Raw genomic sequence first — 57,671 nt, forward strand, 5'->3', positions numbered from 1 at the left:
TCTAGCTGTGCGATAAAGGAAGCTACAGCTACTCTTGCAAATGATTCATTTTGACTTACAGCGGAAAATTGAAGCTTCATTTCGTTTTTCATGACGCCACCCCCAACGTTTGCAAAGCCGCTTTCTCTGTCTCGGCCAGATGAATAATTTTAAATAAACCTGACATGTCAAAAAGACGCTTTACACTCGGGGAGATGGCGCAAACAATCATTTCACCGCCGAGATGTTTTATTTGCTTATAACGCCCGAGAATCACTCCAAGTCCGGAGCTATCCATAAAAGTTAATTGTTCTAAATTTAATAAAATATGTTGAATAGAGTTATTTTCGATGGCATCATTGACTTTTTGCCGAAGTTCCTCTGCTGTATGGTGGTCGAGCTCCCCTGACAGACGTATCAATAACACGTTTTCTTTTACTTCAAGGTCAACCGCTAGACTCAAGATCATATTCCTCCTTCAACTATGATATTGAATCTTTCGAGTTGACCTTTCATATTTCCTGCCTGAAGACAAAACTAGTGGAATTTCGCCAAAAATATCATTTTTCGGCCTTCGTCCATTCGCCTAGAACCCTTTTGAACAGCTTCCACCAGCTCGCAACGCGAACATCTTGTTTAGCCACAAGCTTGCTTTCAGCAAAAACCTTTCCATTCTTTTTCAGCACGAGGGTTCCAAGCTCATCTCCTTTTTTCACTGGCGCTACCAGGTGGTTTTTAAACATAATTTCTTGTTTAATATCATCAATGCTTTCGCCCTTTTTGGTTATAATGGAAACAGGCTCCGAAGTAATCAGCTGTACATCTTTATCGCTTCCTTTGCTCAGTTTTGCTTTTGTCACCACTTCGTTTCGTTTAAACAGAGGATGGGTTTCATACTGGGAAAAGGCATAGTCTAACAGCTTCGTGATTTGAGCATTTCGATCTTTTGGCGTTTTAGCTCCAAATACAACAGCAATAACCCGCATATTCCCTTTTTTGGCTGTTGCCGTTAAACAGTATTTCGCTTCGTTTGTATAACCTGTTTTTACACCGTCAACTCCGTCGTAAAATTTCACAAGCCGATTTGTATTGACCAACCAAAATTTTTTGTCTGTTCCTTCTCGTAAATAATCCTCATATGTTCCCGTAAATTTCGTAATTTCTTCATATTTTAATAGCTCTTTGGCAATAACCGCCATGTCCTTTGCCGACGAATAATGTCCTTTTGCAGGTAATCCGGTCGAATTTTTAAAATGCGTATTTTTCAGTCCGAGCTCTTTCGCTTTTTGATTCATCATGGATACAAACTGTTCTTCTGATCCTGCAATTCTCTCCGCCATCGCGACAGACGCATCATTGCCGGAAGCAATCGCAATTCCTTTTAATAAATCTTCCACTGTCATTTCTTCCCCAGGCTCCAAAAAGATTTGCGATCCCCCCATGGATGCTGCATATTCGCTCGCTCTTACTTTTTCATCCATTTGAATCTTTCCTTTATCAAGAGCTTCCATAATAAGAAGAAGCGTCATGATTTTCGTCATACTGGCGGGCGGCAGCGGTGTATCTGAATTTTCTTCATATAGTACTTGACCTGTATCCCGCTCAATCAATATAGCCGATTTCACTCCATCTACTAGTTTGACATTTTTTTCTTCTGCCCACGCAGCCGTTGAAACCCCAAAAAAAAGAACAAATGTTGCCATGACAGACAGTAGTAATTGTTTCATCTCCACATCCTCCATTCCTCATATGTAACTGCAATCTAATCTAATGAAATGTAAAAGACTCTAAAAATGAAATGAGAATGAATTTTTACTGGTAAAATTATCTGTATAAAACCCATTTTTTCCAATTATTAAAAAGTTATACAAAAAAAGAATCGGGATTACCCGATTCTTTTTTTCTTTCCTAATTTGTTATTGTTTCATAAATAAGGACAGGCTTTTTTGTTTTGTTTTTCGAAATTTTAATGCTGTAGTATAAAGTTTGTTCCACCTTTTCAATATCTTGTTGATTGCTGTAAATTGTAACGAATGTTTCTCCCTTTTTTACGTAATCGCCTATTTTTTTATGGAGGATGAGGCCGACTGCCAAATCAATTGCAGCATCTTTCGTCGCTCTTCCGGCACCAAGCCACATGGCGGCAGTCCCGACTGCATCAGCTGCAATTTCGTTTACATAGCCATCTTCTTTCGCCTTTAATTCGAATGTATACGAAGAATGCGGCAATTTTGATGGATCGTCCACAATTGAGGCATCTCCCCCTTGGGCAGAGACAAATGTTTTAAAAGTCTCTAAAGCTTTTCCGGAAGCAATGGATTGCTCGAGCAGTTTACGCGCTTTTTCTAAACTGTCTGCTTTTTCCGCCATATACACCATATAGCTGCCAAGCGTTAAACATAGTTCAGTTAAATCTTCAGGACCTTCACCTTTTAATGTATCAATCGCTTCTTGGACTTCAAGAGCGTTTCCGATGGCAAACCCTAACGGCTGACTCATATCGGAGATCACGGCAATCGTTTTTTTGCCGACGTTTTCCCCTATTTTCACCATCGCTTTTGCCAGTTTTTTTGATTCTTCTATATTTTTCATAAAAGCGCCCGATCCGGTTTTAACATCTAAAACAATGGCATCCGCTCCGGCAGCGATTTTTTTGCTCATGATGGAGCTGGCAATAAGAGGAATACTGTTAACCGTCGCTGTCACATCTCTTAATGCGTACAGTTTTTTATCAGCGGGAGTTAAATTCCCCGTTTGTCCAACGACTGCAATTTTATTTTGATTGACTAAACGGACAAACTGTTGATTGTCTATTTCAACATGAAACCCCGGGATCGATTCTAGTTTATCAATCGTTCCGCCGGTATGGCCAAGACCTCTTCCGCTCATCTTGGCAACAGGAACACCAGCAGAAGCCACAAGCGGCGCAAGCACCAACGTAGTTTTATCGCCAACTCCTCCGGTCGAATGCTTATCCACTTTTATTCCTTTAATTTCACTAAGATCGATCTTTTCTCCAGAATCAACCATCGCCATTGTGAGCTCCGCCATTTCCTCTTCCGTCATACCTCTAAAAAAAACGGCCATGGCGAAAGCGCTCATTTGATAGTCCGGAATCTCCCCGGCCGTATATCCTTCAATGATATAACGGATTTCTTTTTTTGTGAGCGCTTTCCCATCCCGCTTCTTCTCTATTAAATCGACCATTCGCATGCAAATCACCTTTTTCTACATTTTTGCTACGATGGATTTTACTAGCGCTATAAAATCAGCCCGAACCATTTCCGCCGTTTTCATGACTTCTTCATGCGTCAAAGGCTGTTTTAAAATACCAGCCGCCATGTTCGTAATACATGAAATGCCAAGCACTTTCATTTTGACTTGATTCGCCACAATCACTTCTGGAACTGTTGACATGCCAACTGCGTCTCCCCCGATCGCTCTTAACATCCGTATTTCAGCCGGCGTTTCATAGGACGGTCCAGTATTGGCAACATAAACCCCCTCTTTTATTTCGATGCCAAGCTCTTTCGCTGCTTCTTTTGCCAGCTGGATTAGTCTGCTATCGTACGCTTCCGACATATCGGGAAAACGGTCGCCAAGCTCAGGGCTATGTTCGCCAATTAAAGGGTTTTGTCCCATGTTGTTAATATGATCGGTAATCAGCATTAAATCACCTGGCTGATATGACTGATTGATCCCTCCGGCTGCATTTGTCACAATTAAGGAATGAATACCCAGCGCCTTCATGACTCGCACAGGAAATGTCACTTGCTTTACACTATACCCTTCGTAAAAATGGAATCTGCCTTGCATGATCGCTACTGTTTTGCCATTTAGCTCCCCAATTACGAATTGGCCTTTATGCCCTTCAACAGTGGAAACCGGAAAATAAGGAATGTCGCTGTATGGAATGGTTACAGCATCCTCCACTTCTTCAGCGAGAACTCCTAAACCTGATCCTAGAACGAGACCGATCTCTGGAGTTTGTTTGCATTTATCTTTTAAAAATTGAGAGGCCTTTTCAACTTCTTCCACAATTGACATTGATCAATCCCCCTGCTTCAATTCTGTTAAAAAGCTTGTTCCGTAATTTGGCATTTGCACGCTGAAATTTTCTGCAATGGTTGCTCCTACATCTGCAAATGTTTCTCTGATTGGCAGTTCTTTTCCTTTTGTATAGGTTGAATTATAAACTAACAGCGGAACATATTCTCTAGTATGATCTGTACCATGATGAAGAGGGTCGTTTCCATGGTCTGCTGTGATGATGAGCAGGTCTTCTTCCTTCATTTTTTCGAACACTTCAGGAAGACGAGCATCGAATTCCTCAAGCGCTTGTCCATACCCTTCAGGATCTCTTCTATGGCCGAATTTTGCATCAAAATCGACAAGGTTCAAAAAGGAAAGACCTGTAAAATCCCGGTCGAATGTTTGGATCAATTTGTCCAATCCATCCATATTCGACTTTGTCCGGATTGCATCTGTAATGCCTTCGCCGTCATAAATATCGGAAATTTTCCCAAGGGCAATTACATCAAATCCTCCGTCCTTCAACTCGTTCATAACTGTTCGGCCGAAAGGCTTTAAAGCATAGTCATGCCGGTTGGCAGTCCGTTCAAAATTCCCCGGCTCCCCGACAAACGGACGAGCTATAACTCGCCCAACCATGTACTTTTCATCCAAAGTCAGTTCGCGGGCAATTTGACAAATTTGATATAATTCGTTCAGAGGAATGACTTTTTCATGTGCAGCAATCTGTAAAACAGAGTCTGCCGACGTATAGACAATGATGGCTCCTGTTTTCATATGTTCTTTTCCAAGCTCTTCTATAATTGCCGTACCGCTTGCCGGCTTATTGCCAAGCACTTTTCGCCCGGTTCTTTTTTCAAGCTCCTCTATCAGTTCTTCTGGGAAGCCGTCTGGAAATACTTGAAAAGGAGAATCGATTTTTAACCCCATCAGCTCCCAATGACCAGTCATCGTATCTTTTCCTGCTGAAGCTTCTTTCATTTTTGTATAGAAGGCGAGCGGCTTGTCTGTCTTTGGAACACCTTTTATTTCACGTATATTCCCCAATCCGAGCTTCGCTAAATTCGGCAAATGCAAACCGCCGAGATGTTCAGCGATATGGCCAAGCGTGTCAGCACCTTTGTCGTTATAAAGCTCTGCATCCGGTGCTTCGCCGATTCCAACTGAATCCATTACAATTAAAAAGACGCGTTTATATGTATGCTGCATGTTAAATTCCTCCTGCCATTTGAAAGCGGTGATGATTATATTTTTTCCTAATGCTTGCCGAAACAGACGAGCAACTTGATTTTTAGCATGACGATGGCATTAAGCACGGGGGTGGTACATTTTATATACATCTTTTAAACGTGTTTTTGTCACATGAGTATAAATTTGCGTGGTTGAAATATCAGCATGACCTAGCATTTCTTGCACCGCTCTTAGATCAGCGCCGTTTTCAAGCAGATGGGTGGCAAAGGAATGTCGCAATGTATGAGGAGTCAATTCTTTTTGTATTCCTGCTTTAACCGCAATCGATTTTAAATTTTTCCAAAATCCTTGGCGGGAAATTCTTTTTCCATGATGGTTTAAAAATAAGGCATCCGTTTTATGCTTCTGTCTTACAAGCTTTGGCCGGCCCTTTTCCAAATATTCCTCCAGCGCTTTTGTTGCTTTTTCTCCAATCGGAACGAGCCGTTCTTTTTTCCCTTTTCCGTAGCATCGGATAAATCCCATGATCAAATGGACGTCTGAAAGATTCAAATGAACCATTTCACTCACCCGAATACCTGTCGCATATAAAAGTTCAAGCATTGCTTTATCTCTATATCCAATCGGTGAGGTCAGCTCAGGCGTTTCAAGAAGCCGCTCCACTTCCTCAAGAGACAGCACTTTCGGAAGCTTCCGTTCAATCTGCGGTGTTTCAATATGGACGGACGGGTCTTCATCCGCAGCTTTTTCCCTTAACAAAAATTGATGGAAAGCGCGGATTGAGGCGATATGCCGGGCGATTGTCTTGCTGGATTTCCCTTGATCTTTCAAAAAATGCAAATATTGCAAAATATGATAGCGTTGAATATTTTGCACTTCTTGAATATTCAGTTTTTCGTTCAAAAATTGCTTGTACGATTTCAAGTCTCGCTCATATGAAACGATCGTATTGTTCGCAAGTCCTCTCTCAACGGTCAAATAATGAATAAAATCTTGGATATGATCGTTCAATCTTTTCTACTCCCCGTTTAAATAAAAGAATATTAAGCGATTCAGCCAATTATCGTTCTGTTCTTCCACAACGCTTGTCACCTTTACGGCAGATCCTTCAGGCTCGTCATAGCGATGGTAATCTTGATATTCCAAGTTAACCCATATAATAGCATAGTAGAACAAAATCGTAAATCCTGTAAACAAGATAAAAATTTTAAGCATATTCTTTACGGTTTTCGTCCATTTTTCCATGTTCGTCCTCCACAAGGCCATATTTTCTTATATTTAAAGATATGACCGTCTGGACAATCTTTATACGTATATAATATAAAAAAACCTTTCCCCTCGCGGAAAAGGCTTTATTCTTTCTTGTTATCTTCTTTTTCTTTTTCCTGACAGCGGTGGCATATGCCGTGAAAAGTTAGACGATGATCTTTAATTTTAAACTTCCAATCTCGTTCGACAATTTTTTCAACATCTTCTAATAAATCTTCCTGAATCTCATCAACGGAACCGCATTCCATACATACGAGATGATGGTGAAAATGAGCGGCTCCTTCCCTGCGCAAATCATATCTGGAAACCCCGTCTCCAAAGTTTATTTTATCAACAATTTTCAGCTCAGTTAACAATTCCAGCGTTCTGTACACTGTTGCGAGCCCGATCTCAGGCGATTTTTCCTTAACGAGGAGGTAAACATCTTCGGCACTTAAATGATCCTCTTCATGTTCAAGCAAAACACGAACGGTTGCTTCCCTTTGCGGGGTTAATTTATAGCTTGAAGAATGCAACTGCTTTTTTATACGCTCTATGCGGTTTTCCATGACACTTTCCCTCCCTCGCCGCATTCCTCATATATTATAACAAAATAAAAGAAAGTGTCCAACTGAAATAATTTTAAATTAAAAAATAAAATTTATATTAAATAATAATTATTATTTATAAATAAAATCGATCGTCCCTCTCATCAGGATCGGGGAAACATATGCTTCTAACATTGCAGCGAGCAATATAACGGCGATCAAGCAAGAAAATGTGACTGCATAGCCTGCAAACATTCTAAACGGCTGATCGTGGAACTTTTTTACAAAAAGCTGTCTAATGAGCTTGAAGGAAAAAGAAATTGCCGATGCGCTCATAATAAGAAACACAGGTATCAGCAGCAAATTTTGCGGCAAAACGGAAACGAATGACAGCAAAAATCCGCCCCATTTCATTTGATTTACTAAAAATCCGACTGTAAATCCAACGACCATTCCTTTTAAAAATAACATGATAAAAATAATCGGCAGACCAATGATCGAAATGCCTAGAAGCCACATAAGCCCTACATATTTTGTATTGTGGAAAAAACTTTGCTTGAACATTTCAAACGAGCTGGCAAGTTTTCCGTCCGATACTTGTCCAAAAAACAGGTTTAAATAATAATACAGATCTTCTTTTTGCGTAATGCTCATGCTGTTTACGATGATTGCGCCAAAAATTACTCCCATTATGAACAATATAAGCACAAATAAATAGACGGTTGATTGATCTTTCAATTGTTTTAGTAAAAAACGCTGAATATTCTGCATATCCTATCCTCTCCTGTCTTTCTTTACTAGATTGTATGAGAGAACGGATGGTACATATTCGTATTTTTACTAGAAAAAAAGAAAAGGCGCGAAAATTTACGCACCTTCCACTTTTCCGTATTTTCCTCCTCCCCCTGATTGCACATAAAGGGTGCCTTCTCTTGCCGAGATGATGGAAGCGGCGATTTTTTCCGGAACCACTTCGACAAGATCGGCGTACGGAACTTTGTGTAAAATATTCATTTCCGTTCCAAAATAATGCTTTAATTTTTTTAATGTTTTAGGGCCAATGCCAGGCAGAAAAGCTAGCGGGACTTGATGAATATAAGGGGGCCTTTTCTCCACATGATTTGTTTTATCCCCCAGTTCTTCAACCCGCTGTTTTACACCTTTTGTAATTTTTACTCCTCCGCATATTTGACAGCATCCCTCATCTGTCAAGCCTACTGTTTTTTGGCACGCTTCACAAAACGTTTCGTAATACTTTCCAAGTTTCGGGTTTAATCCGTAATTCGCCTCAATTTTTCTGTCGTTTTCTTTTTTGATCGCCATCACCAATTCCTGAAACGTCGGCGCTTTTAACAACAACTTCTGATATTCCCGCCCGATTTTTGGCAATGAATGGGCGTCTGAGTTCGTTAAAAATGGATAGGAAGCTAGTTCACGAATACGGCTTGCCATGTTAGTATCGCTGCTCAAACCGAGCTCGACCGCATCGATGAGTGTTTGATCAAAAACTTCTGTCAAGCTTCGCTGAACCCCTTTTCCGTACAAGCTTTTAAAAGGAGTAAAAATATGCGCCGGAATGAACAATCCGCCCAAGCTCTTCACTTTATGCTGAAGTCTTTTCCCTTCAACATATACCCGTTGAGAGCTTAAATGAATATTTTTTAAATGGGAGCTGAGCCAATGGGAAAATTCCTTCATCTTTTCTAAAGTCGGCATAAAGCATAGAACATGGATCGGCCCATTGCAATGTTCATCAAATATTTCAAGCTCCGTACCTAAAATAAGTGTCGAATTTTGATAGCGGACTCCCCCTTCCATTAATTCCTCATACTTTCCCCTTCTGATGCCATCTTCAATTTCCTTGATTACTTCGGGGACATGGCAATCAATGATGCCAATTATATCCATACCTTTGCTCTCAGCTGCTTCTATAAAAATATTTTCAAGCGTCAGTGACTTGGCCCCCGTAATCTTTACCGGTTTTCCTGTATTTGTTCTGCCGATATGAATGTGCAAATCTGCGAAAAAAGCGTTCATATCTCCTCACTCAATTGTTTTAATGTTAAATATTGAACTGCATAAGCTGTTTTTGCATCGTAAATTTCTTTTTCTTCTATTAATTTTCTCGCTTCCTCAAGGGTTACTTCCAGCACCTCGACAAACTCGTCTTCATCCAAACTCGCTTTATTTTCCAGCTTTATCAATCCTTCAGCTAAATAAAGATGAACGAGTTCATCAGCAAAGCCCGGTGAAGTATAAAACGAAATGACATGTTTTAATGATTCACATCCATAGCCCGTTTCTTCTTCCAACTCTCTTCTTGCTGTGATTTCAGGTGACTCCCCTTTTTCAAGCTTGCCGGCAGGAATTTCCACAAGCTGGCGTTCTAAAGCTTTGCGATATTGTCTCACCATGACAATTTTCCCTTCATTTGTAATAGGGATCACGGCAACTGCACCCGGATGCTTCACGACTTCACGTTTCGCATTTTCCCCGTTTGGGAGACGGACATCTTCCACATATACATCAATAATCTTCCCTGAAAAAATTTTTTCCTTCGCAATCGTTTCCTCGTTTAAACGGTTCATATATTCAACTCCTGTTCTATTATCCAATCATTCTTCATACATTCTACCATAATTAAAAAGGAGGCGGAGCGATTGCTCATGTATCGGAATTATAACCGGGTCGTGATGATCGGAAAGTCGAAGGAAATTGCTTACAGCTTAAAGGAAGCCGCAAAACGATATAAAACAGTCTATGAATGGCTTCATCATGAATATGAAACATTTGCTTTTTCAAAAAGTTTATACTACTTTCAAATTAGAAGAGAAAAAGAGAGGTGATCTTTTTGAAAAAGCGCAGATTAGGAACATCCGAGCTGTATGTGAGCGAAATCGGTCTTGGATGCATGTCGCTTGGCCGCGACGAAAAGCATGCGCGTTCGCTGATTGACCAAGCGCTTGAATTGGGGATTAATTTTTTTGATACAGCAGATCTTTATGATCAAGGCCTGAATGAAGAATTTGTCGGAAGGGCTCTTAAATCGCGTCGAAACGATATCATTTTAGCAACAAAAGTAGGAAATCGGTTTGAAGTTGGCAAAGACGGATGGTGGTGGGATCCATCCAAGAAATACATAAAGGAAGAAGTGAAAGAAAGCCTCAGACGGCTGGGTACAGATTATATCGACTTATATCAGCTTCACGGAGGAACAATCGACGACCCGATCGATGAAACGATTGAAGCGTTCGAAGAGTTAAAGCAGGAAGGCGTCATCCGCTACTACGGCATTTCTTCGATTCGGCCGAACGTTATTAAAGAATGGTTGAAACGCTCCAATATCGTTTCAATCATGATGCAATACAGCCTTCTTGACCGACGCCCAGAAGAATGGTTTTCTTTGATTCAGGAGCATAACGTTTCTGTTATTGCCAGAGGGCCGTTGGCTCAAGGCCTCTTGACAGAGCGCCCGCTCGAAAAAGCCTCTGAGCGCGTCAAGAACAATGGATATTTAGACTACACGTTCGATGAATTAAAAGAAGCTTTGCACAGCATCGATTCAGCATGCCCGGATCGCACTCGGACGGAAACAGCCATAAAATATGTTCTTCATCAGCGTGTTGTAGCCTCCTGCATTGCCGGAGCGAGCAAGCAAGAGCAGCTGCTTGAAAATGTCCAAGCAGCGAAAGCAAAAGATCTGCTGGAAGAAGAATACGAAGCGCTTATAAACGCAACAAAACAGTCTCTTTATACAATCCATCGCGATTAAAACAGGCGGGGACGATCCCCGCTTATTTATTTTCGGATTCACATGACTGTTGAAAATTCAATTTATCTATCCAGTTGATGTTCCTGCCGAAACGGATGGGATTCGCATGTTCGTGTTGCAATCTCAATGGCTAAACGATTGTTCATAGCACATAAACCGGATTTACAACTATATGTATCGGTTCATTGAACAGCGCCGTCCATTCCTACCTTGAAAAATTTTTGGACTAATATATTTTGAAATCCGTTTAAGCTTGAATATTTTCTAATGAGGGGATCGAAGCAAATTTTGCAGTGCTTTTCCATATAAATGAAGAGGCACACAGTCTTCGCTAATATAATAAAATATCGCTAAACCGTTTTCTAACGAAAGAATAGTCCATGCTATTTCATCCGCAGATAGAGCAGAATCGTTATTTTCTTTCGACTTCAATTTTTCAATCGCCTTGGAAATTTGTTGTACCGCTTCCGTTATCATGTCAGACCATTTTCGGCGTATCGATTCTTCACGCATCGCATAAAGAAAAAATTCCATGTTAAGCATGCTCCACGTTCGATTTTTCTGCCTAACTGACAGGAAATATTCATCCATCGTTTCGATAAAATGTGAAAGCGAATGCTGTCCGTCTATGACTTGAAGAATATTGTCCACATGCAATTGCATTTGTTGCTCCAAAATAGCTAAAAAGAGCTCTTCTTTGGAACGAAAATGGGCATATACCGCCCCTTTGCTAAATCCGGCATGTTCTGCAATTTTATCAACAGAAGCGCCGTGAAAGCCGAATCGAGCAAAGATTTCAACAGCTGACTCTAAAAGTAATTGCCGCGTTTCTTTTTTTCGCTCCTCTTGGGTTAATCTTCGTCTGACCAATTTGCTATCCTCCCTCTCTCTTGACAATCATACCATATAGCATTAACATACCAAATAGTATATAAATTCTAATCAGTATACAAATTATAATTTCTCATTATGCTGGACGCAACTATCAACAATGTCCTCCTAGATTTATAGATCATGAGTGAAAAAGGAAGAGGGGAAGAATGCGAAAAGAAGAAAGCCTTACAACACAGAAACCAACTTTGCCCCAAATTTTGGCTGAAACTTGTAAAATTGGAATTATTCAATCAAATCTCGTTCCGATGTTGGCTGGATTGACATTGGCATTGTATACGTATCAGATCAGCCTGTTTGAGAAATTGCCGGAAATGTTATTTGCTTTGATTGGATCGATTTTCGTAATGGGTGCAGCTGGAGCTTTTAACAACTTATATGACCGAGATATAGATTCTATCATGGAAAGGACGAAAAACAGACCGACTGTGACAGGAGCAATAAAGCCTAAAACAGTATTATGGCTTGGAATCTGTATGTCTATTTTAGGAATTGCAGCTCTTGCATTAACAACTCCTCTAGCAGCATTCCTAGGGTTTCTAGGTTTGTTTTTTTATGTTGTCCCATATACGATGTGGAGCAAGAGAAGAACAATTTATAATACGGAAATTGGCAGTATTTCTGGAGCAATGCCCCCTCTCATCGGATGGGCTGCTGTTCATCCGGACGTGACACATCCAGCCATTCTTGGTTTGTTTGTGATTTCAATTATTTGGCAAATGCCTCATTTTTATGCTATAGCTATTCGCAAGCACGATGAGTATAAGGCTGCGAAGGTCCCTATGCTCCCAGTTGTCAAAGGTGTTAAAAGAGCATATATACAAACGAATATTTATTTAATTATTTTAATTGCAGCAAGCTTTCTTTTTGGGCCTTTAAGCCTCGGTCTTATGCTAGTAGCCCTTCTTTTAAGCGTTCTGTGGCTTATGTTAAGCATTTTCGGCTATAAAAAGATGGATTCAGAGAAATGGGCAAAATCAATGTTTCTTTATTCTCTGTTTCATATGACAATCTTATTTTCAACTGTCATTATCTATTCTCTTGTGGGAATTCTTTTTCATTTATAAAAGAAAGTGTTTCTAAACAAATTCATGGCGGCATAATAAATGTTGGGAATTAAGGGGCTGTCCGATGAGTTCCTAAAATGAAGGATCGGGGAAAAATACTACTGTGAAGGACAAAAATAATTCGAATAAAATTTGTAAATGTCCTTCATAGAGGCAATGAAGTCCAACAAGAAGCAGTTGTATATGCTGAATGTCCGTCATACAACTTTTGAAGAACCTAATGAAGAAAAGTCCTTCATAAGACTTCTGGAGGATATAAACAAGACAGGAAAAATGGTCTATCCGATAAGTCCCTAAAATGAAGGGGCTCCAAAAAGTCAGTGAACCCTGACTTTTTGGACAGCCTCCTTTCCAGCTTTTTATTTAAAATCTTCCCATTTCAAGTCGCTTTCTGCGAGCAATTCAGCAAAGCTTTTCTGTTTTTCCCGCTTTTGTTCCTCTTTTCTTTTACGCTCCAATTCCAGTTTTTTTAATTTCTCCTTTTCTTCTTCAATTTGCTTCTTCATATCTATAAGCTTTTTCGCTTTTTCTTCGCCGATCTGATCTTTGAGATTCCATGCATCTTTCATGTTTTTTCCCTTCCTTTGACCAATGCATGCTCTTTTTTATCCTAATACATCGTGAATATTCTGCATGTTTTTTTCCATCCATGCAATTGCTTCATCGATCGTGGCAAACTCTTCCGCTTCAAACGTCATTTCATCTTGAATCAGCCACACATCCTTTTTTTCATATCCCATTCCTCCTACAGACCAATGCAGAAGGGTGTACGGATGATTGTCATGGAGAAAGGACACCCATGTTTTATTTAAAGCAATGTTCTTTAAAGAAGCTAGACGTTCCTTCAATTTTGTTCCCTCATTTCACAATGCAGCTCATTCTTGGATTGTAAATTTGCATTGGACTTTTGAGCATGAATATTTGTCTTTGCCCGTGATAATCGATTTGCAATTCATCATCTAAAAAAACAAGCTTTGATCGCTCCACGTACACCGGGACAAAATTTGTATCAATTTTCATATCATCCTCATCAAGATCTTTCACAAGCCAAAGAACAGTAACACCGCTCATGACACAGCCGCAGCCATCTGTATCATATTTCAGCTTTATATAGCGGTTTTCGTTCATTTCCAATATCTCTTTAAGTTTTGCTTTCGCTGCGTTTGTAAACGAAATGTTCATAGGCTAAAATCATCCTTTTTTAATTTTGCCTCCATTCTATCATATTTTAGCTCTCTCCGCTTATTGAAGCAGAATGAACATAACCGATTAACGTTTTTTAAACATTTATAGAGAAATATTGACAAACTATTAGCCGGGTTAGTTGAATAAAGCTGTTGTTTTTATTTGTGAGAAATCAGTGTTATTTTCACAAGCAAATTATGACACGTCTATTTTCTTCCAATCAATATCATTGCATTCCCTAATACTTTTTTGTTCAATGGCAGTTTCATTACTTTAGCGAGTTTGTAGCTTTTCAATTCAGATACACCATGTTTCTTTAAGGAATTTAAGAGCTCTTTTTCATCCCCAAATATTTTTTCATCCATAAACAGATCTAAAAAGACAAATCCACCACCAGGTTTTAACACTCTTAATGCCTCTTTCATTACTTCTGTTTTATTTCTTTCATCTTTAACTTCATGAAATGTTAGACAACTTACAATTATATCGAATTCATCATTTTTAAAAGGCAGTTTTGTGGCACTTGCTTTCAGAAAATTTATTCGATCAGAAACCCCTTCAATTTCAGCGTTTCGTTGGCATTGATCTTTCGAATATTCCCAATCGTCGCCCCAATAATCAATTCCAGTTAATAGGGACTCAGGAAAAGCCTTTGCAAGTTTTATAATCAGTGAACCGCTGCCTGTTCCTATATCCAGTATTTTTCCTCGCCCATCCCAATTCACCTTGGCAACAATTAAGTCATGTATTTTTGACTGATAATTTCCCCCAAATGCTGCGAATTGGTAATAAGAATAAGAAAGGATAAATGTAATATAAATTAATGGTAACGCTATAATACCTGACAAAACTCGCAGATATAAATTAATAGGTAAGAATGTCAACAAAATGAATAAAAGTGAAAAAAGCAAAAAAATTAGTAGTTTATTCATTCGAATCCAAGTTTGATACCTAGCATTTGTTTTCAAGTTATCAGCCATCCTTAAATCATTAAACTGATTACCGTAACAATTCGGTCATTGAATTGCTACGGCTCGTGTAGTTGACTAGCGAAAAGATACAGCATAAATTAAACTAATATTCATTTAATTTGGTGCTGTATCCTTTCCTTCAGTTTAAGTAAATTGTTTCACAATATCATGGTTTTATCAATCTTTATTATAAATAATCAAGTTTTGCTTTAAATGGTCGAACCTTTTTTTAACTCTACATTCGGATGGAAAATTTCAAAACTAATTTGCATTTTAAGCCATTTTGACTATTCAGGTTGTAAAATATATAGTGGAAATAGGTGTCGTGTTCTGAGCGGTTCTGTGAGGAGTTTTAACGACGAATGGGTTTGAGGAACTTCTCTGAACGATTTTTATTTTAGGAGGAAATAACATGGAAGTTTTTGCAAAATATTTAGCAGGTATCGATAACCCCGACCACCGCGACCGAACAGAGGAAATTTTGGCGTGGGTTGCTAATAAATTTCCAAATTTGAAACCGCAAATCAAGTGGAACAAACCCACATTTACCGATCACGGCACATACATCATTATGTTTGCCGCAGCAAAGAATCATTTGAGCATTTTACCCGAAGAAAAAACAATGGTGCATTTTGCTGATGAAATCGTTCAAGCTGGCTACAGCGCTTCTTCACGCTTGTTCCGAATTCAATGGTCTGAACCAGTTAATTACGAATTGCTTGAGAAAATAATTGAATTTAATATCAAGGATAAGGCTGAGAATTCGAATTTTTGGCGGAAATAGCATAATATCGAAGGAGGAAGACATGGAAGTTTTTGCAAAATATTTAGCAGGTATTGATAACCCCGACCACCGCGACCGAACAGAGGAAATTTTGGCGTGGGTTGCTAATAAATTTCCAAATTTGAAACCGCAAATCAAGTGGAATACGCCAATGTTTACCGATCACGGCACATTTATCATCGGCTTTTCCACAGCGAAGCATCATTTGAGCGTTTCACCTGAAGAAAAAACAATGATGCATTTTGCCGATGAAATCGCCCAAGCTGGCTACAGCGCTACCAAAGGCTTGTTTCGAATTCCGTGGAATGAGCCGGTAAATTACGAATTGCTGGAGAAAATGATTGAATTTAATATTCAGGATAAAGCAGACTGTTCAACTTTTTGGCGGAAATAGAATAGGATAGCCCTTAGAAAGCCTGTGAGGGCTTCTGAGAGGCTTTAAAGAAGTTGATAGCTACAAAAACGCTTTTTCTTCATGCCCCAATACTCTTGTTGTGGACGCCCTGACACAGCTAATGTCAAAGCTTTTTTTAATAAGTGTAAATTATTACAGGAGCTAAGAAAATAATTCTCTTACTTATTCCAGAAAATGACCCTATAGTGGCAGAGTGAAACTTAATTGTTTTTAGTTAACCGTGAATGTCACTTATTTACTAACGGGTGCTTTTTTAGTGAAAGAAAAATTAATTGATTTTAAGATTGAGATCATGTTTTAGTTATTCCATTATAGGACACCGATGGTAGAGTAGCAAAAAGCCCAATTTCTCAAATTTTTAGAAATTGGGCTGTTAATTATCGTCATTTTCTAAGCGTTGTAAATCTGCATTTTCCTGACCTTACGCTACCCCTATTAAATTTGTATTTCTAATGCTGTTTTCTTAGTATTGCTCAATTTCAATAATATCTCCTAATTTTAAAACATGTTTTTTAGTCAAGTAATCAACAATTCGTAATTCTCTTTTTAGCTGATCGATATAATGAATATTGCCGACAAGCTTCTTTATTTCACCTTTTTGATAATAGGTGAATTGTAGAGTAATGTTCTCTTCCATAGCCTCACAGATAACTTCATTAAATTCTTCATATTTTTGTTCATCTAAAACCGGTTTTTCGACTTTATCTAAACTTTCATTGTATTTCCTTAGTAATTTCACATGCTCGGGCAGCATCATAGCTGTCCATTTTATGCTTCCACGATCCTGAATCATTGTTTATCCCATCCTTTGCTTTCTTTTCTTCATATTCGTTACGCATAATGCCCGCCGATCAGCTTGTTGCGGTGAAGACTCGTTCCTGCCTTCGTATACGAAACAGCGCGCAGCAGTGCATTGGAGCCGTGCTTGTTCCGAATCGCATCCATTACATATCCTAAACGATGCTCTTTTATGCGGTTCGGCCTAAACAAATCAAGCTGCATGCCGCTGTCTTTTTCCACGTTGGAAAGAGAGATGGAAATTTTTCTGACTGTCTTCCCCTCATAAAAACGATCAAACAGCAAAAGGCAGGCTCGATAAAGATCCATCGTAATATTTGTTGAGACATCCATCGTTTTTGAACGGTAAAATCCTCCTCCGCCTTCCTTTTGGCTGTAGCCGATTCCAAGGCTGATTGTTCTCCCCGCCATCCGGTGTTCCCTCGCTCTTTTTGCCACTTCCTCGCACATTTCTAAGATGACGCATTTCACCTCTTCGGGGTCCGGATAGTCGCGAAGCAATATTTGATTTTTTCCAAAACTGATTTGCCCCAGCATAATCGGAGAGCCTATGTCGGAAAGATCTATTCCCCATGCGTGGTAATAAAGCTGATTCCCCATGACGCCGAACTTCTTTTCAAGGAGCTCTAACGGATAATTTGCGAGCTGACCGACTGTAAAAATTCCCATTCGATTTAACGTTTTTTCAAGTCTTGCCCCAATCCCCCACATCTTACGCAACGGCTTGATGCTCCACAGCTTCGTTTTGACATCATCATACGTCCATTCCGCTATACCTTTCTTTTTCGCCTCCAAATCTAGACAAAGCTTCGCCATCAATATGTTTGGACCGATCCCGACCGCACATGGGAGAGAAAATTCATTTCGTAAATCTTCCACAATTTTTTCGGCCAGACTATGCGCATCCCCCCAAAGTCTTTCTGTTCCATCTGCAGTAATAAAACATTCATCTACGCTGTAAACATGGATGTTTTCTTTCGGAACATAGCGGTTCAGCAGCCGAGTAATTTCAGCAGAAATCCGTAAATACGTCGCCATTTTCGGAGTGATGAGGCGGATGCGGGGGTCGTTTGGAATTTGAAATAAGCGGGATCCGGTTTGAATTCCGAAATCTTCCTTCAGTTTTGGTGAAGCGGCCAATACAATGCTTCCTGTCCGCTCTTTGTCCCCAACGATAGCAATGTGGGCTGTTAAAGGATCAAGCCCAAGTATGACCGCCGCACAGCTCGCATAAAAGCTTTTCATATCGATGCATAATATATGCCGGTTTGGAAACGATTCATAATTCATTCCATCATCCCCTCATGAGAATGTATGTTCGGTTTTATTTTATTTTTATTGTATGGGAATATACGTTCGGTTTCAATGGGAATTTGCGCCATTTTTCGCGGTACAAAAGGAGCATAACAACGAAGTACGGCATCGAAAAACAGATATTAAGCTTGGAAAGCTTATTCAAAATACAGCCGCGTTTTTTAGAAGATTTAAGTTGGAGACAAATCGGTGAAAGAGCTGAATTTTTTATCAAAATAAAAAGACGCTTGACGCGCCTTTTCAGAAGTGAGAGCGGAGATTTTAGCGAAAAGTCCGCCTTCAGCTTTCTGTTCATTTCCTGCATAATGCTCCCGGTCATTTTTGCCGAAACAAATTTCCGGCAACTTTTTCAAATAGGGAGGGCATGAGACGATAAACAAGCCCGCCAAGCTCCATCCAAACAGGCATATTAATTTCCCGTTTATTTGTCAGCATCACGCTCACGATTTTTTGTGCAACAGCTTCCGGATTAAGCATCCAGCGTTGGACGTTTTTCACATAATCCCCTGACGTATCGGCAAGATTGAAAAAATCCGTTTCAATTGGACCCGGATTGACAGATGTTACAAAAATCCCGCGGTCCGCCACTTCCATCCGCAAGCTGTTCGTAAAGCCTAAAACAGCATGTTTTGTAGCAGAATAGATGCTTGATTTCGGAGTAGCTATTTTGCCAGCCTGAGAGGCGACATTAATAATATGCCCTTCCCGTTGGGCCAGCATCTTCGGAAGAACCAGCTTTGTCGCAGCAATTAATCCGAACACATTTACTTTAAACATTTGCTGCATCTCTTCGAATGTTGCTTCCTCTGCATTTCGAAAAATACCAAAACCAGCATTATTGACTAAAACATCCACTCGGTCAAAATTCTCTGTGATGTCCGTAAATACTTCGGAAACTGCGTCAAGGTCACTGACATCCAGTTCGTAATATGTACAAGAAATAGAGTGAGAGGCTTGTAGCTCATCCGAAAGTTTCTTGAGACGATCCTTCCTCCTAGCCAGCAAAACTAAGTGTCCACCGCTTTCTGCAACGATCCTTGCGATTTTTTCCCCGATCCCGCTCGATGCCCCCGTAATAACTACCAATCGATCTTTAAGCCGCGAATTCATTTATTTGTCACCTCTTCGTTGCACGGAAAAAAGTAAAACTCCATTTTCTATTCTTTTGTTAATTTTTCCATATTGTTCTAAATAATCAAGCTGAGCAACAGTTTCTGATATAGCAAATAAAAGCTCTTGTTGATAAGCAGACGGAAAAAGAAGCTTGCAAAGAGCAAACACCGTCATTTCCTGTTTTTCTAAATGCTTTAATACGGTGAGCGCGCGTTCATGCTGTTTGTCTAAACGGTTCCGAATCAACAGATGAGGATCGAAAAATTCATCTTTATGACCCGGAAAGACAACAGAAATCGGAATATGCAAAAGCTTTTTCAAAGATTCATTATATTGCAGCTGAGGTTTTGGACGCTCTTTTCCTTCATACGGCATTTCAAGAACAGGATTGGAGGAAATGGTTTTCAGCAAATGATCGCCGCCGATCATTCGGCAGTCTTTCTCATTGTACAAAACGATATGGCTTTGGGCATGTCCAGGAGTCTCAATGACCGTAAACCCAGGCATCCCGTCTATTTCATCTCCTTCTTGAATGGAGGAGGTCAGCGGATGATTGCGTGGATATAAGGAAAGATCAAGATGATCTAAGTGTGACGCAAACGACTCTGGGACGGCAAACTGCTTCAATAATTCTAAAAAAAATTCCTTTTGCCGATCAAAAAAACGCACATCATGAGAAAGCCAAGGAGCAAGCAAACGATGGCCCAAAACACGAAGATCGCCATCTAAAAAATCGAGCAAACCGATATGGTCAGGATGATGGTGGGTAAGAATGACTTGCTCAATATCCTCAGGCACAAGCCCTATTTCCTTCAGCTTACGTTCAAAAACTCTCCACGCTTCCTCCGTTTTCATCCCTGCATCCACTAATGTCAATGCGTCCCCTTTTACAACATACACGTTCACATCTTTAATCGGATAAGGTATAGGGATCGTTATTTTATAAATTGCATCTTTGCTGAACATTTTTGCAAACCGCCTTTAATTTTTTAATATAACTTATTTTACACATGATAAATCAATTTGTCATTTTATTCGAATAATTCATAAGTATACTTGACAAGCAGTTGGAACTGATAAAAAATTAATTCTACAACGCTTTTAGAATTTAAGGCAGGGAAACATTTCATCATACAAGCCCATCCAAAGCATGCGCTTCTGTTGCTTAACAGATGAATAGTAAAACGTTTTCTCGCTACCTTTCCCACTGAATCTCTTCTCTTTTAAACTAAGTTTATAGGGAAGAAGTTCAAAACATATAAAACGATCAGGAAGGAGTCTCTTTTTATGTACAAGTTTGGATTTATCGGAGCAGGATCTATGGCGGAAGCTATTATATCCGGATTGATCAACGGGAACAAGTGCCGGAGAGAAGAGATCGTTGTGACAAACCGTTCCAATGAAAAGCGGCTCGAGGAGCTGCAAAAAACATACGGCGTCACGATGACAAAAGATAAAAAGCATCTGTTTGACAACACAAAAACGATTTTTTTCGCGATGAAGCCAAAGGACGTTGACGAGGCAGTAAAAACAGTCCGCGAATACGCAACAGAAAACCATCTTGTTATTTCCATGCTTGCAGGCGTTTCAACGAAAGCAATTGAAACATTATTCAACAAACGTATTCCCGTCATTCGAGCAATGCCGAATACGTCCGCTACCATCAGACAATCAGCAACCGCCTTGGCACAAGGACAATATGCAACGGATGGTGACCTGTCAGCAGCTGTTGAACTGTTTCAATTGATCGGAACAGTCGAAATTGTTGAAGAAGACAAGCTCGATGCCGTCACAGGACTGGCAGGAAGCGGACCAGCCTATATTTATTACATAGTAGAAGCAATGGAAAAAGCAGCAGAAGAAATCGGTTTAGAAAAGTCCATGGCACGCTCCCTCATTGTTCAAACACTTTATGGGGCAGCATTAATGTTAAAAACGTCTGACAAAGAGCCGTCTACTCTAAGAAAAGAAATAATGAGCCCAGGCGGCACAACTGAAGCCGGCTTAAGCGTCTTAAACAATCATCACGTAGATGAAGCTATTATAAGCTGTGTGAAACGGGCAGTAGAACGGTCAAAAGAATTAAACAGCGCTTTGGAGGAAAAACTGGTGAACGAACAATAATCTGAAATCGGACTCGGGTTCAGCGAGCAATACTGAACCCCTTTTTTATATTTACCAAGCAGATCATATGACAAAAATAATCATAATTGCTAAAATTTTAAAGGAAATATTTAGGGAGGCGAATAAAAGATGAAAGACCGATTATTATTTTCTCCATTTACGATTAAAGATGTCACATTGAAAAATCGAATTGTCATGTCGCCGATGTGCATGTACTCAGCCACAAATAAAAAAGGATTTCTTGAAGATTTTCATTTCACACATTACATTTCAAGAGCGGTTGGACAGGTGGGCCTCATCATTCTTGAAGCAACAGCTGTTGCGCCGGAAGGCAGAATTTCTGAATTGGACCTCGGTATATGGGAAGATGACCATATTATAAAATTGGCTGAACTTGTGCAGCAAATCAAATCATACGGAGCGAAAACAGGCATCCAGCTTGCTCATGCAGGAAGAAAGTCAAATGTGAGCGGAGACATATTCGCCCCATCTTCAATTCCTTTTGATCAAAACAGCCGTACACCGAAAGAACTCACAAAAGAACAAATAAAAGAAACGGTTGAAAAATTTCAATTAGGAGCAAAACGAGCTAAGGACGCAGGCTTTGATATCATCGAAATCCATGCTGCCCACGGTTATCTCATTAACGAATTTTTATCTCCGCTATCAAACAAGCGCAATGATGAGTACGGCGGAAGCTTAGAGAACCGCTACCTGTTTTTAAAAGAGGTTATCCAAGCCGTAAGGAAAGTGTGGGAAGGCCCGTTGTTTGTCCGTGTTTCCGCCAGTGACTATGTTGAAGGCGGATCGACGATAAATGATTACGTACAAATTGCTAAATGGCTGAAAGAGGATGGTGTCGATTTGATTGATGTCAGCTCAGGAGGGCTTGTCCCGGCAAATATAGATGTTTTATCCCGGGTACCAAGTGCCATTTAGCGAAAAAATCAGACAGGAAGCAAACATCAAAACAGGGGCAGTCGGCTTAATTACTTCACCTTTGCAGGCGGAAGAGATTTTAAAAAACAACCGGGCGGATCTTATTTTTGTCGCCCGCGAATTATTGAGAAATCCATATTGGCCTTACCATGCAGCTAATGAACTAAACGCAAAAATTGAATCGCCGACACAATATGAACGCGGATGGCGCGTATAAAAGAAGAAGCTGTCTCAAAAAAGCCTTTTGAGGCAGCTTTTGTTTGCATATTGCATTTTCCAAAGCATACAGTGAGTGTTGAATCAACATATAATTCTTTCATTGCCGCAACCGAAAAAATTTTGAAAGTTCAGAGATTCTGCAAGAATCATGTCGACGATTTTTTTGCCCGATTATAGGACTAAATATGCCTGTAGACGATTCTTTTATTCTATGTAAAAAAGGCGGCGAAAGTTTCATTTTTGGCATCCCCATACCATTTTCTACTTTTTAGGAATTGGGACACATAAAAAATCATGGGCAAGGCTTGCTTCTGGAAATACAGCCCTTGCTTCAGCAAGAAGCATTTGACAATCCTCTTCGCCTTGATATCGCGAGCTAATATGCGTCAGCCATAACGTTTTTGCGTTTGCCTCTAAAGCAATTTGCGCTGCTTGAACTGTTGTCGAATGAAAATAATTGTAGGCCAAAAGCTCTTCATCCTTTGCAAATGTCGCCTCATGCACTAAAACATCCGCATCCTTTGATAATTCGACGCTTTGCTTGCAATATCTTGTATCACCCAAAATCGAAACAATCCGTCCTTTTTTGACAGGACCTAAAAAATCTTTTCCATTCAAAACTCTTCCATCAGCAAGTTGGACTGTTTCGCCATTTTTTAATTTTTTGTATATAGGTCCAGGTTTTACTCCAATTTCTTTTAATCGATCCGCTAAAAGTGTTCCGGGCAGATCCTTCTCTATAATCCGATAACCGAATGAAGGGATGCCGTGCTCCAATTTCTTTACCTTAACGATGAATTGATCATCCTCAAAAACGGTTTCATCGTCAAATATTTCTTTTGTAATAAGCGGATATTTAAGATGAGTAAAGCTTAACTTCAAAGTTTGTTCCACAAATTCTTTAATGCCGGGAGGACCGTAAATTACGAGCGGGCTCTCGGCGCCATGAAAGGATCTTGTTCCTAACAAACCGGGAAGTCCGTATATATGATCACCATGCAAATGCGTAATAAAAATTTTTTCAATTTTTGCCGGTTTGATGTTCGTATATAAAATCCGGTGCTGTGTCGCCTCGCCGCAATCAAACAGCCAAATAGAACCGCGTTCTTCAAGCAATTCAAGCGCAATGGAAGACACATTTCGATGTTTGGCCGGCAGACCAGCACCTGTTCCTAAAAAATAAAGATTCAACGTTCGCTCCTCCAAATGTCTTTTTATCTGTTATTATAATACATTCATTCAATATTTAGCAGAAAAATCAGCAAATATTATTTGCGTTACAGTACGTTTACCTTTAAAATTAAATATTTGAACGGGTACATATTTTTAGCAAAATTTATAGCAAAACGATAAAGTGAGGTACGTTCAGTGAATACAATCCAGTTACCAAAAGCAATCATCATTATATTCGGAGCAACAGGAGATTTAGCAAAACGGAAATTATTCCCATCCATTTACCGTTTATATCAAAGCGGTAAGATCAGCGAAGAATTCGCGGTCGTTGGCGTGGCAAGAAGACCATGGACGAACGAAACGTTCAGGGAAAATGTTAAAGATTCCGTTGAAAATGCAGTTTCCGTCAACAGCGATCTAACATCCTTTACTTCGCATTTTTATTATCATCCGTTTGATGTATCGAACCAGTCCTCGTATCACAGCTTAAAAAGCTTACTTTCCGACTTGGATGAAAAATATCAAACGGAAGGGAACCGAGTCTTTTACTTGGCGATGGCGCCTGAATTTTTCGGAATCATCGCTAACAATTTAAAAGAGCACGGTTTAAAAGATACAAACGGATGGACAAGACTTGTCATTGAAAAGCCGTTCGGCCATGACCTAGCTTCCGCCCAAAAATTAAACGATGAAATCCGCGCCGCATTCGATGAAGAGCAAATTTACCGAATCGACCACTATTTAGGAAAAGAAATGGTGCAAAATATTGAAGTCATTCGATTTGCCAATGCGCTTTTTGAACATTTATGGAATAACCGTTTTATTTCCAATATTCAAATTACTTCAAGCGAATCACTCGGCGTGGAAGACCGGGGCAACTATTATGAAACATCCGGTGCGCTCAGAGATATGGTGCAAAACCATATGCTGCAGATGGTGGCCTTGCTTGCGATGGAACCGCCAATTAAATTAACGACTGACGAAATTCGTTCCGAAAAAATTAAAGTGCTTCGTGCTTTACGGCCAATTCAGGAAAATGAAGTCGACAGCTATTTTGTAAGAGGCCAATATACAAAGGGAATAATTAATGGAAAAGAGGTTATCGGCTACCGAGAAGAAGCAAATGTAGATCCCGATTCCAATACAGAAACGTTTGTGGCCGGAAAGATTTTGATTGACAATTACCGTTGGGCAGGCGTTCCTTTTTACATTCGCACAGGAAAGCGGATGAAAGAAAAATCAACAAAAATTGTTGTCGAATTTAAAGATATTCCAATGAACCTTTACTTTAAAAAGGAAAGCGACCGCGTTCCAAACTTGCTTGTCATCCATATCCAGCCTGATGAAGGGATTACGCTTCATCTCAATGCCAAAAAAGCGGGAGTAAGCTCAGAGGCTACACCAATTAAGCTTTCTTACAACAATAACGGCATCGACGGCATGAACACTCCGGAGGCATATGAAAGATTGCTATATGATTGCATGCAAGGCGATGCCACGAACTTTACCCACTGGGATGAAGTCGCCTTATCATGGGCATATGTTGATCCGATTTCAAATGCATGGTCCCGTAAAAAAGCGGCCTTCCCTAACTATGAGGCAGGCTCGATGGGTCCTAAAGAAGCGGATGAACTTCTTGCCAAAGACGGCTTCCATTGGTGGCCGATCTAATGACATTTTTCAATTTAAAAGTGTTGCCTCATTAAAACACCCCTTGTACAAATAGGGGTGTTTTATCATATTGATGCTTTAATGATTAATAACGAATATCAAACTTTTGAAAGCCTTCCACTTCATCATGTTCCGTTAATTGTATATTTTCAACTTTTGAAAAAGGACTACCTTTTTGAATAGAGGCAAGAAAGTTCTGTAAATTTTGCTCCTCTCCTTCTGCAACGATTTCAACCGTTCCGTCCATCCTGTTTCGAACCCAACCGGAAATTTGGTGCTCGACCGCTTTTGATTGCGTAAAATATCGAAACCCCACTCCTTGCACACGTCCTGAAACAATGATATGGTATTGCTTCATTTTTTCACTCCTTTCATAAATATTCTTCATTTCTATCTTAATTTATTTTTTACCGAATTTAGATATAAACGAAACGGTTTGTGAAAGAATTAATCAAAAAAGTGATAGTTAAAAAATATATCCAATAGAGGCTGTCTAAAAAGTCAAATCCTCATTGAAAAATATCAATCTATCAACATTTCTAAAACATTAAAAGAGCGTCTATAAGCCGAAAAACGACTTATTAAACATCCCCATCCAAATTATAGAAAGTAAAGTTCATAGGGGGAATTTACACAATAATTTGGACTTGACCAAAGAATTTTGCAAGTTAAAAAGATAGAAAATCAATATAAGATGGAAAAAATCCAATCACAACTAACGCAACCGAATGAAAAATATTAGAGTTCATAGATAATACGTGAAATTGCAGATGAAATGTTCATTTCCATCCGAACGGTCAAAAACCATGTCAACAACATTTTAAAAAATGGAAGAAAAAAGCAGCAAAAAAATTAGGCTTATTTAAGAGGTAAGTTTAGTTATCGAACTTCTTAATTGCTTCTAGAATTACCTATAGGCTTTTTTATTTATGTGATTTTACATTTAATAAATCACATTCCGTCCTTAGTGATTTTCCTTCGTTGAAATACGATGCCTAAATGACCACAAGGATAGGAAATGAAATGAGGTTTATTCCAAGCTTTCCATAGTTTGATATAGTCTTCATAATTATATACAGCATACTGGTGCATTTTTTACCAATACAAATAGGGCTGAAACTATGAATGATATCCAAAGTTCAGCCCTTTTGCCGCAGATTTTTAACTACTTATTTTTTTTACGGCTTGCAATATCTATCCAGACTGCTAGTACAAGAATACTTCCTTTCACAATGTACTGCCAATAGGTGTCCAACCCCATAAGGGACATTCCATTATCGAGCGATGTCATGACCATGGCCCCTATAATCGCACCAATAATCGTTCCAGATCCGCCCATTAAAGAGGTTCCGCCAATGACACATGCAGCGATAGCATCTAATTCATACATCTGGCCAGCCGAAATGGTAGCAGAAGAAAGACGAGCTGTTAACACAATTGCTGCAACGGCTGATAACAATCCGCTAAATACAAACAGCATCATCGTGCGACTTTTAATATTAATTCCTGATAAACGCGCAGCTTCTGAATTTCCGCCAATTGCATAAATATGACGGCCAAATGTTGTGTTATTCGCAATAAATGAAAAAATGACTGCCAAACCGATAACAAATATAATGGGAAACGGAATTCCTTTATAGCTGTTCATCGTGATGACGAATAAAACAATGAGTGAGCTAAGAAAAAGTATTTTCATGATTTCCAATGAAAGAGGCATTACTTCAAATCCATAATTTAAGCGAGTTTTTCGTTTTCTTATTGTTAAAATAACCAAAATGACTACTGCTAGTATGGCCAACACAATCCCAAACATATTTGTAAAATAGGCACTTCCAAGGGCAATAAAATTCGCATCAAAAATAGGAATGGTTGTTGATTTCGTTATTCCCATTAAGATGCCGCGAAATGCCATCATACCGCCTAAAGTGACAATAAATGCAGGAATTGCCTGATAGGCAACTAGCCAACCCTGAAGTAGGCCAACAATTGCACCAGCAACTAACGTGACAACAATGACAACAATCGTTGGCATTCCCATCCAGTTACTAAATATGGCAGCAATACCTCCTGTAAGACCTACAATGGATCCGACAGATAAGTCAATGTGTCCGGCAACAATAACGAGGACCATTCCAATCGCTAAAATAGAAGTAACAGACATTTGAGTGAATAAATTTGAAAGGTTACGCGCTGTTAAGAATGTATCGTTCAAAATTCCAAAGAACAGCCAAATCGCAACTATGGCACCAATCATCGTATAAGCCCGTACGTCAATTTTTCCGATTATATCTTTCAACGACTTTTTTTTGACATTTGTCTTTTGTTGAGCCGTCACTTTTAATTCCATTTATTTCCCTCCTCCCGTTGCTGCTGACATAATTTTTTCTTGTGTGGCTTCTTCTTTCGTCAGCTCTTTCACAAATCTGCCTTCGTTCATGACCAGAATTCGATCGCTCATACCAAGTATTTCAGGCAGCTCTGATGAGATCATAATGATTGCGACTCCTTCATTAACCAGCTGATTCATTAATTGATAAATCTCATATTTTGCCCCTACATCAATTCCCCGTGTAGGTTCATCTAAAATTAAAATTTTCGGCTTAGACATCAACCATTTGGCAATAACGACTTTTTGCTGATTCCCTCCCGATAATGCTCCAACTTTCGTTTCGAGAGATGCCGTTTTAGTTTTTAACTTCTGGACAAACTGTTGGCTTGATTTCATTTCTTCATTATGGTTCATAACGCCCCATTTGCTAATTTTTTTCAAACTGGCAAGAGTGGTATTTGTTTTCACATCCATGCTTAAAACAAGACCAAAGCGTTTTCGATCCTCTGTCACTAATGCTATCCCTTCATTAATAGCATCTTGAACGTTGCGAATGTGAACCTTTTTACCTTCTATCCATACCTCGCCTTCCCGTTTTCCCTCATATGCTCCAAAAAGACTTGTGGCAAGCTCTGATCTACCAGACCCCATTAATCCAGCTATTCCAAGGATTTCTCCTTTTCTAAGTGAAAAGGAAATATTATCATTTACCTTCATTTTTGGCATGTCTGGATGCCAGACAGAATAGTTTTTCACTTCAAGAATCGTTTCTTTTGGAGTTCGTTTAGCTTGCGGATATCGTTCCGTTAATTCTCTGCCGACCATTAAAGAAATAATTTCATCCTCACTTGTTTCATCTTTGGATAGAGTTGCAATGGATTTTCCATCACGTAAGACGGTTATAGAATCAGCTAAACGAAAAACTTCAGGCATTTTGTGAGAAATGTAAATACATGTTACCCCTTTTTTTCTTAATTCCTCTAAAATTCCCATTAATATTTCGACTTCACTCTCTGTTAAAGCAGCTGTCGGTTCATCTAAAATCAATATCTTCGTATTTTTAGACAAAGCTTTGGCAATTTCCACAAGTTGTTGCTGCCCGATGCCAAGTGAATAGATTTTCGTTTGAGGAGCCACATTTAAACCTACTGCATTTAACCATTCGGATGACTCATAAAACAATTGATCCCATTGGATGACGCCATATTTTTTCGGTTCTGCTCCTAGAAAAATGTTCTCTCCAACTGTCAAATCTTTAACGAGTGCAAGTTCTTGGTGAATAATTGCAATCCCTGCCTTTTCTGCATCTTTAATATTGCGGAAATGTACAGGGGTTCCGTTTATACGAATCTCTCCTGAATATGTTCCAGTTGGATATAATCCACTTAATACTTTCATTAACGTCGATTTACCCGCTCCATTTTCACCACAGAGCGCATGAATTTCACCTTTTTTCACTTTAAATGTTACACGGTCTAATGCTTTCACTCCGGGAAACTCTTTTGTTATTTGATCCATCTCTAACGAATACAACCATCTTCCCTCCCATTCGCAGCATGATAGAATGAGAAAGGTCTGACTCTTTTGTAAGAGTCAGCCTTTATAACATTTAATTCTGTTTTGGCCATTGATCTTTTGGAACATTTTGATAGACATCTTCTAATTTGTGAAATCCATCTTTAATGACAGTATCTAGAACATTTTCTTTCGTTACAGCAATAGGATCGAGAAGGACAGATGGAACATCGATTTTACCGTTCGGTATTTTTTGATCTGTTTCGATTTTTTCTCCTTTTGCAACAGCTACAGCTATTTCAGCCGCTTTCGTGGCAATAGCATGAATTGGTTTATAAACCGTCATTGTTTGCGTTCCTTCCACGATGCGTTGCAGCGCAGCCAGCTCTGCATCTTGACCAGACACAGGGATTTTCCCTGCCAGTCCTTGAGCCGCTAATGCTTGAATGGCGCCGCCAGCTGTGCCATCATTTGCTGCTATAACTGCTTGAATATTATTTTTATTTGCTGTTAAAGCGTTTTCCATATTTTTCAATGCTTCTTCAGGCTTCCAGTCCTTTGAGAACTGATCATAAACAATCTTAATATCCCCTTTTTCTTCAAGCGGTTTTAACACATTCATAGCTCCTTCACGGAATAGGTGAGCATTATTATCTGTATCGGCACCACCGATGTATACATAGTTTCCAGTCGGTGCTTGCTTAACAATCTCTTTCGCCTGCATTTCCCCAACTCGAACATTGTCAAAAGATACATAGTAGTCTACATCTGCATTTTTAATCAGGCGGTCATACGAAATAACCTTAATTCCTTCTTTATGCGCTTTGTCAACAATAGCTGCTGTAGCTTCTGCATTATGTGGTACAACAACTAACACATCTACCCCTTCGGAAATTAATTGTTCTGCTTGATTCAATTGAGCGGCATCATCGCCATTAGCCGCAAGCGTTTTTACTTCTGCTCCTAATTCTTTTACCTTTGCTTCAAACAGGTCTTTATCGCGCTGCCAGCGCTCCTCCTTTAACGTATCCATTGAGAAACCAACCACAATTTTGTCGCCATCTTCTTTTGCTTGACTGCTTTTGTCCTCGCCTCCCGATGAAACAACGCCGCATCCTGTTAAAGCAGAAGCTAAAACAAGTGATGCAGCTGCCATCGATAAAGTTTTCCACCATTTCTTCATTTGAAACCCCCCTCGTAATGTTTACGCTTTCATTTTTAAGCCTATCACGCATATGAAAACGATTTCTTTCTTATTTCCTTCACTTTTTCGACTTATAAAGGGACATTTTTCACCTGTAAAAATTTTACTGACTACCAAAATAGGACTCTTTTAATATTTGTCAAAAAAGTGCTAAAAAAAGATCACCCCTCCTGCACGTATAGGAGAAGTGATCGAATTTATCATTTATTTTTCTGCAGTTGGTTTCGATACTCTTTTGGCGTCATTTTTGTAACTTTTTTAAAAACTCGGCTAAAATAGTTAGGATCGTTATAACCAACATAATAAGAGATTTCTTTTACGTTAAGGTGGTATTGTTTCATCAGTTCTTTCGCTTTTTCAATACGCATGTGTGTTAAAAAATCAGAGAACGTTTGGCCCGTTTCCTGTTTAAATCGTTTACTAAAATAGTGTGGATGAAAATTCATCAATTGAGCGACTTCCTCTAGTGTAATATCTTCGTGAAAATGATCAGAAATAAATTGAAGTGCTATATCTAGTCCCTTCGTATTCTCTGAATTTAGTAAAGTTCGATTCTTTTCTTTCTTGTCTGAATCGTGTGCAGCCTCTACTTCTGAAATATGTTTTACCCGTCCAAAATACGGTTGAGATGTTACAGCCAGAAGAGCTTCTTGATATGACTTTTTAAAGCCTTGAATATCCTTTTGCAAAGTACCAATTCCTATTTTAATTTTTTTGTTTGTTCGTTTTTCGATTTCCTTCAACCATTTCATGGAAAGAGTAATCCATTGATTTCTCGTCATGTCCTGATCGGAAGGAAACGAAAATATCGTCATACGATGATCGATTAAAGGACTGCATATACACTCTTGTTTATTTTTCATATACCTTTTGACAATTTGGTATAAATCTTGTTTCTCTTCCATCTTTATATCGGAAAATTCAATGACAAAGGCTACACTAGTTCGGTGAGGGATTTTTAACAGAGAAAGCAATTCATCCACGTCTGTTTCTGATACTGCATCCATCATAATCATTAGGGCACATTCGGATTCACTAATTGAAAAAAGGTGTCCCAGCTTTTCTTTCATTTTCAGTTCCTTCTCACGATTTAACAATTCTTCTTCTAATTCTGATATACATTTTTTCAACACAGAGACAATTTTCTCTTTTTTAGCTGGTTTTAAAATATAATCATTCACACCGAGTTCAATGGCTTCTTTTGCATAGGAAAAATAATCAAATGCAGTTAATATAATGATTTTAATCTTAGGATTTTGTTTTTTTATTTCTTCAATCGCCTCCAGTCCTTGAATACCAGGCATTTTTAAATCCATAAATATAATTTCCGGCTGATGCTTTTCCATCTGTTGTATCGCCAATCGGCCATTTTCAGCATGAAAAATTTGAAATTGATTGGGCAAACATTTTTGAATCATCAATTCTAACCCTTCACGCTCTAGAGGTTCATCATCTGCAATGAGAAGTTTATACATGCATCTTTTCCCCCCTTACTCTTGGTAATGACAACAAAATCGTGGTGCCGCGACCTTGCTTGCTTTTAATATCCACGATATCATGTACTTGGTAAAATAATCGCAAACGTCGAAACACATTTTCCATTCCTAATCCTGTTGAATGTCCTGTTGATTTTTTAATTGAAAAAGATGGTGACTCGAGTATTGTTTTCACAATCTTTTCATCCATCCCTACACCATTATCCGAAATTTTCACCAACACTCTTCCTTCTTTTTCTTTGACACTTAACTCAATAACAGCTCCTGATTCCATTGATTCGATCCCGTGGACAAAAGCATTTTCAAGCAAAGGCTGAATCGTAAGTGCAGGTATTGATTGGTCTAAACAATGATTATCAATCTCCATTTGAAATGAAATACGGTCACGAAATCGTGCTTTTTGTATGGCAAAATACTCTTTTGCATTTTCAATTTCTTCACGCAGCATGACAGGTTCGTTTAATTTCCGCAAATTATATCGTAATAAATTGGAAGTAGAAATGGTTAGTTCACTCGTTTTTTCAGCTCCTTCAATATATGCAAGCTTTGAGATCACATTTAATGTGTTAAATAAAAAGTGCGGGTTAATTTGACTTTGAAGTGCTTTTAACTCTAATTCTCTCATTAATTTTTCTTTTTCTAGTATTTCCATATTTTTAGAGATTAATTTTCGTAAATTTTCAATCATCTGATTAAACACTTTTCCTAGTACCCCAACCTCATCATTTGGCTGGTATATCGGCACGTTCGTATTTAAGTCTCCCGCAGCGACTTGTTTAGCTGTTTGAACAAGCTGCTGAATGGGAATGACGATACTTCGAGACAGCCAGATAGCAAATACGATACTTAATGCTGTGGTTACAATAAACAAACTTCCTCCCCATTTATTCATATTTTCGTTAATTGCCAACATACTATTATACACAGGCTGGTATTCACTCAATTCCATGTCTACTAGTTGTTGGCTATCCTCCCGAATGAAAGAAGCAACTCTTTCTATTTCTTTGAATTGATCAGCTTGATCCAGAAATTTTTTTTCTTTTAAGTTTGTTAAAATAGCTTCTTCCAGTTGGAGAAAAGTATTGATCATATTTTTGTAATTATCAACTACTAAAGCATTACTGGCCGAATTGTTGCTTAAATTATTTTGCAGAGCTTCTAAATTAGCTTTATGTTTAATTAGCAAGTTAAGATTTTCTTTGTCTTGATATATGAGATAGCTGCTTAAATAGCGAAGATTTTCTTGAGTTTCATTGGAAATTTGTTTGTATAAGTAAATACGATGGACCATGAAGTCATAGCTCTTTTGAACTTTTTTTCCACTATCAAAAATAAAAAATGCTATAGTATTGAGTAAAATGACGAGCAATGGAATAAAGATAAACAATTTTGTCCGTATATTCACGGTGTTACCTCCATTTGTACGTTTGATGCATCTACTTTTTTGCTTGAAGTAAAATATACGTTTGGTATAGGTTGTCCTTGCAAATGCTTGGACATTAATTGAACAGCAATAAAACCCATTTCATATGGTTTTTGAATGATGGTTGCTGTAATCTCTCCTTTTTTTATTGCCAATAATGTTTCTTCGACGTCATCAAATCCAAAAATTTGAATATCGGATCGTTGCAAATTTTTCACAGCCACTGTCATACCAATTGCATCTAAAGCACTTGTCCCAACCATCACTGAAATATCGGGATATTTTCTTAACATAATATCAGCTTGAATGGACGCTTGTATTCTTGAAATATTGGATGCTTGGACTTCCACTACTTCTAACCTTGGATGTTGTTTAATAACTGACAAAAAACCATCTAGCCGCTCCTGTTGATTGTCAGATGATTCACTCCCAATAATAACCCCAATTTTATGCTGCCCTGTTGTCATATCTACCACGGTTTTCCCAAGCAATTGACCAGCTGCAAAATTGTCTGTCCCTACATAGGAAAGACGACGGCTCGCTTTAGCATCTGTATCAATTGTGATAATTGGAATATTTTTGGATATTGCTTTATTAATGATTGGAGTAAATGCTTCTTCATCCAAACTTTGAACAATGATTCCATCTACTTTAGAAGCAATTGCTTTTTCTAATAGCTTAATCTGTTCTTCAATACTTGTTCGTAACGGAGCGACATATTCAACTTCTACTTGAAACTTTTTTGCAGCATCCTGAGCACCTTTTTCTACTTTCCGCCAGTATGGATTATCGAATTCTTGAGCAATAAGAATAAAATGCGGAGGTTCTTCATGTAGGGAAACCCTTTTGTCAAGAGCTTCCACTGTCTCTTCCATCTGCTTTGACGTCCATATAAATTGAATAAAAACATATAGAAACAAAATAATTAAGAATAAAAAAGTTAATGTCCATCTTTTGTTTGACATATATTTCACCTTTAGCTCAAATAAATTGTAACCGTTTACAGTTAATCCGATTAAATATTTTGATAATCTACAAGCCTTATATCTATTAATATTATTATAAACTAGTGCGATTTCCTTTTTATTTTTCATAAATTTCTCATGTATGACTCCTCATAGGGAAATAATTCATAGCTTTTGTCTTACACTGATCGCTTTTTCCCTTTAGGAGTCTCGCGAATTTCACTTTAAATGAGGATAGCTTTCCATTGAAACATCGTTCTACTATTTTTCGGTAAAAAGGTTAAAAATTAATTATCAAAAATGTTACGGCCGTAGCTTTTTGCGTACAAATTTCCATCCTCTAATCACCATTTCTTTACAAAATGAGCCAATGCCAGCAAAGGAAAAATATATTCATAGCTTGGATAATGATTGTAAAATCCGCCAGGTAAGCCTTGACCTTTTGGGTATGTGATTGTCCATGAATTTTCATCTTTTGAATTTAATAAATAGTTCACTGCTTGATTCATTTGTGGTGTAACCGTTTCTTCTGTCGCTACCAAAGCGTCTAATGCCCATGCGGTATGCACTCTAGTACTAGCTGGTAAAGGGATAAATTTTTTCTGTATATCACTTTTACAAGACTCTCCCCAGCCCCCATCGTCATTTTGAATGGAGTATAACCATTTCACAGCCTTTCGTACGGCAGGATGATCTCTTCTCACCTTTACTGCGATTAAGCCTGTTAATGCACACCATGATCCATAAATATAACAAATTCCCCATCGTCCATACCAAGAACCATCACTTCGTTGATTTTTTAAAAGCCACTTTACCCCTTGCTTTATAAACGTTTGATTGTAGCTTGATCGTGTAAAATTCCCTAAAAACTCCAACGTTCTTCCCGTTAAATCAGGCGTTGATGGGTCAAGAAGCATTTTTTCCCCGCCTTCTATCGGAAGCCAAGATAGCGATGACTTATTGACATTTTTTTCGAACGATCCCCAGCCTCCATCATCGTTTTGCATAGACAGGAGCCATTTCATTCCTCGATCCCAAAAGGAGCGATTATTTAATGCTTCTTTTCGCAACGCGCGTAAAGCCGCTGTTGTATCATCAATATCCGGATTCATCGTATTAATATTTGAAAATCCCCATCCCCCCGGTATTTGATACGGATTATGAACAGCCCAATCACCATATAGATAGTGCTGGCGAGAAAGCAAATATTGATTTGCTCTTTGAATAGCAGCTGACGCAGATGGTACACCAGCTTCTTGTAATGAATAGCTTAATAATGCCGTATTCCAAACAGTTGCCGTCGTGTATTGAATATGAGTGTGTCCATCTATTGTTGTCTTCATTGACTTTAGCCCTTGAACAGCCCGAACAATAACTGGATGCTTTTTCGAATATCCTAGAGCCATCAGAGCAAAAATCATTAAAAATGTTGAACTAAAGTAGCTATAAAAGGTACCATCTTGTTCAATTCGATTTAACATATATTGTTCTGCTCGATGTAATGCCAATCGATGAAGCTCAAAAGGAATACCTACTAATTGTTTCATGCCGTCATATATAAACGAAAAAAAAGAACGCCATTCAGAAGAGCCCAAGTCCCAAAGGTCTTCATTTCTATGAACATATAAGTCTGATAAGTCAGGAGTATGCTTTGTCTTTATACTAAACTTGCGATCAGCAGCAATCAATATCGGTGTTAAATTGGCTCTTGCATAAACGGAAAAGTCAAAAAAATTTACAGGAAAAGTAGTCGGAAATAAAATGAATTCGATCGGCAGATGAAAGGATTTAGGCCATTTGATTTGGCCCGTTAAAGCAAGCATGACTTTCGTAAACATATTTACTTTTCCAATGCCACCATGGTTTATGATAAACTTCCTAGCTAGTCGCATGTTTGTATTGTTTTGATCGATGAATCCCGAATAAAGTAAAGCATAGTATGCTTCAACTGTTGTGGATAGATTTCCCTTCTCTTCATCGTAAAACAGCTTCCATGCTCCGTTTTTCTCCTGTTTACTTAATATCCTGTCAACGAGTGATTGAATGAATTGTTCATCATGAATTTCCAATGTTCGTAATAAGATAATCATATAACAATCTGTGGCAATACCCGTTTCAAATGGGAAATCCCAAGTTCCGTCAAAATTTTGCCTCTTTAGGATTAATTCCGCCAATCGATTGATTTCAGCTTCAATTCGTTGTTTCATCCTATTCACCACCACTTCATGTAGTAAGTTTTAGCTTATTCTTATACATATTCAGCTTTTATGGAAGCTATTCGATGAGGGAGGAATAGGATGGTCTTTCCATGGTTGAACAACAATAAATTGATCGATCAACAGCTTTTGAAAATTAAGGAAGATCTCGTCGAAAAAATGAAATGTAACGTAAATCAGCCTATGCCTCCATTACAAACATGGGAACAAAACATCATTGATTCCATTGTGAACGTGACAAATACACTCAACGCTAACAACGTAACTAGAACAGCTGCATATTTAAATTTTTATATCAGGCATCCAGACATCCATTGGGCGCTCTTAGGACATATGGTTTCCCGGAATGGAGGATGGCATATGACAGATTTAAAAGGAGACTTGTTAACAAGGCTAATATCAGAAAAGGAGCAAAAAAACTACTTTTTATTTTTAGAACGTGGAAATTGGTTAATCTTTCAAGATGTATTCCCGCAATTTTTACTTTATCACCACAGCTTGCGCATGAAACGAAACTTATTTTACCTCCTCCCCTATTTAAACGTATCAACATTTATGGAAACAATCTGGAATCACTATTGGGAAAACAGAAACTATTATCTACTGGCAATCGCAACGGTCATCAATGAACAAAACTATTTAGAAAAACATGTTATTCAAAATCATCATTTTCAAAAGACCGTATTATACACGATTGGTTTCAAGCTTTATGATTTTTTGCGATTTAATCACATCATCTTTCCGTATGTTGAAAATGAAGCAAAGCCTGCTTTAATCGGAGCGACGCTGCAGCATTTTGCATCGCTTCATGAACGAATTATGTTAGGAAAACGTTTATATTCTTTGCTTTTTCGCCAAGAGAACGTTTTACAAGGAGTGCTGCGTTGGGCCAAAAAAAATAAGCATACAGGTTCGAGAGCAGATTACTGGGGGCACCTCTTTCATCATGTGAAAGAATCATTGCCAGGCACAATCTATAAACGAAGGACAAAAAAGTGCGAGTTGAAAAAAGGAGAGCCGCGCATTTACAGCCCTCAATTAAAATTCGCTTGGGGAAATATCAAACACGAAGACGCGGACAGTGGAGATTGGTTCCATGATTGGAAGGTCATCCACTATTTAAAAGAAGAAACATTTTCAGGCGGGGATATTTATGAAGATTATTGTAAAACAATCGAAAAAATTGAACTTACCATCATGGCGAAAAAAGCAATTTTTCTTAGAAAGGAATAACATTGCTTTACTTGCTGCAACACTTTTTGCCTCTTTACTTGGAACATACTTAGATTTGATTTTTGTTGAATGCAGATTTTACGCCTTTCCAAAACGATTGTTCCCGAAAATCTTCTCTATTAACATCTTGTTTACGCTCGTCATTCTACCTATTATCACCGCCTCATTTTTAATCGTCATGCATAAAATCCGTCCTTTTGTTCGCCCAATCCTACTTTGTTTAATTGGTATTTTAGCCTGCATTTTTGAACAAGCGGCTGAACGAGCGGGCGTGTTTATCCATTCTTCTAATTGGAATCATTTCTATTCTTTTTTTGGATATATCCTTTTCTTTATAATTATATGGAGATTTTACAGCATACTGGTGAATTCTCCCCAAAACAATTAGGGCTGCAACGTTCAGCCCTTTGAAGCTGTCGATTACGGGAAAAGAGGCTCCCAATAAAAGGATCAATGAGATCTTTCTGGAGAATGATAAATCGGTGATTTTTTCAGTCTTGACAATAATTGCTGTTTTAAGCCCGACAGCATAATTAACGGCATCGATTTTGAAATAGCTGAAGCATCTAGCAAAAATATTATTATATTTGATTTAACACATAATGTTCCAGTTCGCTTTCGCTGTATTGATTGGCAACTTGATGAATTTTCCCGTTTTTCAGCAATAATATTTCATCGGCCAATTTATGGGCGATCGGGATCATATGCGTGGAAAGAAGAACAATATTTCCCCTTCTGGCATAAGAAACGAGCTTCTTATAAGTTTCAGCAATGTTAATCGGGTCTAAAGATACTAGCGGCTCATCCAACAGCAATACCTTCGGTTTTATTAAAAAAGCAACGGCTAAAGCCAGCTGGTGCTTCATTCCATGTGAATAATTGATGACCAGTTCGTGGATAAACGACTGAATTCCTTGTTCTTCACAAAACCTTTCCAATTCATCTTTCGACATATTCAAATGATAGATTTTTTGAATAAAATCTAAGTTGTCAAAGCCAGATAAAAAATCTAGAAAAATTGGCTTCTCTGAAACATAATGAACAAGCTCATTAAGCTTTTTGTTATCTTTTATTATAATCGTGCCGGAATCATAAGCTAGAATGCCGGACAAAATTTTCATCAATGTCGTTTTTCCCGCACCATTCCTCCCTAATAGACAATAGATATTATTTGGTTCTAATGTAAATTGAACTCCTTTTAATATTTCCATTTTCGCCCGATACGACTTTTTTAAATCTGCAACTTGAATCATCTTTTTCAACCCTAACTTATGTTAATTTTTAACATCCCCCTCTATATTTAAAGAGGAGACAACATAATCCCATTGTTGATTCTTAATTGAAGCTGACTGCAAGCCAACGAGACCGCTGTCTTCCCAGCCTATATAAAATGAAGCGAAATGTTGATAAGCTGTCCATGACCGATCGCTGTTGAAAAAGCAGCAAAAATTAGCATAGTGAATAATGCGACAAAAATGGTGCGTTCATCAATAGATTTTCGTAGAAGCAAATTGTTTAGGTAAATTCCAAGCACGCCATAATTCAAAAATCAATGAAATCGCTCATAAAAGAAGCCTCTTATTCGATCGATTTTATGAAAAATTAAAAATAAAATTGTACAAACACAAATGAGACTTAGCATTTCTCCTAAAAATAAATTGTTTAAACCTATTAGACGCAGCAAGGATTTTATAGCAGCAACGAAGGCAAAAAAGAGAACGATTAAAATCCCGCCTAATTTTTCAAACGCTTTTTCGTCAATAAAATATTTTTCAAATTGATAAATAAACGTACAATAAATGATTAGACTGGAAAATATAAAGGCAAATCCTAATAAAATAAAGGATAATGCTGCCAGATCAGCAGATATCAACTTCGCAGAAATTAGTAAAATCACCACAATGAAGTATTGAACCCATAAAATATACGAAAACATAACAGACGTTTGAATGATCGAAAGTTTATGTCTTTTACAAAGCAAAATGATATTCGAATGATTATGATTCATGAATAGAGAAATAAATAGAAAAACTGTAAAAAGGGATATATCATTCACCTTTATAGGAAGAGATTCGACAAATAGAAACAGCAGAACAGTTAATGTGTACGTCACGAAAAAATGGCTGTTGATGATCCCGTTTGATCTTATATAATTGAAAAAAATATATAATGACTTCTTTTTAGGCAAATGGTATTTAGAAAAAGATCGTATTATTTGCTTTTCAATGAATAAATAATCGCAGGCTTTATGAAAGAAAAACAAGCAAATTCCTATTAAAACAATGCCCAGCCAAAACAGCCATCCATGTATTCTCAACTCATATAAATTGACTTCGGTAGGGACAAATTTTATTACAAAATCCGCAAAATCTCCGTGAATAAAATAACGAACGGCAGAACCAACAAAAAATTCAAGATCTTCTTTTTTTCCATTGATGAATAAACAGAGAAGCAAATAAATGAAAGAAATCATGAACCGATTGCTTCCAAAGGGGTAGCTTCGCTTGAACACAAATAATAAAAATTTTATAAATGCCAGCACAAACCCATAGAAGAACAAAAATGAAAAGATTTGCAGAAGAAAAACAAAGCCTGCATAGGAGTTGTAATATGTCTGTACGATAAAAAAAGGCAATGACATGATCAAAAGAAACAGCCATATTAAAAAGAAGCCTAAAAATTCATTAGTGATGATTAATTTCTTCTTTATGTCTGCTGAAAATCTGCTTTCAATTGCAAAATTGCGAATTTCATCGCTAACACCGCTTCCAGCCTGAATTATGCACAGCTGCAAAATATATACGATAATCAATAAATTCAATGTTTTTATGGGCAAGGAAATATGGTGAAACAAGATTTGGAATAAGACCGCAAGTACAAACCAGAATATATAAGCAGCCAAACATACAAAAACAGCATATCTTTTCAGTATTTGAAGGATCGGATTAAAAATATTAGACTTCAATCCAATTCCATCGCTTAAATAAAAAAGCCTGTTTATAAATACTTTGATGATTTTATTCGTTAATAAATAGCATAATTTTAAATACATGTCTTATCATACTCGCTTACACAAGTTTAGATCGGTTTTCTCGTGAATAAGGATGAATCATGTGATATTTTAAGAGTACAAAATTTTAAAAGCCGCTTTTAGTGCACCCTTTATAATAAACTGCATAACTTCATCCTGATGCCATATTAGAAAAGATCACGTCACATAATGTATTCTTCATCAAATACGCAACCTCCTAAAAATGTAAAAGCCAAATAGACGAATAAAGAAAAAATGGTGAAAAGGAGCGGCTTTTTCCAGCTTAAATTCGCCATTCTTTTCAATAAAATAAAAAGAGCAAAAAGACCTGAGAGTAAAAACGGATTGGCTAAAATGAAAAAAATATTCGAAGTATCTCGGAACATAAACAATTGCCAAATAATCGATAGCGCTAAAAAAGAAGTGAAAATAAGATAAACTCTATAAAATAAAGAAAATTGCAAAGGAATTCTAAATAGAAATTTTACGAAAAAATGAGTAATGGAAGCTCCTACAAATAATTGCATTATGACTGATAATATAATAAACACGAGGACAATTCCGAAAACTGCATAAGCCGGCGCCCCTTCTTTTTTCAGCATGATTGGAATATTTTCCGCCTCTGAGCCCATCGATATATAGATGGACAGAATGATCGAAATGAACGACAATGTAAAAGCAATAAAAAACAATACATAGCTGGAAAATTTATTATCCTTTATCCATTGGATCATTTTTTATCACTCATCTCGCTTTTTAACAAATGAATTATAAGTCTAGTTTTATATCTTAATGGAATATATAACCTTTATTTGAATTTATAGTAATTTATGTTGAAATTTTTATCAAGAAAAATTTTGTATTTTCCTTTTTCAAAATGAAAAATAGCAGAACGGTGCTCACGAGAAAGGAATCATGGCGAAATGAAAAAGCATCGGTTAAAACCGATGCTTTTTATCGTTATTTATTCAGCCAATCTGTATGGAAGATGCCTTCTTTGTCAACGCGCTGATACGTATGAGCGCCGAAATAATCGCGCTGTGCTTGAATTAAGTTTGCCGGCAATGTTTCAGTGCGGTAGCTGTCATAATAAGCAAGAGCGGCAGAGAAGCACGGCACTGGAATTCCTCTTTCGATGGCAATCGCAATAACTTGTCGTAAAGCTCCCTGATAGCTTTCAACAATTTCTTTAAAATAAGGGTCCAACAGTAGGTTTGGAAGATCAGGGTCGCGATCGTAAGCGTCTTTGATTTTTTGCAAAAACGCTGCGCGGATGATGCAGCCGCCGCGGAAGATCATGGCAATATCGCCGTATTTTAAATTCCAATTATATTCTTCGCTTGCTGCTTTCATTTGCGCAAACCCTTGAGCATAAGAACAAATTTTACTCATGTACAGCGCTTTTCGAACGGCTTCAATGAGTTCTTCCTTGCTTCCTTCATAAGGCCGTACATTCGGTCCGCTCAACAGTTTGCTTGCTTTAACACGCTCTTCCTTCATGGCGGAAATAAAACGGGCAAATACTGATTCAGTAATGATCGGAAGAGGGATTCCTAAATCGAGCGCGTCTTGGCTTGTCCATTTTCCTGTTCCTTTTTGCCCGGCGGTGTCAAGAATGACATCGACAAGCGGTTTTCCTGTTTCTTCATCGATTTTTGTGAAAATATCTGCTGTAATTTCAATTAAATAGCTGTCGAGCTCTCCTTTATTCCATTCAGCAAACACTTCATGAAGCTCTTGAGCATTTAACCCAAGAACATGTTTTAAAATGAAGTAAGCTTCGGAAATTAATTGCATATCTCCGTATTCAATGCCGTTATGCACCATTTTTACGTAATGTCCTGCTCCATCTGGACCAATGTAGGTGGTGCACGGCTCACCATTTACCTTAGCGGCGATCGCTTCAAAAATTGGACGCACAAGCTCATGAGCCTCTTTTTGTCCTCCCGGCATGATGGAAGGGCCTTTTAAAGCTCCTTCTTCCCCGCCGGAAACCCCTGTGCCAATGAAATGGATGCCGCGTTCAGCGAGCTGTTTGCTGCGGCGTTGAGTATCTTTATAATATGTATTTCCGCCGTCAATTAAAATATCTCCTTCATCGAGATATGGAAGAAGTTGTTCAATAGTTGCATCAGTCGCAGCACCCGCTTTAACCATTAGTAAAATTTTTCGAGGCTTTTCAAGAGAATTGACAAATTCCTCTATACTATACGTTCCGACGATTTTTTTTCCTGCTGCTTCTTTTAGCATTTCGTCTGTTTTTTCTGAAGAACGGTTGTAGACAGAAACGCTGTAGCCTCTGCTTTCAATATTCAATGCTAAATTTTTTCCCATTACTGCTAATCCGATAACACCTATTTGCTGTTTTGACATATGAATACGTCCCTTTCTATTTCGAATAACTATTCTACAGAACTGAAAATACCATAATTAATAGATTGTTTTCAAGTCAAAGCCATATACAAAGTACAGGTTTAAAAAACTTATTTAAAGAAAAAATCTTTCCCGAAGCTCGAGCCGAAAGAATCAATCTCTTTATGCATGCTCAGTCCTTTTTTGATAATTCCTTCTCCATATTTTTCAGACAATTTTTCTATCGCCTGATGGAGCGGTTCATTTTTCGCTTCTTCTTCAAAAGTAAATAGATCAAGCTGTTTAAAAGCATTTTTTTTGTGCATCACATCCTGCCCTGTTATGCCGAGCAGGCGCACAGGCTCGTTTTTCCACAGCTTTTGAAAAACAATCAAAGCATGCTGGAAAATTGTTCTTTCATCATCGGTTGGGTTTTCTAATTTCATACTTTTTGTTACAGTCGTCCGGTCTTTATAGCGAAGCATCACTGCAACTTTTGTCGCTACCGCCTCTTTTTTCTTCAATCGGAGACTTACCGATTTCGCCAAACTTTTTAGGGCATTCTTTAACTCTTCTTCATTTGTTTCATCTTCGGGCAGCGTCATCTGATTTCCGACGCTTTTAAAATCATAAACGGACGATGGATCAACCGGGCGATGGTCAATGCCGTTTGCTTTTTCTTTTAACCTTAATCCATTAATACCAATTATTTTTTCTAGTTGAACGTCGTTTCCTCTTGCAAGGTCACCGATTGTCCGAATTCCGATCTTCTTTAATTTTTCAGCTGTTTTCGCCCCTACGCCATGCATCTCTTCTACATCAAGAGGCCACAATTTCTCTTTAATATCCCTCTTCCTTAAAACCGTTATGCCTAAAGGCTTTTTCATATCAGAAGCTGTTTTAGCCAAAAATTTATTCGGGGCAATTCCGATGCTGGACGGCAGCTCCAGCTCATCAAGAAGCCGCTGTTGAATTTCTTTTGCCAGATCGAGCGGATGTCTTGCGACGTCTGTGACATCCATATATCCTTCGTCTATAGAAACCGGCTCTACAATCGGTGTGTATGAACATAAAATCGCAAACATTGCTTTCGATGCTTTTCGATAACGATCAAAACGGGGCTTTTTGACAATTAAATTCGGGCAAAGCTTCTTTGCCTCCCATACTGGCATGGTCGTCTTTACCCCAAACGCTCTAGCTTCATAGCTGCAAGTCACAACAATTCCTTTCCTCTCCTCCGGGTTGCCGGCTATCGCAAGCGGCAGCCCTTTTAACGACGGATCAAAGGCAGCCTCAACAGATGCGTAAAAACTATTCATATCAATATGCAAAATAACGCGGCTCATACACATCACCCAATATCATTGTACCATACATAAATAAAAGAGGCTCCCTTGTTCTTTTGAATGGGCGGACAGAGCTGAATGAAGCTGGCATTTCTTGCTGCCTGCTATGCAAATGCTTTAAAAATAAAGGAAAGGGGATGTCTAATAAGTCGTTTTTACGGCTTATTGACACCCCCATTAATGTTTTAGAAACGTTGATATATCGGTGTTTATGATTTTTTATTTTCAATGGCGATTGGACTTTCTAGACAGCCCCGGGATTTCAAAATATAATTTTAAGGTAAATTCGTCGCTCCCATTAAGAAGCGATCCACTTCCTTTGCGGCACCTCTTCCCTCATGAATCGCCCAGACAATCAAGCTCTGTCCTCTTCTTGCGTCACCTGCGGCAAATACGCCTTCTACATTTGTTGTAAATTTGCCGTACGGAGCGTTCACTTTCCGGTTTACCGTTTCAACGCCAAATTGCTTCAGAACAGGCTGTTCCGGCCCTTCAAAGCCGATTGCGATAAAGACTAAATCGCACGGCCATACTTTTTCTGTGCCGGGTATTTCTTTAAACACCGCATTGCCGTTTTCATCAAATGATTTTTCCATTTGAATCGTATGCAATTCTTTTACATTGCCATTTTCATCGCCGACAATTTTCTTTGTTTGGATGCAAAATTGACGAGGATCCTGTCCGAATTTGCTTTTGGCTTCCTCATATGCATAATCTAACGTAAAGACCAGCGGAGCTTGAGGCCATGGATTGCCTTCCGCCCGCTCCTTCGGCAAGGCTGGATGTTTACCAAATTGCACAACGCTTTTACACTTTTGCCGCAATGCTGTCGCTACACAGTCAGCACCTGTATCACCGCCGCCAATGACGATGACATGCTTATCTTTTGCATCAATAAACTTTTTGTCTGCAAAATTAGAATTGAGCAGGCTTTTCGTCGTTTCTGTTAAATAATCCATCGCAAAGTGCACGCCGTTTAATTCTCTTCCTTCAATCACAAGATCACGCTGCTTTTGCGCTCCTGTGCATAAAACAACAGCATCATATTGGGAGCGAAGCTCATCAGCGGTGATGTCTTTGCCTACTTCCGTATTAGTTATAAACGTAATTCCTTCTTCTTCTAAAAGACGCACTCTTCTTTCAACAATTTCCTTCTCAAGCTTCATATTCGGAATACCGTACATTAATAACCCGCCGATTCGATCAGCCCGCTCATAAACCGTAACGGAATGTCCCGCTTGGTTCAATTGATCCGCACATGCCAGACCGGCAGGACCTGACCCAACAATAGCGACTTTTTTACCTGTGCGCTTTTCAGGAATTCTCGGCTGAACCCATCCTTCGTCAAAGCCCTTATCGATTATTGCGCGCTCGATGCCTTTAATGGCAACAGCAGGATCTGAAATCGCAACCGTACAAGATCCTTCACACGGTGCAGGGCAAACCCTTCCGGTAAATTCAGGAAAATTATTTGTTTTTAAAAGACGGTCCAGCGCTTCCTTCCATTTACCTCTATAAACAAGATCATTCCATTCAGGGATTAAATTATGAATCGGACAACCTGATGTTAAGCCGTTAATCTCCATTCCCATATGACAGAAAGGAGTCCCGCAGTCCATGCAGCGGGCACCTTGTCTGGCAAGTGTTTCATTTGAAAACGGGAATGAATATTCCTTCCAATCATCAAGGCGGGAAAGCGGATCACGTTTTTTCTCTTCTTCTCGTACATACTCCATAAAACCTGTTGCTTTTCCCACGAGTCTCCCCCTCCTTTTCATCCATTCACTAGGTGTGCAATGAGGTTAATTTGCAACAGCCTGTAAAGCGAATGGTTCACCGGCGGTTGTTTTCTCATTCGCAACCGCTTCAAATGCTGCAAGTACAGCTTCTTCTTTCGTAAGACCTGAATTTTCCATTTTTTCAATCGTGCTGATCATTAGTTTGTAGTTTCTAGGTATCACTTTAATAAATCTTCCGACATACTCTTCCCAATGATCTAATATATGCCGGGCCTTTGGACTTTCTGTATATTGGAAATGCTTCGAAATCATGTCATATACAGTGCGGATTTCTTCTTCATCTTCAAGAGATTCAAATAACACTAATTCCTTATTGGCTGTTCGTTTGAATTTCTCCTGATCATCCGCCAATACGTAAGCAATGCCTCCGGACATACCAGCTGCAAAGTTTTTGCCGACAGATCCGAGAATGACAACACGTCCTCCGGTCATATATTCACAACCGTGATCGCCGACACCTTCAACAACAGCATTCACACCGCTGTTTCTTACACAAAATCTTTCGCCGGCTCGCCCTTGAATATATGCTTCACCGCTCGTTGCACCGTAGAACGCCACATTTCCAATAATGACATTGTCACTTGATGCAAAAGATGCTTCTTTCGGGTGACGGACAATTACTTTTCCGCCGGATAAGCCTTTTCCAATGTAATCATTGGCGTCGCCAGTAAGCGTCATCGTCATTCCTTTCGGTACAAACGCTGCAAAGCTTTGACCTGCTGAGCCGTAGAAATGAAGATTGATCGTATCTTCCGGCAGCCCCTCTTCGCCATATTGTTTTGCAATTTCGCTGCCTGTAATGGTTCCAACGACGCGGTTCACATTTTTAATGTTCAAATGGAGTTCAACTTTTTCTTTCCGTTTAATTGCCTCTTCAACTTTCGGCAATACTTCGTTCACGTCTAATGACTGGTCGATTTTATGGTTTTGCGGACGTGCAAAAGTTCGCGGACCCTCCACTTGATAAAGCAAGCGGGATAGGTCAAGATGCTTTGCTTTCCAATGTTTTTTTGCACGGTCGCTAACCTTCAATACATCTACTCTTCCAACCATTTCATCAATAGTTCGGAATCCGAGGCTTGCCATGATTTCGCGAACTTCCTGCGCGATGAAATACATGAAATTAACAACATGCTCTGGCTTGCCCATAAATTTTTCACGAAGTTCAGGATTTTGCGTTGCCACTCCGACTGGACATGTATCAAGATGACATACACGCATCATGACACATCCTAGAACGACTAGAGGAGCGGTTGCAAAACCAAATTCTTCTGCCCCGAACAATGCCGCCATCACAACATCACGGCCTGTCATCAGCTTGCCGTCTGTTTCAAGAACGACTCGGTCACGCAATCCGTTGAGCATAAGCGTTTGATGTGTTTCACTAAGGCCAAGCTCCCACGGAAGTCCGGCATGCTTAATGCTCGTCTTTGGAGATGCCCCGGTACCGCCGTCATAGCCGCTGATTGTAATAACGTCCGCTGCACCTTTCGCAACTCCAGCAGCAATCGTTCCTACTCCAGCTTTTGAAACAAGCTTGACGCTGATTCGGGCATCTCTATTCGCGTTTTTCAAATCATGAATAAGCTGCGCCAAGTCTTCAATTGAATAAATGTCATGGTGCGGAGGCGGTGAAATCAATTCCACACCCGGTGTAGAGCCGCGAACTTTTCCGATCCAAGGATACACCTTTTTGCTTGGCAGCTGTCCGCCCTCACCTGGCTTTGCTCCTTGAGCCATTTTAATTTGCAGCTCGTCAGCATTGACTAAATAATGGATTTTCACGCCGAAGCGACCGGAAGCTACTTGTTTTATGGCGCTTCGCTTCAAATCTCCATTTTCATCTGGAACATAGCGGTTCGGATCTTCTCCACCTTCACCGCTGTTGCTTTTTCCACCGATGCGGTTCATCGCAACCGCCAATGCTTCATGCGCTTCCTTGCTTAAGGAACCGAAGGACATTGCTCCTGTTTTAAAGCGGCGTACGATTGATTCCACCGGCTCAACTTCTTCAATAGGAATCGGTTTTCTAGATTCATTGAATTCAAACAAGTTGCGCAAAAACGTCACTTGCTCTTCATTGGCCATCTTCGAGTATTCTTTAAATAACTTATAATCGTTTTTCCGGCATGCCCATTGCAGCGTATGGATCGTTTTCGGATTGAATGCATGGTGTTCTCCGTTTCTTCTCCATTGAAATTCGCTGCCTGGATCGAGCGTTTCATCTCGATAAGTTGTTTTAAATCCTTGAGCATGACGCATTTTCGCTTCTTTTTCAATTTCTTTTAATCCGATTCCTCCAATTTGCGAGGCTGTTCCAGTGAAGTATTCCTCGATAACTTCTTCTCCAATGCCGACCGCTTCAAAAATTTGGGCTCCGCGGTAGCTTTGAATCGTAGAAATTCCCATTTTTGACATGACTTTGACGACCCCGTCTGTCACCGCTTTTTTAAATCTTTTTACTGCTTCTTTATATGAATATGGAATCGTTCCCTTTTGAACAGCATTTCGCACTGTTTCTAAAGCTAAATAAGGATTGACCGCATCTACACCATATCCTATTAGAGCCGCAAAATGGTGCACTTCTCTCGCTTCTCCGCATTCAACAATAATGCTTGCTTTCGTGCGGGTTCCTTTTTTCACCATATATTGATGCAGAGCGCTTCCGGCAAGCAGTGCTGGAATTGCTGCATATTCTTCATTTACTCCGCGATCTGATAAAACTAGAAGTGTAGCGCCGTTTTCCACCGCTTCATCAGCAGCTTGAAAGAGCTGATCTAATGCATTTTTCAAATCATCTTTAAACAAAGCCGGCAAAGTGACGCATTTAAATTCAGGATACGGATTATTTTTCAAAGCAGCGAGTTCTTCATTCGAAAGAATTGGAGATTCTAAGCGAATGCGTCGTGCTGCTGATGGATCAGGATCGAGAATATTTCCTTCTTTTCCTAACAGTGTCATCGTAGAAGTGACGATCGATTCACGAATCGCATCAATCGGAGGATTCGTTACTTGGGCAAACAATTGTTTAAAATAATTAAACAAGCTTTGCGGGCGATCTGACAGCACTGCAAGAGGAGTATCATTTCCCATTGCGCCGATCGGATCTTTTCCATCGATCACCATTGCTGCAATTGTTTTTTCAACATCTTCATACGTATAACCAAACGCTTTTTGGAGTTTGGTTAGATCGTCAACCTTTTCAACATCTTCAGGGACATTGATGTCGAAAATAGAAATCATCTGATCATTGATCCACTGGCGATATGGTTTTTCTTTGGCGATTTCTTCTTTGATTTCCTGATCAGAAATGATTCTTCCTTCTTCCAAGTCAATCAACAGCATTTTTCCTGGACTCAACCGGTCTTTATAAAGCACATTTTCCGGTTCAACATCAATCACACCGACTTCTGATGAGAAAATAATGTAATCATCTTTCGTCACATAGTAGCGGGCTGGTCTAAGTCCATTGCGGTCCAAAATAGCTCCGATCTGCTTTCCGTCTGTAAACGAGATGGCCGTTGGACCGTCCCACGGCTCCATAAAACAGCTGTGAAACTCATAAAATGCTTTCTTATCATCATCCATTTCATCATCCCAAAACCACGGTTCAGGAATAAGCATCATCGCCGCATGCGCCAGCTTTTTTCCTGCCAGCACAAAAAATTCAAAAGCGTTGTCTAAAATGGATGAATCGCTTCCGTTCATATCTAAAATAGGTGTGATTTTTGTCAAATCATCCCCGAAAACGTCTGAAACAAACAGCTTTTCCCTTGCAGCCATCCAATTCACATTGCCGCGCAATGTGTTGATCTCGCCATTATGGATTAAATATCTGTTTGGATGCGCTCTTTCCCAGCTTGGGAACGTATTGGTGCTGAATCGGGAGTGGACTAGAGCAAAAGCTGATTGAAATCTCTCGTCCTGCAAGTCTACATAAAATTCATCTAATTGTTCAGGCGTCAAGAGACCTTTATAAACAATTGTCCGGCTTGATAAACTTGCAAAATAAAATTCATTATTTTGAACAAGACGTTCTGCTTGTTTCCGAATAACATACAGCTTTCTCTCAAAAGTAAGCTCGTCTTGAATATCATCGCTCGCCCCAATAAATACTTGTCTGATGAAAGGTTTGCTCTCTTTTGCAAGCCAACCGATCTTTTCAGAATTTACCGGCACAGTTCTCCAACCTAATAATATTTGTCCTTCTTTTTCAATGATTTTATTGATTTCTGTTTCATAATGTATCCGATCATGTTCACGACTCGGCAAAAAGACCATTCCGACTCCATATCGTCCTTTTTCTGGAAGGTTCATTCGTCCGCAAGCAACTTTAAAATAATTGTGCGGAATTTGAACCATAATGCCTGCACCGTCTCCAGTTTTCGGATCGCTTCCTTGTCCGCCGCGGTGCTCCAATTGACAAAGCATGTGAAGGCCTTTTTTGACAATATCATGAGAAGGTTTCCCCTTCAGATGAGCATATAAACCGATCCCACATGCATCATGTTCAAATTCAGGACGATAGAGACCTTGTGCCTTTGGTAATCCTATCTGTTTCATCTCTTCTCCCCCATTCTCATGCCGATAAGTCTGTATGTATAATTGTAGTTTTCAAAAATAATATTAACAATATATAATTTAGATAATAATAATCTCATTTTGATATAAATTGCTTGGGGGTGAGTCAAATGGAACTGAGACAGCTTATATATTTTTGGGAGGTTGCGAAGCGGGAGCATGTTTCAGAAGCTGCTGAAGCCCTTCATGTCGCACAGTCGGCTATCAGCAGGCAAATAGCAAATTTAGAGGCGGAGCTCGGAGTGGAGCTTTTTGAAAGGGAAGGAAGGAATGTTAAGCTTACTCCAATTGGACGTCATTTTTTGCCCCATGTCGAGACGGCTTTAAAAGCGATCGAACACGCCAAACAGCAAATTGAAGAATTTTTGGATCCGGAAAGAGGAACAGTTAAAATCGGCTTTCCGACCAGCTTGGCAAGCCATACAATGCCGACTGTTATTTCCGCTTTTAAAGCAAAACACCCGAACGTTTCCTTTCATTTGCGACAAGGTTCTTATAAATATTTAATTGAAGCCGTCAAAAAAAGAGAAATCGATTTAGCTTTTCTCGGTCCTATTCCGACGGATGACAACGATGTGAAAGGGGATATTTTATTTACGGAATCCTTTGCAGCCCTTTTGCCGCACAATCATCCGCTTGCGCACAAAAAAAGCTTAGTGCTGACTGAATTGCGTAATGAACCGTTTGTGACGTTTCCAGAAGGTTATATTCTGCATAAAATCGTGCATGAAGCGTGTCAACAGGCTGGATTTTCCCCAATTATTTCATCGGAAGGGGAAGATTTAGATGCCATCAAAGGGCTCGTATCGGCAGAAATTGGCGTAACATTGCTGCCTGAAAGCACTTTTTATGAAACAATGCCTCGTTTTACGGTAAAAATTCCGATTGAAATGCCTCGTGTAAGCAGAAATGTCGGCATTATTATATCGAAAAATTACGAGCTGGCCCCGTCCGTTAAAGTTTTTTATCAATTTGCTAAAGAGTTTTTCTCAGTACTAGAAAAATATCAATAAAAAAGATGCTCTTCCAACACGACGCTGGAAGAGCGGAACGGCTGTCAATATTATAGAAGCCGGAGGTTGTAAAAACTATCAGAGGTCTTGCAGATGTTTTGGAGCTGTCAATTCTTATTATGAAGCCTAAGGCCTGGCACATCGGATCGTTTGCTGAGTGACGAGCTTCCGGCTTCAAATTTTCAAAGCTCTATTGGTTTGCTACCTCTTTTATAATGGCGACAACTAATTCTGCTGTTTTGACAAGCTCCTCAATCGGCATTTTTTCATTTGTTGTATGAATTTCCTCATAACCAACAGCAAGATTAACAGTCGGAATACCGAAGCCAGCGATAATATTCGCATCGCTTCCGCCCCCGCTTTTTAACAATCTGCTCTCTCTGCCGATTGTTTTGATAGCTTTTTTAGCAATTTGAACGACCTTATCTTCATCGGTAAACGTAAATCCGGGATACATTACGTTAATATCCACTTCTGCTTTTGCTCCCATTTCGGCAGCTGCTGTTTCAAAAGCTTCCTTCATTTTTTGTACTTGCTGCTCCAATTTTTCAGGTACAAGTGAACGCGCTTCAGCTAAAATATCAACGCGGTCGCATACGATATTTGTTTGCGTTCCCCCTTCAAAACGGCCGATATTTGCCGTTGTTTCTTCATCGATTCGGCCTAAAGGCATATTGGCAACTGCTTTTGCTGCAACCGTAATAGCGGAAATTCCTTTTTCTGGCGCAACCCCGGCATGAGCGGTTTTTCCGTGAATCGTCGCTTTAATTTTTGCATGTGTCGGCGCCGAAACAATAATGTCTCCAACTTTTCCGTCACTGTCCAATGCATACCCGTATTGCGCGGTAATCAGTTTTGAATCAAGCGCTTTTGCCCCAATTAAACCTGATTCTTCTCCAACCGTAATGACAAACTCGATTTTCCCGTGAGGAATGTTATTTTCTTTTAATACACGCACCGCTTCCAGCATTGCGGCAAGGCCCGCTTTATCATCAGCGCCTAAAATCGTTGTTCCGTCCGTCACAATATATCCGTTTTGTATAGAAGGTTTTACCCCTTTTCCAGGTACGACCGTATCCATATGAGAGGTAAAATAAATCGTATCAACGCCTTCTTTCGTCGCCTCTAGCGTACAAATTAAATTTCCTGCTCCATGTCCTGTTTTTTCAATTGATTCGTCTTCTATTACTTGTAGTCCAAGCTCGGTAAATTTTTGCTTTAATACATTTGCTATTTCCCGTTCAAATTTTGTTTCTGAATCAATTTTCACGAGTTCTAAAAATTCATTCACTAGCCGGTTTTCCTGAACCATTTTGTCTTTCCTCCTAATTATGTATTCATGTTTAGTGTAACCGATTTTGATTCCGCTTGTGAAATCAAAAAGAAGCTGTCGATGAAGGTTGTCCCCTCTAAAAAATCGTTGTACAATGTTTTATAAATCATGTATATGGAGGGAATCATGATGACAAGCAAAAAAATGCAAAAGTGGGTTGTTTATATTATGTTAGGTTCATTGCTGATCACCTCAATTTTAACAGGCATCACTATGTGGCTTTAAAAATTCAACATGCACTTTTTACACCACATAGGCTGTTTGGTGAAAAACAATTTCTTTCAAATCGGTGCTTCCTCCTCTCGATTGCTCGTCCTCATACTACCTTTTGTTACATATTTTCCGATAAAGTCCATGAATTCCGCACATTCATTTTCGCAAAATCAATCTCGTCCGCTGCGGACTTTTGGCATCGTTGCCGCGAATTTTTTTACAGATCACGCTGATTTATTCCATAGCTGTTCACGAATATTTTCAGATCATGCGAACCGATATGGTGAACATTCTTAGCCGATTTTTTTCAGCAGACACGGTCCATTCTTCTGTTTGTATTTTGAAAAGTGCAGCTCGTAAAGGCGTTTCTTCTAAACATATGTATGAAAAAAGCATTGACACGATCTCTCGTTTTATTGTGCTCAATGACAAGCGCTTCATCCTTTTCCTTTTTTGGCGTCGGCAAGACCTTTAAACTGGCTTTTAATAATTAAATATTGCTCCATTTCATATAAAAAATGATAAAGCCTTGCTCTCGTTTCAAATTCCTTTCTTGTTTTCGGAAGCGGTGCCCTTTCCATCTCTTTTTTGATGTCATCTAGCTTTTTTAAAAATTTCTTTGCTGTATTTCCGGAATGAATGTTGTCTTTTAACTCTTCAATAAACTGTGCAATAAGGTGCGCTTGTTCTACGTTTGCGGTGATCATCGTGAACGTCGGCAGCACTCGTTCAATGATTTCAAATTGTTTTTCTCTCATTTTAAAATATGCATAATATTGGTCTTCATGTCTTAGCAAACGATTTTCTACATTTCGGAGCGCCAATCCTTTCCCTTTTTCAATGAGATCGGCTGTCTCAGGAATTTCTTTTCCATCCCACGTATAGTCGCCTTCTCTTAAAAAAGCTACAATTTTTTCAAAAATAACCGCAAAGTTTTTTTCTACTTCTTTTCGATAAACATTAAGGTCATTTTCTAGGCTCGGCATATACAGATTCATTAAGAGCGCTACTCCGATCCCTGTCACAATAATCAAAAGTTCGTTTTGAACAATATCCAGCGTTATTTGACCTGCTTCATATAAGTGCAAAATAATAACAGCGCTCGTTACAATGCCTTCTGTCGTTTTAAAAAGCACCATTGTCGGTATGAAAAAAAGCAACAGAAATCCAATGACAATTGGATGGTAACCAAAAATTTCAAAAAAAAGAAAAGAAAACATCATTCCCGTTATACAAGCAAAAAACCTGGACCAAGCGCTTTTCAATGATTTCTTTTTTGTTACTTGAATACAAAGAATCGCGATGATGCCGGTGGAAACAAAATGGTTTAAATCCATCAGCTGTGCTAAAAATATCGATAGAGGAGCACCTATCGCTGTTTTTAACGTACGATAACCGATTTTAAATTTTCTCATTACTCATCACCATCATTTGCCTATTCTCTTTTCGAAATAAAAAAGGCGCCACATCTAAAAATGGCAGCCTTTTCTTTTTATACTTCGTCACAATATTGCTCGAATGCCTCTTGCAATTTTTGGACAACAGACATCGGCTCATGTCCTTCGATTTCATGGCGTTCAATCATGGTAACGAGCTTTCCATCCTTGAGCAGCGCAAAAGATGGAGAAGACGGCGGATAACCGGTAAAATAAGATCTAGCTCGTTCCGTAGCTTCTTTATCTTGACCTGCAAATACAGTCACTAATTGATCAGGACGTTTATCATAATGAAGCGCATGATATGCAGCCGGTCTTGCGATTCCGCCTGCACAGCCGCAAACAGAATTAACCATTACTAAAGTGGTTCCTTTTTTCGTTAAAGCTTCATCCACTTCTTCCGGTGTTTTCAATTCCGTATAGCCAGCGGCAACGATTTCCTCACGCGCTTGGCGAACTATGTCGTTCATGAAGAAATTAAAATCGATGCTCATTCATTCGCACCCCTTTCCCTTTTTTTCACCATTATATTGTTATCTTACAATAACAGCAATCTTTGAAGCAAATGTTAACCAATGTTGCTTAAGCATTATTTCTAATAACTCAAAGGACTAATATACGGATGTTGTTTCTTTCGAAATACCTTCTAATATTTGTTTTACTCTTTGCAAAAATCTTCCGCATACAACCCCATCTAATACTCTATGATCGAGAGAAAGGCAGAGATTCACCATATCGCGCACGGCGATCATTCCGTTTTTCATGACAACTAATCTTTTCACAATCGTTTCTACTTGCAGCAAAGCCGCTTGTGGATAGTTAATAATTCCCATTGATTGAATAGAGCCGAATGAACCTGTGTTGTTAACAGTAAATGTACCGCCTTCCATTTCCTTCGCTTCTATCGTTCCCGTTCTAACCTTTAAAGCAAGCTCGTTAATTTCTCGAGCAATTCCTTTAATGGATTTTTCATCAGCATGTTTAATAACTGGTACATAAAGCGCATCATCTGTTGCAACAGCGATCGAAATATTAATGTCTTTCTTTTGAATAATTTTATCCCCCGCCCAAGTCGAATTCATTTGCGGATATTCTTTCAACGCTTCTGCAACGCTTTTCACAAAAAACGGGAAAAATGTTAAAGGAAAACCTTCTTTTGCTTTAAATTCTTCCTTGATCGAATTTCTTAATTCAACTAACCCAGTTACATCGACCTCAATCATCATCCAAGCATGGGGAATTTCTGTTTTGCTTCGCGCCATATTTTGAGCAATGGCTTTGCGCACCCCAGAAACAGGAATTTCAGTATCACCGGCTGTTTTAGGTGATTTATAGGATTTCGTTTCTTGGATCAAGGAGCCCTTTTTCGGTATATTACCTGCTTCAATCAGTTTCAACACATCTTTTCGGGTAATTCTTCCGAAAGCTCCCGTTCCGTTGACTTTTTCTAAATCAATATCATGTTCTTGAGCTAGCCGGAGCACTGCCGGAGAATACCTGTTTTTCATAGTCTTCTTTTCCGTTTCTTCTTTTTCAGCCTGCTGATGGTCATTAGCATAAAGACTGTCTTTTGGCTGAATGTTTTTTTCTTGTTCAACCGCCACAGCCTCCACTTCAATTCTGCAAATAACTTCGCCAACTTGGAGAGTATCTCCCTCCTCAGCTAAAAGCTCTTTAATTACACCTGTATATGATGAAGGAACTTCTGCATTTACTTTATCCGTCATAACTTCTGCAATGGGATCATATTTGTTGACCTTATCGCCGATGGAGACGAGCCACTTGCTGATTGTTCCTTCTGTCACGCTTTCTCCTAATTGAGGCATTTTCATTTCTTCGATTAGCACGTTGATTCCTCCTTGAGATTAGGGTCAACTTTTAAAACTCTGCCAATTCTCTCATCGCTTTTTCAATTTTTTCTGCATTCATCATAAAAAATTTTTCCATTGTCGGTGCAAATGGCATCGCAGGTACATCCGGGCCTGCAAGCCGTTTAATTGGTGCATCAAGATCAAACAAACAATGCTCTGCAATAATGGCGGATACCTCGCTCATTACACTGCCTTCTTTATTATCCTCAGTCACGAGAAGCACCTTGCCGGTTTTTGAAGCGGCCTCAATAATAGCCTCCTGATCAAGCGGATATACCGTTCTTAAATCTAAAAGGTGGACAGAAATTCCATCTTTTTCTAATCGTTCAGCTGCCTGCAGAGCAAAATGAACGCACAATCCATATGTAATAACGGTAATGTCATCCCCTTCCAGCTTGACATCCGCCTTTCCAATCGGCAAAACATAATCATCTGCCGGAACTTCCCCTTTAATGAGCCTGTATGCCCGCTTATGTTCAAAAAATAAGACAGGATCATCATCGCGTATCGCTGCTTTTAATAATCCTTTTACGTCATACGGCGTAGAAGGTATGACAATTTTCAAACCGGGCTGGTTGGCAAATACCGCTTCAACAGACTGAGAATGGTATAAAGCACCGTGCACTCCTCCGCCAAACGGCGCCCGAATCGTAATCGGACAGTTCCAGTCATTGTTGGAGCGATACCGTATTTTCGCTGCTTCTGAAATAATTTGATTGACAGCCGGCATAATAAAATCAGCAAATTGTATTTCACAAACAGGGCGCATTCCGTACATGGCCGCTCCTATTCCAACGCCAGCGATAGCAGATTCAGCAAGGGGAGCATCGATTACCCTCTCTTCTCCAAACTGTTCATATAACCCTTGAGTCGCTTTAAAA

Annotated in this window: 53 protein-coding genes and 2 pseudogenes (2 of these 55 only partly in view); 13 read left to right on the forward strand and 42 right to left on the reverse strand. The window is 39.0% G+C overall.

What is annotated here, in order from left to right:
* The 12 genes and pseudogenes from spoIIAB to ACVIJU_RS13310 all read right to left on the reverse strand — a co-directional run.
* A pseudogene (gene spoIIAB, locus ACVIJU_RS13255) lies at positions 1-92 on the reverse strand (anti-sigma F factor) (it extends 351 nt beyond the left edge of the window).
* Positions 89-442, reverse strand: coding sequence for an anti-sigma F factor antagonist (gene spoIIAA / locus ACVIJU_RS13260; protein ID WP_063388331.1), 354 nt, complete (start codon positions 440-442; stop codon positions 89-91). The pseudogene spoIIAB and the gene spoIIAA overlap by 4 nt, the downstream one beginning before the upstream one ends.
* Before the next feature lie 97 nt (positions 443-539).
* A complete protein-coding gene (locus tag ACVIJU_RS13265; RefSeq protein ID WP_063388332.1) occupies positions 540-1,706 on the reverse strand; it encodes a D-alanyl-D-alanine carboxypeptidase family protein in 1,167 nt (388 codons plus the stop codon).
* 181 nt (positions 1,707-1,887) lie between these two features.
* Positions 1,888-3,192: a pyrimidine-nucleoside phosphorylase gene (locus ACVIJU_RS13270; RefSeq protein WP_456687676.1), complete on the reverse strand. Its 1,305-nt coding sequence runs from the start codon at positions 3,190-3,192 to the stop codon at positions 1,888-1,890.
* Between the two features lie 15 nt (positions 3,193-3,207).
* Entirely contained in the window at positions 3,208-4,026 is an 819-nt protein-coding gene (locus ACVIJU_RS13275; RefSeq protein ID WP_094246165.1) for a purine-nucleoside phosphorylase, read from the reverse strand.
* A gap of 3 nt (positions 4,027-4,029) precedes the next feature.
* Positions 4,030-5,220 carry a phosphopentomutase gene (gene deoB / locus ACVIJU_RS13280; protein WP_327873322.1) on the reverse strand — a complete coding sequence of 397 codons (1,191 nt, stop codon included), beginning with the start codon at positions 5,218-5,220 and terminating at the stop codon, positions 4,030-4,032.
* Positions 5,221-5,319: 99 nt separating this feature from the next.
* Positions 5,320-6,213: a site-specific tyrosine recombinase XerD gene (gene xerD / locus ACVIJU_RS13285; protein WP_063388336.1), complete on the reverse strand. Its 894-nt coding sequence runs from the start codon at positions 6,211-6,213 to the stop codon at positions 5,320-5,322.
* A gap of 6 nt (positions 6,214-6,219) precedes the next feature.
* Positions 6,220-6,447, reverse strand: a complete 228-nt coding sequence (locus ACVIJU_RS13290; protein ID WP_063388337.1) for a YqzK family protein — start codon at positions 6,445-6,447, stop codon at positions 6,220-6,222.
* Positions 6,448-6,554: 107 nt separating this feature from the next.
* Positions 6,555-7,019 carry a ferric iron uptake transcriptional regulator gene (gene fur, locus ACVIJU_RS13295; RefSeq protein ID WP_063388338.1) on the reverse strand — a complete coding sequence of 155 codons (465 nt, stop codon included), beginning with the start codon at positions 7,017-7,019 and terminating at the stop codon, positions 6,555-6,557.
* A 111-nt stretch (positions 7,020-7,130) separates the two neighbouring features.
* Complete coding sequence (gene spoIIM, locus ACVIJU_RS13300; RefSeq protein WP_066247667.1) at positions 7,131-7,769, reverse strand: stage II sporulation protein M; 639 nt, start codon at positions 7,767-7,769, stop codon at positions 7,131-7,133.
* 96 nt (positions 7,770-7,865) lie between these two features.
* A complete protein-coding gene (locus tag ACVIJU_RS13305; protein WP_130157809.1) occupies positions 7,866-9,035 on the reverse strand; it encodes a TIGR00375 family protein in 1,170 nt (389 codons plus the stop codon).
* On the reverse strand, positions 9,032-9,586 hold the full coding sequence (locus tag ACVIJU_RS13310; protein ID WP_063388341.1) for an NUDIX hydrolase: 555 nt from the start codon (positions 9,584-9,586) through the stop codon (positions 9,032-9,034). Before ACVIJU_RS13310 ends, ACVIJU_RS13305 begins: the two co-directional genes overlap by 4 nt.
* A 78-nt stretch (positions 9,587-9,664) precedes the next feature.
* Between ACVIJU_RS13310 and mciZ the strand changes: the two genes are divergently transcribed.
* Positions 9,665-9,844 (forward strand): Z-ring formation inhibitor MciZ, encoded by a 180-nt coding sequence (gene mciZ, locus ACVIJU_RS13315; RefSeq protein WP_456687948.1) that lies wholly within the window; start codon positions 9,665-9,667, stop codon positions 9,842-9,844.
* 5 nt (positions 9,845-9,849) lie between these two features.
* Positions 9,850-10,770: an aldo/keto reductase gene (locus tag ACVIJU_RS13320; protein ID WP_311066299.1), complete on the forward strand. Its 921-nt coding sequence runs from the start codon at positions 9,850-9,852 to the stop codon at positions 10,768-10,770.
* Between the two features lie 264 nt (positions 10,771-11,034).
* On the opposite strand, the gene ACVIJU_RS13325 is transcribed toward ACVIJU_RS13320, so the two are convergent.
* Positions 11,035-11,640 carry a TetR/AcrR family transcriptional regulator gene (locus tag ACVIJU_RS13325; RefSeq protein WP_094246168.1) on the reverse strand — a complete coding sequence of 202 codons (606 nt, stop codon included), beginning with the start codon at positions 11,638-11,640 and terminating at the stop codon, positions 11,035-11,037.
* 170 nt (positions 11,641-11,810) lie between these two features.
* On the opposite strand from ACVIJU_RS13325, the gene cyoE reads away from it, so the two are divergent.
* Positions 11,811-12,728: a heme o synthase gene (gene cyoE / locus ACVIJU_RS13330; RefSeq protein WP_063388344.1), complete on the forward strand. Its 918-nt coding sequence runs from the start codon at positions 11,811-11,813 to the stop codon at positions 12,726-12,728.
* 359 nt (positions 12,729-13,087) lie between these two features.
* On the opposite strand, the gene ACVIJU_RS13335 is transcribed toward cyoE, so the two are convergent.
* The 4 genes from ACVIJU_RS13335 to ACVIJU_RS13350 form a co-directional block, all read right to left on the reverse strand.
* Positions 13,088-13,297, reverse strand: a complete 210-nt coding sequence (locus tag ACVIJU_RS13335) for a DUF3886 domain-containing protein (RefSeq protein ID WP_130157802.1) — start codon at positions 13,295-13,297, stop codon at positions 13,088-13,090.
* A gap of 36 nt (positions 13,298-13,333) precedes the next feature.
* Positions 13,334-13,576: a DUF2552 family protein gene (locus ACVIJU_RS13340; RefSeq protein ID WP_063388346.1), complete on the reverse strand. Its 243-nt coding sequence runs from the start codon at positions 13,574-13,576 to the stop codon at positions 13,334-13,336.
* Between the two features lie 10 nt (positions 13,577-13,586).
* Entirely contained in the window at positions 13,587-13,910 is a 324-nt protein-coding gene (locus ACVIJU_RS13345; protein WP_063388347.1) for an iron-sulfur cluster biosynthesis family protein, read from the reverse strand.
* Positions 13,911-14,119: 209 nt separating this feature from the next.
* Positions 14,120-14,893, reverse strand: coding sequence for a class I SAM-dependent methyltransferase (locus tag ACVIJU_RS13350; protein ID WP_456687677.1), 774 nt, complete (start codon positions 14,891-14,893; stop codon positions 14,120-14,122).
* Between the two features lie 403 nt (positions 14,894-15,296).
* On the opposite strand from ACVIJU_RS13350, the gene ACVIJU_RS13355 reads away from it, so the two are divergent.
* Both ACVIJU_RS13355 and ACVIJU_RS13360 read left to right on the forward strand, forming a co-directional pair.
* Positions 15,297-15,668 (forward strand): iron chaperone, encoded by a 372-nt coding sequence (locus tag ACVIJU_RS13355; RefSeq protein ID WP_130157798.1) that lies wholly within the window; start codon positions 15,297-15,299, stop codon positions 15,666-15,668.
* A 22-nt stretch (positions 15,669-15,690) separates the two neighbouring features.
* Complete coding sequence (locus ACVIJU_RS13360; RefSeq protein WP_130157796.1) at positions 15,691-16,062, forward strand: iron chaperone; 372 nt, start codon at positions 15,691-15,693, stop codon at positions 16,060-16,062.
* Between the two features lie 484 nt (positions 16,063-16,546).
* On the opposite strand, the gene ACVIJU_RS13365 is transcribed toward ACVIJU_RS13360, so the two are convergent.
* From ACVIJU_RS13365 to ACVIJU_RS13380, 4 genes are all read right to left on the reverse strand, one after another.
* Positions 16,547-16,876 carry a YolD-like family protein gene (locus ACVIJU_RS13365; protein WP_066247653.1) on the reverse strand — a complete coding sequence of 110 codons (330 nt, stop codon included), beginning with the start codon at positions 16,874-16,876 and terminating at the stop codon, positions 16,547-16,549.
* Positions 16,877-16,914: 38 nt separating this feature from the next.
* The gene (locus ACVIJU_RS13370; RefSeq protein ID WP_063388352.1) at positions 16,915-18,171 is read right to left on the reverse strand and encodes a Y-family DNA polymerase; all 1,257 of its coding nucleotides are present in this window, start codon (positions 18,169-18,171) and stop codon (positions 16,915-16,917) included.
* Positions 18,172-18,510: 339 nt separating this feature from the next.
* On the reverse strand, positions 18,511-19,305 hold the full coding sequence (locus tag ACVIJU_RS13375) for an SDR family NAD(P)-dependent oxidoreductase (RefSeq protein WP_094246172.1): 795 nt from the start codon (positions 19,303-19,305) through the stop codon (positions 18,511-18,513).
* Positions 19,306-20,274, reverse strand: a complete 969-nt coding sequence (locus tag ACVIJU_RS13380) for an MBL fold metallo-hydrolase (RefSeq protein ID WP_066247647.1) — start codon at positions 20,272-20,274, stop codon at positions 19,306-19,308.
* Positions 20,275-20,595: 321 nt separating this feature from the next.
* Here ACVIJU_RS13380 and proC point away from each other — a divergent pair, with 321 nt between their 5' ends.
* Together proC and namA are read left to right on the forward strand one after the other, a co-directional pair.
* Complete coding sequence (proC, locus tag ACVIJU_RS13385) at positions 20,596-21,432, forward strand: pyrroline-5-carboxylate reductase (RefSeq protein WP_063388161.1); 837 nt, start codon at positions 20,596-20,598, stop codon at positions 21,430-21,432.
* 129 nt (positions 21,433-21,561) lie between these two features.
* A pseudogene (gene namA, locus ACVIJU_RS13390) lies at positions 21,562-22,588 on the forward strand (NADPH dehydrogenase NamA).
* Between the two features lie 263 nt (positions 22,589-22,851).
* Here the strand turns inward: namA and rnz are convergent.
* Positions 22,852-23,781, reverse strand: coding sequence for a ribonuclease Z (gene rnz, locus ACVIJU_RS13395; protein ID WP_130157788.1), 930 nt, complete (start codon positions 23,779-23,781; stop codon positions 22,852-22,854).
* A 177-nt stretch (positions 23,782-23,958) separates the two neighbouring features.
* Between rnz and zwf the strand changes: the two genes are divergently transcribed.
* Entirely contained in the window at positions 23,959-25,434 is a 1,476-nt protein-coding gene (zwf, locus tag ACVIJU_RS13400) for a glucose-6-phosphate dehydrogenase (RefSeq protein WP_066247642.1), read from the forward strand.
* An 85-nt stretch (positions 25,435-25,519) separates the two neighbouring features.
* Here zwf and ACVIJU_RS13405 read toward each other — a convergent pair whose 3' ends face one another.
* Positions 25,520-25,792, reverse strand: coding sequence for an acylphosphatase (locus ACVIJU_RS13405; RefSeq protein WP_066247639.1), 273 nt, complete (start codon positions 25,790-25,792; stop codon positions 25,520-25,522).
* A gap of 405 nt (positions 25,793-26,197) precedes the next feature.
* Here ACVIJU_RS13405 and ACVIJU_RS13410 point away from each other — a divergent pair, with 405 nt between their 5' ends.
* Entirely contained in the window at positions 26,198-26,290 is a 93-nt protein-coding gene (locus ACVIJU_RS13410; RefSeq protein WP_456687949.1) for a hypothetical protein, read from the forward strand.
* 309 nt (positions 26,291-26,599) lie between these two features.
* Here the strand turns inward: ACVIJU_RS13410 and ACVIJU_RS13415 are convergent, their stop codons facing one another.
* The 7 genes from ACVIJU_RS13415 to shc form a co-directional block, all read right to left on the reverse strand.
* Positions 26,600-27,781 (reverse strand): sugar ABC transporter permease, encoded by a 1,182-nt coding sequence (locus tag ACVIJU_RS13415; RefSeq protein WP_063388156.1) that lies wholly within the window; start codon positions 27,779-27,781, stop codon positions 26,600-26,602.
* Positions 27,782-29,281, reverse strand: a complete 1,500-nt coding sequence (locus ACVIJU_RS13420) for a xylose ABC transporter ATP-binding protein (RefSeq protein ID WP_066247700.1) — start codon at positions 29,279-29,281, stop codon at positions 27,782-27,784. It lies immediately after the preceding gene.
* A gap of 91 nt (positions 29,282-29,372) precedes the next feature.
* Positions 29,373-30,461 (reverse strand): D-xylose ABC transporter substrate-binding protein, encoded by a 1,089-nt coding sequence (gene xylF / locus ACVIJU_RS13425; RefSeq protein ID WP_063388155.1) that lies wholly within the window; start codon positions 30,459-30,461, stop codon positions 29,373-29,375.
* 221 nt (positions 30,462-30,682) lie between these two features.
* On the reverse strand, positions 30,683-31,957 hold the full coding sequence (locus ACVIJU_RS13430; RefSeq protein ID WP_311066304.1) for a response regulator: 1,275 nt from the start codon (positions 31,955-31,957) through the stop codon (positions 30,683-30,685).
* Positions 31,950-33,383 carry a sensor histidine kinase gene (locus ACVIJU_RS13435; protein WP_144596820.1) on the reverse strand — a complete coding sequence of 478 codons (1,434 nt, stop codon included), beginning with the start codon at positions 33,381-33,383 and terminating at the stop codon, positions 31,950-31,952. Before ACVIJU_RS13435 ends, ACVIJU_RS13430 begins: the two co-directional genes overlap by 8 nt.
* Positions 33,380-34,495: a sugar-binding protein gene (locus ACVIJU_RS13440; RefSeq protein ID WP_261308723.1), complete on the reverse strand. Its 1,116-nt coding sequence runs from the start codon at positions 34,493-34,495 to the stop codon at positions 33,380-33,382. Before ACVIJU_RS13440 ends, ACVIJU_RS13435 begins: the two co-directional genes overlap by 4 nt.
* A gap of 215 nt (positions 34,496-34,710) precedes the next feature.
* Entirely contained in the window at positions 34,711-36,573 is a 1,863-nt protein-coding gene (gene shc / locus ACVIJU_RS13445) for a squalene--hopene cyclase (RefSeq protein WP_456687678.1), read from the reverse strand.
* Positions 36,574-36,663: 90 nt separating this feature from the next.
* On the opposite strand from shc, the gene ACVIJU_RS13450 reads away from it, so the two are divergent.
* Positions 36,664-37,815: a DUF2515 family protein gene (locus ACVIJU_RS13450; protein WP_456687679.1), complete on the forward strand. Its 1,152-nt coding sequence runs from the start codon at positions 36,664-36,666 to the stop codon at positions 37,813-37,815.
* Positions 37,736-38,203, forward strand: coding sequence for a CBO0543 family protein (locus ACVIJU_RS13455; protein ID WP_456687680.1), 468 nt, complete (start codon positions 37,736-37,738; stop codon positions 38,201-38,203). Before ACVIJU_RS13450 ends, ACVIJU_RS13455 begins: the two co-directional genes overlap by 80 nt.
* Positions 38,204-38,396: 193 nt before the next feature.
* Here ACVIJU_RS13455 and ACVIJU_RS13460 read toward each other — a convergent pair whose 3' ends face one another.
* The 7 genes from ACVIJU_RS13460 to gltB all read right to left on the reverse strand — a co-directional run bounded on the left by ACVIJU_RS13460 (position 38,397) and on the right by gltB (position 50,906).
* Positions 38,397-39,068, reverse strand: a complete 672-nt coding sequence (locus ACVIJU_RS13460; protein WP_456687681.1) for an ABC transporter ATP-binding protein — start codon at positions 39,066-39,068, stop codon at positions 38,397-38,399.
* 296 nt (positions 39,069-39,364) lie between these two features.
* Positions 39,365-40,867, reverse strand: coding sequence for a hypothetical protein (locus ACVIJU_RS13465; protein ID WP_066247625.1), 1,503 nt, complete (start codon positions 40,865-40,867; stop codon positions 39,365-39,367).
* 161 nt (positions 40,868-41,028) lie between these two features.
* Positions 41,029-41,580, reverse strand: a complete 552-nt coding sequence (locus ACVIJU_RS13470; protein ID WP_066247623.1) for a hypothetical protein — start codon at positions 41,578-41,580, stop codon at positions 41,029-41,031.
* 226 nt (positions 41,581-41,806) lie between these two features.
* The gene (gene gndA / locus ACVIJU_RS13475) at positions 41,807-43,219 is read right to left on the reverse strand and encodes an NADP-dependent phosphogluconate dehydrogenase (protein WP_063388147.1); all 1,413 of its coding nucleotides are present in this window, start codon (positions 43,217-43,219) and stop codon (positions 41,807-41,809) included.
* Between the two features lie 110 nt (positions 43,220-43,329).
* Positions 43,330-44,550 (reverse strand): DNA polymerase IV, encoded by a 1,221-nt coding sequence (locus tag ACVIJU_RS13480; RefSeq protein WP_144596814.1) that lies wholly within the window; start codon positions 44,548-44,550, stop codon positions 43,330-43,332.
* A gap of 269 nt (positions 44,551-44,819) precedes the next feature.
* Positions 44,820-46,301, reverse strand: a complete 1,482-nt coding sequence (locus ACVIJU_RS13485) for a glutamate synthase subunit beta (RefSeq protein WP_341343050.1) — start codon at positions 46,299-46,301, stop codon at positions 44,820-44,822.
* Positions 46,302-46,346: 45 nt separating this feature from the next.
* A complete protein-coding gene (gltB, locus tag ACVIJU_RS13490; RefSeq protein WP_063388145.1) occupies positions 46,347-50,906 on the reverse strand; it encodes a glutamate synthase large subunit in 4,560 nt (1,519 codons plus the stop codon).
* A gap of 128 nt (positions 50,907-51,034) precedes the next feature.
* Here gltB and ACVIJU_RS13495 point away from each other — a divergent pair, with 128 nt between their 5' ends.
* Positions 51,035-51,937 (forward strand): LysR family transcriptional regulator, encoded by a 903-nt coding sequence (locus ACVIJU_RS13495; RefSeq protein WP_063388144.1) that lies wholly within the window; start codon positions 51,035-51,037, stop codon positions 51,935-51,937.
* A gap of 190 nt (positions 51,938-52,127) precedes the next feature.
* On the opposite strand, the gene ACVIJU_RS13500 is transcribed toward ACVIJU_RS13495, so the two are convergent.
* Entirely contained in the window at positions 52,128-53,249 is a 1,122-nt protein-coding gene (locus tag ACVIJU_RS13500; RefSeq protein ID WP_063388143.1) for a tripeptidase T, read from the reverse strand.
* A gap of 150 nt (positions 53,250-53,399) precedes the next feature.
* On the opposite strand from ACVIJU_RS13500, the gene prli42 reads away from it, so the two are divergent.
* Positions 53,400-53,495, forward strand: a complete 96-nt coding sequence (gene prli42, locus ACVIJU_RS13505) for a stressosome-associated protein Prli42 (protein WP_153028099.1) — start codon at positions 53,400-53,402, stop codon at positions 53,493-53,495.
* Between the two features lie 425 nt (positions 53,496-53,920).
* Here the strand turns inward: prli42 and ACVIJU_RS13510 are convergent, their stop codons facing one another.
* The 4 genes from ACVIJU_RS13510 to ACVIJU_RS13525 form a co-directional block, all read right to left on the reverse strand.
* A complete protein-coding gene (locus ACVIJU_RS13510; RefSeq protein ID WP_066247620.1) occupies positions 53,921-54,898 on the reverse strand; it encodes an aromatic acid exporter family protein in 978 nt (325 codons plus the stop codon).
* A gap of 77 nt (positions 54,899-54,975) precedes the next feature.
* Positions 54,976-55,413, reverse strand: a complete 438-nt coding sequence (locus ACVIJU_RS13515; RefSeq protein WP_063388141.1) for a BrxA/BrxB family bacilliredoxin — start codon at positions 55,411-55,413, stop codon at positions 54,976-54,978.
* Between the two features lie 117 nt (positions 55,414-55,530).
* Positions 55,531-56,766: a dihydrolipoamide acetyltransferase family protein gene (locus ACVIJU_RS13520; RefSeq protein WP_130156393.1), complete on the reverse strand. Its 1,236-nt coding sequence runs from the start codon at positions 56,764-56,766 to the stop codon at positions 55,531-55,533.
* Between the two features lie 31 nt (positions 56,767-56,797).
* A protein-coding gene (locus ACVIJU_RS13525) for an alpha-ketoacid dehydrogenase subunit beta (RefSeq protein ID WP_063388139.1) crosses the window boundary here: on the reverse strand, positions 56,798-57,671 show its 3' portion. The gene runs 110 nt beyond the window's last position; 874 of the gene's 984 nt are visible here — the last part of the coding sequence; the start codon falls outside the window, past its right edge — the gene reads right to left on this strand; the stop codon is at positions 56,798-56,800.

The organism is Aeribacillus sp. SP014 (assembly GCF_054055575.1).

Bases quoted from the DNA above. Each gene is read 5' to 3' on its own strand.
- proC (WP_063388161.1), top strand. From the start codon at position 20,596: ATGTACAAGTTTGGATTTATCGGAGCAGGATCTATGGCGGAAGCTATT.
- ACVIJU_RS13510 (WP_066247620.1), bottom strand. From the start codon at position 54,898: ATGAGAAAATTTAAAATCGGTTATCGTACGTTAAAAACAGCGATAGGT.
- ACVIJU_RS13290 (WP_063388337.1), bottom strand. From the start codon at position 6,447: ATGGAAAAATGGACGAAAACCGTAAAGAATATGCTTAAAATTTTTATC.
- ACVIJU_RS13310 (WP_063388341.1), bottom strand. From the start codon at position 9,586: ATGAACCGTTTAAACGAGGAAACGATTGCGAAGGAAAAAATTTTTTCA.
- ACVIJU_RS13450 (WP_456687679.1), top strand. From the start codon at position 36,664: ATGGTCTTTCCATGGTTGAACAACAATAAATTGATCGATCAACAGCTT.
- ACVIJU_RS13515 (WP_063388141.1), bottom strand. From the start codon at position 55,413: ATGAGCATCGATTTTAATTTCTTCATGAACGACATAGTTCGCCAAGCG.
- ACVIJU_RS13470 (WP_066247623.1), bottom strand. From the start codon at position 41,580: ATGATCCAATGGATAAAGGATAATAAATTTTCCAGCTATGTATTGTTT.
- mciZ (WP_456687948.1), top strand. From the start codon at position 9,665: ATGTATCGGAATTATAACCGGGTCGTGATGATCGGAAAGTCGAAGGAA.
- ACVIJU_RS13420 (WP_066247700.1), bottom strand. From the start codon at position 29,281: ATGGATCAAATAACAAAAGAGTTTCCCGGAGTGAAAGCATTAGACCGT.
- ACVIJU_RS13405 (WP_066247639.1), bottom strand. From the start codon at position 25,792: ATGAAGCAATACCATATCATTGTTTCAGGACGTGTGCAAGGAGTGGGG.
- ACVIJU_RS13495 (WP_063388144.1), top strand. From the start codon at position 51,035: ATGGAACTGAGACAGCTTATATATTTTTGGGAGGTTGCGAAGCGGGAG.
- gltB (WP_063388145.1), bottom strand. From the start codon at position 50,906: ATGAAACAGATAGGATTACCAAAGGCACAAGGTCTCTATCGTCCTGAA.
- prli42 (WP_153028099.1), top strand. From the start codon at position 53,400: ATGACAAGCAAAAAAATGCAAAAGTGGGTTGTTTATATTATGTTAGGT.
- ACVIJU_RS13275 (WP_094246165.1), bottom strand. From the start codon at position 4,026: ATGTCAATTGTGGAAGAAGTTGAAAAGGCCTCTCAATTTTTAAAAGAT.
- cyoE (WP_063388344.1), top strand. From the start codon at position 11,811: ATGCGAAAAGAAGAAAGCCTTACAACACAGAAACCAACTTTGCCCCAA.
- ACVIJU_RS13365 (WP_066247653.1), bottom strand. From the start codon at position 16,876: ATGATTCAGGATCGTGGAAGCATAAAATGGACAGCTATGATGCTGCCC.
- ACVIJU_RS13265 (WP_063388332.1), bottom strand. From the start codon at position 1,706: ATGAAACAATTACTACTGTCTGTCATGGCAACATTTGTTCTTTTTTTT.
- ACVIJU_RS13480 (WP_144596814.1), bottom strand. From the start codon at position 44,550: ATGTGTATGAGCCGCGTTATTTTGCATATTGATATGAATAGTTTTTAC.
- ACVIJU_RS13360 (WP_130157796.1), top strand. From the start codon at position 15,691: ATGGAAGTTTTTGCAAAATATTTAGCAGGTATTGATAACCCCGACCAC.
- ACVIJU_RS13465 (WP_066247625.1), bottom strand. From the start codon at position 40,867: ATGTATTTAAAATTATGCTATTTATTAACGAATAAAATCATCAAAGTA.
- ACVIJU_RS13455 (WP_456687680.1), top strand. From the start codon at position 37,736: ATGAAGATTATTGTAAAACAATCGAAAAAATTGAACTTACCATCATGG.
- deoB (WP_327873322.1), bottom strand. From the start codon at position 5,220: ATGCAGCATACATATAAACGCGTCTTTTTAATTGTAATGGATTCAGTT.
- ACVIJU_RS13415 (WP_063388156.1), bottom strand. From the start codon at position 27,781: ATGGAATTAAAAGTGACGGCTCAACAAAAGACAAATGTCAAAAAAAAG.
- ACVIJU_RS13380 (WP_066247647.1), bottom strand. From the start codon at position 20,274: ATGTTCAGCAAAGATGCAATTTATAAAATAACGATCCCTATACCTTAT.
- ACVIJU_RS13350 (WP_456687677.1), bottom strand. From the start codon at position 14,893: ATGGCTGATAACTTGAAAACAAATGCTAGGTATCAAACTTGGATTCGA.
- ACVIJU_RS13500 (WP_063388143.1), bottom strand. From the start codon at position 53,249: ATGGTTCAGGAAAACCGGCTAGTGAATGAATTTTTAGAACTCGTGAAA.
- ACVIJU_RS13370 (WP_063388352.1), bottom strand. From the start codon at position 18,171: ATGAATTATGAATCGTTTCCAAACCGGCATATATTATGCATCGATATG.
- ACVIJU_RS13440 (WP_261308723.1), bottom strand. From the start codon at position 34,495: ATGAAAAATAAAAAGGAAATCGCACTAGTTTATAATAATATTAATAGA.
- ACVIJU_RS13345 (WP_063388347.1), bottom strand. From the start codon at position 13,910: ATGAACATTTCGTTTACAAACGCAGCGAAAGCAAAACTTAAAGAGATA.
- gndA (WP_063388147.1), bottom strand. From the start codon at position 43,219: ATGTCAAAACAGCAAATAGGTGTTATCGGATTAGCAGTAATGGGAAAA.
- ACVIJU_RS13355 (WP_130157798.1), top strand. From the start codon at position 15,297: ATGGAAGTTTTTGCAAAATATTTAGCAGGTATCGATAACCCCGACCAC.
- ACVIJU_RS13375 (WP_094246172.1), bottom strand. From the start codon at position 19,305: ATGAATTCGCGGCTTAAAGATCGATTGGTAGTTATTACGGGGGCATCG.
- ACVIJU_RS13270 (WP_456687676.1), bottom strand. From the start codon at position 3,192: ATGCGAATGGTCGATTTAATAGAGAAGAAGCGGGATGGGAAAGCGCTC.
- xylF (WP_063388155.1), bottom strand. From the start codon at position 30,461: ATGAAGAAATGGTGGAAAACTTTATCGATGGCAGCTGCATCACTTGTT.
- fur (WP_063388338.1), bottom strand. From the start codon at position 7,019: ATGGAAAACCGCATAGAGCGTATAAAAAAGCAGTTGCATTCTTCAAGC.
- ACVIJU_RS13335 (WP_130157802.1), bottom strand. From the start codon at position 13,297: ATGAAAGATGCATGGAATCTCAAAGATCAGATCGGCGAAGAAAAAGCG.
- ACVIJU_RS13460 (WP_456687681.1), bottom strand. From the start codon at position 39,068: ATGATTCAAGTTGCAGATTTAAAAAAGTCGTATCGGGCGAAAATGGAA.
- shc (WP_456687678.1), bottom strand. From the start codon at position 36,573: ATGAAACAACGAATTGAAGCTGAAATCAATCGATTGGCGGAATTAATC.
- ACVIJU_RS13430 (WP_311066304.1), bottom strand. From the start codon at position 31,957: ATGTATAAACTTCTCATTGCAGATGATGAACCTCTAGAGCGTGAAGGG.
- spoIIM (WP_066247667.1), bottom strand. From the start codon at position 7,769: ATGCAGAATATTCAGCGTTTTTTACTAAAACAATTGAAAGATCAATCA.
- ACVIJU_RS13305 (WP_130157809.1), bottom strand. From the start codon at position 9,035: ATGAACGCTTTTTTCGCAGATTTGCACATTCATATCGGCAGAACAAAT.